At 60.3% G+C, this 52,687-nt stretch carries 49 protein-coding genes and 4 tRNA genes (1 of these 53 running past the window's edge); 38 read left to right on the plus strand and 15 right to left on the minus strand.

Features of this window, described 5'->3' with window-relative positions; all coding sequences use genetic code 11:
- Positions 1–353: the 5' portion of a DUF6231 family protein gene (locus tag AC56DI_RS08580; RefSeq protein ID WP_496345770.1), read on the minus strand. It extends 145 nt beyond the left edge of the window; 353 of the gene's 498 nt are visible here — the first part of the coding sequence; it begins with the start codon at positions 351–353; its stop codon lies off the left edge, out of view.
- Positions 354–487: 134 nt separating this feature from the next.
- Here AC56DI_RS08580 and AC56DI_RS08585 point away from each other — a divergent pair, with 134 nt between their 5' ends.
- Both AC56DI_RS08585 and AC56DI_RS08590 read left to right on the plus strand, forming a co-directional pair.
- Positions 488–1,180: a PA1041 family peptidoglycan-binding anchor lipoprotein gene (locus AC56DI_RS08585; protein ID WP_496345771.1), complete on the plus strand. Its 693-nt coding sequence runs from the start codon at positions 488–490 to the stop codon at positions 1,178–1,180.
- A gap of 105 nt (positions 1,181–1,285) precedes the next feature.
- Positions 1,286–2,023: a PA1041 family peptidoglycan-binding anchor lipoprotein gene (locus AC56DI_RS08590; protein WP_496345835.1), complete on the plus strand. Its 738-nt coding sequence runs from the start codon at positions 1,286–1,288 to the stop codon at positions 2,021–2,023.
- Between the two features lie 94 nt (positions 2,024–2,117).
- On the opposite strand, the gene AC56DI_RS08595 is transcribed toward AC56DI_RS08590, so the two are convergent.
- Positions 2,118–2,582, minus strand: coding sequence for a CopD family protein (locus tag AC56DI_RS08595; RefSeq protein WP_496345772.1), 465 nt, complete (start codon positions 2,580–2,582; stop codon positions 2,118–2,120).
- Between the two features lie 87 nt (positions 2,583–2,669).
- Here AC56DI_RS08595 and dinG point away from each other — a divergent pair, with 87 nt between their 5' ends.
- Positions 2,670–4,814 (plus strand): ATP-dependent DNA helicase DinG, encoded by a 2,145-nt coding sequence (dinG, locus tag AC56DI_RS08600; RefSeq protein WP_496345773.1) that lies wholly within the window; start codon positions 2,670–2,672, stop codon positions 4,812–4,814.
- A gap of 3 nt (positions 4,815–4,817) precedes the next feature.
- Here dinG and AC56DI_RS08605 read toward each other — a convergent pair whose 3' ends face one another.
- On the minus strand, positions 4,818–5,642 hold the full coding sequence (locus AC56DI_RS08605; protein ID WP_496345774.1) for an HDOD domain-containing protein: 825 nt from the start codon (positions 5,640–5,642) through the stop codon (positions 4,818–4,820).
- A 180-nt stretch (positions 5,643–5,822) separates the two neighbouring features.
- Here AC56DI_RS08605 and AC56DI_RS08610 point away from each other — a divergent pair, with 180 nt between their 5' ends.
- From AC56DI_RS08610 to pdxH, 3 genes are all read left to right on the plus strand, one after another.
- Positions 5,823–8,021, plus strand: a complete 2,199-nt coding sequence (locus AC56DI_RS08610; RefSeq protein ID WP_496345775.1) for a beta-agarase — start codon at positions 5,823–5,825, stop codon at positions 8,019–8,021.
- A gap of 110 nt (positions 8,022–8,131) precedes the next feature.
- Entirely contained in the window at positions 8,132–9,277 is a 1,146-nt protein-coding gene (locus AC56DI_RS08615; RefSeq protein ID WP_496345776.1) for a serine hydrolase domain-containing protein, read from the plus strand.
- Between the two features lie 87 nt (positions 9,278–9,364).
- Entirely contained in the window at positions 9,365–10,012 is a 648-nt protein-coding gene (pdxH, locus tag AC56DI_RS08620; protein ID WP_496345777.1) for a pyridoxamine 5'-phosphate oxidase, read from the plus strand.
- Positions 10,013–10,016: 4 nt separating this feature from the next.
- On the opposite strand, the gene AC56DI_RS08625 is transcribed toward pdxH, so the two are convergent.
- The gene (locus tag AC56DI_RS08625) at positions 10,017–10,271 is read right to left on the minus strand and encodes a hypothetical protein (RefSeq protein ID WP_496345778.1); all 255 of its coding nucleotides are present in this window, start codon (positions 10,269–10,271) and stop codon (positions 10,017–10,019) included.
- Positions 10,272–10,432: 161 nt separating this feature from the next.
- On the opposite strand from AC56DI_RS08625, the gene AC56DI_RS08630 reads away from it, so the two are divergent.
- Complete coding sequence (locus tag AC56DI_RS08630) at positions 10,433–10,897, plus strand: outer membrane lipoprotein (RefSeq protein WP_496345779.1); 465 nt, start codon at positions 10,433–10,435, stop codon at positions 10,895–10,897.
- A 58-nt stretch (positions 10,898–10,955) separates the two neighbouring features.
- On the opposite strand, the gene nhaA is transcribed toward AC56DI_RS08630, so the two are convergent.
- Positions 10,956–12,122 (minus strand): Na+/H+ antiporter NhaA, encoded by a 1,167-nt coding sequence (gene nhaA, locus AC56DI_RS08635; protein ID WP_496345780.1) that lies wholly within the window; start codon positions 12,120–12,122, stop codon positions 10,956–10,958.
- 155 nt (positions 12,123–12,277) lie between these two features.
- Positions 12,278–12,739 carry a YehS family protein gene (locus AC56DI_RS08640; RefSeq protein WP_324520411.1) on the minus strand — a complete coding sequence of 154 codons (462 nt, stop codon included), beginning with the start codon at positions 12,737–12,739 and terminating at the stop codon, positions 12,278–12,280.
- Positions 12,740–12,899: 160 nt separating this feature from the next.
- On the opposite strand from AC56DI_RS08640, the gene AC56DI_RS08645 reads away from it, so the two are divergent.
- Positions 12,900–13,736 carry a CvfB family protein gene (locus AC56DI_RS08645; protein WP_496345781.1) on the plus strand — a complete coding sequence of 279 codons (837 nt, stop codon included), beginning with the start codon at positions 12,900–12,902 and terminating at the stop codon, positions 13,734–13,736.
- Between the two features lie 54 nt (positions 13,737–13,790).
- On the opposite strand, the gene AC56DI_RS08650 is transcribed toward AC56DI_RS08645, so the two are convergent.
- Complete coding sequence (locus AC56DI_RS08650) at positions 13,791–16,001, minus strand: LTA synthase family protein (RefSeq protein WP_496345782.1); 2,211 nt, start codon at positions 15,999–16,001, stop codon at positions 13,791–13,793.
- Positions 16,002–16,210: 209 nt separating this feature from the next.
- On the opposite strand from AC56DI_RS08650, the gene AC56DI_RS08655 reads away from it, so the two are divergent.
- Positions 16,211–16,552 (plus strand): hypothetical protein, encoded by a 342-nt coding sequence (locus tag AC56DI_RS08655; RefSeq protein ID WP_496345783.1) that lies wholly within the window; start codon positions 16,211–16,213, stop codon positions 16,550–16,552.
- A 112-nt stretch (positions 16,553–16,664) separates the two neighbouring features.
- On the plus strand, positions 16,665–17,417 hold the full coding sequence (locus tag AC56DI_RS08660; protein ID WP_496345784.1) for an MgtC/SapB family protein: 753 nt from the start codon (positions 16,665–16,667) through the stop codon (positions 17,415–17,417).
- Between the two features lie 12 nt (positions 17,418–17,429).
- Here the strand turns inward: AC56DI_RS08660 and msrA are convergent, their stop codons facing one another.
- The 5 genes from msrA to AC56DI_RS08685 form a co-directional block, all read right to left on the minus strand.
- Complete coding sequence (gene msrA / locus AC56DI_RS08665) at positions 17,430–18,032, minus strand: peptide-methionine (S)-S-oxide reductase MsrA (protein WP_496345785.1); 603 nt, start codon at positions 18,030–18,032, stop codon at positions 17,430–17,432.
- A gap of 2 nt (positions 18,033–18,034) precedes the next feature.
- Complete coding sequence (msrB, locus tag AC56DI_RS08670; protein WP_496345786.1) at positions 18,035–18,544, minus strand: peptide-methionine (R)-S-oxide reductase MsrB; 510 nt, start codon at positions 18,542–18,544, stop codon at positions 18,035–18,037.
- 136 nt (positions 18,545–18,680) lie between these two features.
- The gene (locus tag AC56DI_RS08675; protein WP_496345787.1) at positions 18,681–20,018 is read right to left on the minus strand and encodes a DUF3422 family protein; all 1,338 of its coding nucleotides are present in this window, start codon (positions 20,016–20,018) and stop codon (positions 18,681–18,683) included.
- A 117-nt stretch (positions 20,019–20,135) separates the two neighbouring features.
- On the minus strand, positions 20,136–20,555 hold the full coding sequence (locus AC56DI_RS08680) for a GNAT family N-acetyltransferase (RefSeq protein WP_496345788.1): 420 nt from the start codon (positions 20,553–20,555) through the stop codon (positions 20,136–20,138).
- An 8-nt stretch (positions 20,556–20,563) separates the two neighbouring features.
- Positions 20,564–21,181 carry a TetR/AcrR family transcriptional regulator gene (locus tag AC56DI_RS08685; protein ID WP_496345789.1) on the minus strand — a complete coding sequence of 206 codons (618 nt, stop codon included), beginning with the start codon at positions 21,179–21,181 and terminating at the stop codon, positions 20,564–20,566.
- Positions 21,182–21,298: 117 nt separating this feature from the next.
- Between AC56DI_RS08685 and AC56DI_RS08690 the strand changes: the two genes are divergently transcribed.
- The 22 genes from AC56DI_RS08690 to AC56DI_RS08795 all read left to right on the plus strand — a co-directional run bounded on the left by AC56DI_RS08690 (position 21,299) and on the right by AC56DI_RS08795 (position 44,517).
- Positions 21,299–22,141: a crotonase/enoyl-CoA hydratase family protein gene (locus AC56DI_RS08690; RefSeq protein WP_496345790.1), complete on the plus strand. Its 843-nt coding sequence runs from the start codon at positions 21,299–21,301 to the stop codon at positions 22,139–22,141.
- A 147-nt stretch (positions 22,142–22,288) separates the two neighbouring features.
- Positions 22,289–23,323, plus strand: coding sequence for a selenide, water dikinase SelD (gene selD / locus AC56DI_RS08695; RefSeq protein ID WP_496345791.1), 1,035 nt, complete (start codon positions 22,289–22,291; stop codon positions 23,321–23,323).
- Positions 23,323–24,423 carry a tRNA 2-selenouridine(34) synthase MnmH gene (gene mnmH / locus AC56DI_RS08700; protein ID WP_496345792.1) on the plus strand — a complete coding sequence of 367 codons (1,101 nt, stop codon included), beginning with the start codon at positions 23,323–23,325 and terminating at the stop codon, positions 24,421–24,423. The genes selD and mnmH overlap by 1 nt, the downstream gene beginning before the upstream one ends.
- 284 nt (positions 24,424–24,707) lie before the next feature.
- The gene (gene acs, locus AC56DI_RS08705) at positions 24,708–26,663 is read left to right on the plus strand and encodes an acetate--CoA ligase (protein WP_496345793.1); all 1,956 of its coding nucleotides are present in this window, start codon (positions 24,708–24,710) and stop codon (positions 26,661–26,663) included.
- Positions 26,664–27,229: 566 nt separating this feature from the next.
- Positions 27,230–28,009: an ABC transporter substrate-binding protein gene (locus AC56DI_RS08710; protein ID WP_324519019.1), complete on the plus strand. Its 780-nt coding sequence runs from the start codon at positions 27,230–27,232 to the stop codon at positions 28,007–28,009.
- 105 nt (positions 28,010–28,114) lie between these two features.
- A complete protein-coding gene (locus AC56DI_RS08715; RefSeq protein ID WP_324519020.1) occupies positions 28,115–28,804 on the plus strand; it encodes an ABC transporter permease in 690 nt (229 codons plus the stop codon).
- A 9-nt stretch (positions 28,805–28,813) separates the two neighbouring features.
- On the plus strand, positions 28,814–29,512 hold the full coding sequence (locus AC56DI_RS08720; RefSeq protein WP_324519021.1) for an ABC transporter permease: 699 nt from the start codon (positions 28,814–28,816) through the stop codon (positions 29,510–29,512).
- 74 nt (positions 29,513–29,586) lie between these two features.
- Positions 29,587–30,351 (plus strand): ABC transporter ATP-binding protein, encoded by a 765-nt coding sequence (locus AC56DI_RS08725; protein WP_422589364.1) that lies wholly within the window; start codon positions 29,587–29,589, stop codon positions 30,349–30,351.
- A 343-nt stretch (positions 30,352–30,694) separates the two neighbouring features.
- Entirely contained in the window at positions 30,695–31,693 is a 999-nt protein-coding gene (locus AC56DI_RS08730; RefSeq protein WP_496345794.1) for a GlxA family transcriptional regulator, read from the plus strand.
- A gap of 285 nt (positions 31,694–31,978) precedes the next feature.
- Positions 31,979–33,199, plus strand: a complete 1,221-nt coding sequence (locus AC56DI_RS08735) for an aspartate aminotransferase family protein (RefSeq protein WP_496345795.1) — start codon at positions 31,979–31,981, stop codon at positions 33,197–33,199.
- Positions 33,200–33,345: 146 nt separating this feature from the next.
- A complete protein-coding gene (aruF, locus tag AC56DI_RS08740) occupies positions 33,346–34,374 on the plus strand; it encodes an arginine/ornithine succinyltransferase subunit alpha (protein ID WP_496345796.1) in 1,029 nt (342 codons plus the stop codon).
- 11 nt (positions 34,375–34,385) lie between these two features.
- Entirely contained in the window at positions 34,386–35,423 is a 1,038-nt protein-coding gene (astA, locus tag AC56DI_RS08745) for an arginine N-succinyltransferase (protein WP_496345797.1), read from the plus strand.
- Positions 35,420–36,886: a succinylglutamate-semialdehyde dehydrogenase gene (gene astD, locus AC56DI_RS08750; protein WP_496345836.1), complete on the plus strand. Its 1,467-nt coding sequence runs from the start codon at positions 35,420–35,422 to the stop codon at positions 36,884–36,886. The genes astA and astD overlap by 4 nt, the downstream gene beginning before the upstream one ends.
- A gap of 14 nt (positions 36,887–36,900) precedes the next feature.
- Complete coding sequence (gene astB, locus AC56DI_RS08755) at positions 36,901–38,232, plus strand: N-succinylarginine dihydrolase (protein WP_496345837.1); 1,332 nt, start codon at positions 36,901–36,903, stop codon at positions 38,230–38,232.
- 52 nt (positions 38,233–38,284) lie between these two features.
- Complete coding sequence (locus tag AC56DI_RS08760; protein WP_496345798.1) at positions 38,285–38,569, plus strand: topoisomerase II; 285 nt, start codon at positions 38,285–38,287, stop codon at positions 38,567–38,569.
- 22 nt (positions 38,570–38,591) lie between these two features.
- Positions 38,592–39,593 (plus strand): succinylglutamate desuccinylase, encoded by a 1,002-nt coding sequence (gene astE / locus AC56DI_RS08765; protein WP_496345799.1) that lies wholly within the window; start codon positions 38,592–38,594, stop codon positions 39,591–39,593.
- Positions 39,594–39,705: 112 nt separating this feature from the next.
- On the plus strand, positions 39,706–42,330 hold the full coding sequence (gene alaS / locus AC56DI_RS08770; RefSeq protein ID WP_496345800.1) for an alanine--tRNA ligase: 2,625 nt from the start codon (positions 39,706–39,708) through the stop codon (positions 42,328–42,330).
- Positions 42,331–42,426: 96 nt separating this feature from the next.
- Positions 42,427–43,662, plus strand: a complete 1,236-nt coding sequence (locus AC56DI_RS08775; protein WP_324519030.1) for an aspartate kinase — start codon at positions 42,427–42,429, stop codon at positions 43,660–43,662.
- 187 nt (positions 43,663–43,849) lie between these two features.
- A complete protein-coding gene (gene csrA / locus AC56DI_RS08780; RefSeq protein ID WP_025165378.1) occupies positions 43,850–44,035 on the plus strand; it encodes a carbon storage regulator CsrA in 186 nt (61 codons plus the stop codon).
- 62 nt (positions 44,036–44,097) lie between these two features.
- A tRNA-Ser gene (locus tag AC56DI_RS08785) sits at positions 44,098–44,188 on the plus strand.
- 105 nt (positions 44,189–44,293) lie between these two features.
- A tRNA-Arg gene (locus AC56DI_RS08790) sits at positions 44,294–44,370 on the plus strand.
- Between the two features lie 70 nt (positions 44,371–44,440).
- Positions 44,441–44,517: transfer RNA gene (locus tag AC56DI_RS08795), tRNA-Arg, on the plus strand.
- 41 nt (positions 44,518–44,558) lie between these two features.
- On the opposite strand, the gene AC56DI_RS08800 is transcribed toward AC56DI_RS08795, so the two are convergent.
- The gene (locus AC56DI_RS08800; RefSeq protein ID WP_496345801.1) at positions 44,559–45,056 is read right to left on the minus strand and encodes a DUF4124 domain-containing protein; all 498 of its coding nucleotides are present in this window, start codon (positions 45,054–45,056) and stop codon (positions 44,559–44,561) included.
- Between the two features lie 318 nt (positions 45,057–45,374).
- Here AC56DI_RS08800 and mgtE point away from each other — a divergent pair, with 318 nt between their 5' ends.
- Entirely contained in the window at positions 45,375–46,817 is a 1,443-nt protein-coding gene (gene mgtE, locus AC56DI_RS08805) for a magnesium transporter (RefSeq protein WP_496345802.1), read from the plus strand.
- A 126-nt stretch (positions 46,818–46,943) separates the two neighbouring features.
- On the opposite strand, the gene AC56DI_RS08810 is transcribed toward mgtE, so the two are convergent.
- On the minus strand, positions 46,944–47,270 hold the full coding sequence (locus tag AC56DI_RS08810) for an Arc family DNA-binding protein (protein WP_496345803.1): 327 nt from the start codon (positions 47,268–47,270) through the stop codon (positions 46,944–46,946).
- Between the two features lie 336 nt (positions 47,271–47,606).
- Here AC56DI_RS08810 and AC56DI_RS08815 point away from each other — a divergent pair.
- Positions 47,607–47,683: transfer RNA gene (locus AC56DI_RS08815), tRNA-Arg, on the plus strand.
- Between the two features lie 199 nt (positions 47,684–47,882).
- Positions 47,883–48,380, plus strand: a complete 498-nt coding sequence (locus tag AC56DI_RS08820; protein ID WP_496345838.1) for a hypothetical protein — start codon at positions 47,883–47,885, stop codon at positions 48,378–48,380.
- Between the two features lie 168 nt (positions 48,381–48,548).
- Here AC56DI_RS08820 and AC56DI_RS08825 read toward each other — a convergent pair whose 3' ends face one another.
- Positions 48,549–49,175: a 2OG-Fe(II) oxygenase gene (locus AC56DI_RS08825; protein ID WP_496345804.1), complete on the minus strand. Its 627-nt coding sequence runs from the start codon at positions 49,173–49,175 to the stop codon at positions 48,549–48,551.
- 330 nt (positions 49,176–49,505) lie between these two features.
- Between AC56DI_RS08825 and AC56DI_RS08830 the strand changes: the two genes are divergently transcribed.
- From AC56DI_RS08830 to AC56DI_RS08840, 3 genes are read left to right on the plus strand one after another with little or no spacing between them, the layout of a single operon-like run.
- On the plus strand, positions 49,506–50,462 hold the full coding sequence (locus AC56DI_RS08830; protein ID WP_496345805.1) for an AAA family ATPase: 957 nt from the start codon (positions 49,506–49,508) through the stop codon (positions 50,460–50,462).
- Positions 50,463–50,472: 10 nt separating this feature from the next.
- The gene (locus AC56DI_RS08835; RefSeq protein WP_496345806.1) at positions 50,473–52,044 is read left to right on the plus strand and encodes a cobaltochelatase CobT-related protein; all 1,572 of its coding nucleotides are present in this window, start codon (positions 50,473–50,475) and stop codon (positions 52,042–52,044) included.
- Positions 52,045–52,056: 12 nt separating this feature from the next.
- Positions 52,057–52,590 (plus strand): hypothetical protein, encoded by a 534-nt coding sequence (locus AC56DI_RS08840; protein ID WP_496345807.1) that lies wholly within the window; start codon positions 52,057–52,059, stop codon positions 52,588–52,590.
- Positions 52,591–52,687 lie beyond the last annotated feature (97 nt).

The raw sequence follows: 52,687 nt of genomic DNA on the forward strand, positions 1-52,687 counted from the left end.
GCCAGGGCGAACAGGTCGGTGGTTTGCCAGTCGCAGGCGTTGAGGTCTACCAGTACCGCCAGTTTGCTGGCGTTCAAGTTGCGCACGCCGGCCAGCAGTTGCTGGCCCTCGCGCTTATCGAGGTGCTCCAGGCAATCGACAAACAGGGCGAGATCGAAACGCTGGGCGGCCAGTTCTGTCGGCAAGGCTCCGGCGGGCGCTTGGGCATAGGTGCACTGCGGGTGAGCTGCAAGAAATGCCTCAATGGCCGGCAGTTCACTGGCGCCGACCAGCAGCAGGCTCTGCGGGGCGTGTTGGGCCAGCAGTGCGGCAAGCGCCTGCTGTGGGGTACGGGACGAAAAGCGCACAGTCATCGACAATCCTCGGTCTGGGACGCAAAGACTAGCGCGGCCGCGGCCGCTGGCCTAGCGTTGGCGCTTTTTAAGCGTGGGGTCTTTACTTCTTTGAGTATCGGAGATTGGCCGATTAACTCAGGAGTAAGTCCCCTATGAAAATGCTCAAAACGACTGTTCCCATGCTCTTGGCCGCCACTGTGCTGAGTGGCTGTAGCACCTTTCAGGAAGGCAATGTCCCGGTCTGCGCGGCGATTGGTGGCGTGACCGGGGCTGGCTTGGGTGCGATTGAGAGCTCCAGTATGGCTGGCACTGTTGGCTTGGCGGGCGGTGTGATGGCCGCTGCGTATTGCTGGGTACATGGCGATGAAGATGGCGATGGTGTGGTCAACAAGACCGACGATTGCCCAGGCACCCCCAAAGGCACCATGGTCGATGAGGTGGGTTGCCCGGTAGAAGTCGTCGAGGTGGTCGAGGAAGTGATTGAGGTGGTGGCCGTTGATGAAGAAATTGTGGTGGATAACCTGCACTTTGCCTTCAACTCGGCCGAGCTGACCGCAGCTGATAAGGCGGTACTGGATAGCGTTGCCAGTCGTCTGAAAGATAGCGCCGCGAATGCCAAACTGAGCATCACCGGTTTCACCGACAGTGTTGGCGCCGATGCTTATAACCTGAAGTTGTCTGAGCGCCGTGCTGTGTCGGTGGCTAACTATCTGGTGGCCGCAGGCGTTGCTCAGGCCAGTATTGTCGCGGTCGGTGGTGCGGGTGAAGCCCAGCCCGTGGCGGATAACGCGACTGCCGAAGGCCGTGCCATGAACCGTCGGGTAGTGATTTCCGTCGATAATTGAGGTTAGGCACTGTCCCCTTCTGCAGGGCGCGCCTTGTGTGCTGCGGAGGGCGGGTCTTTACTCCTGTGTTACCGGCATCTGCCGGTGACACAGGAGATCACTTCCATGAGAACTCAATTCTCACAGGCAGTCGTACCATTTCTTCTGGTCAGCAGTGTTCTTTCCGGTTGCGCTTCGACCTCCAGTACGGGGGATGCAGTGCTTAACCAAAGGAACTGGCCTATTTGCAGTGCGGTTGGAGCCCTGGCCGGTGGCGGCTTGGGTGCAATCGAAAGTTCCGCCTGGGCAGGCGGTGGCGCAGCTATCGGTGCGCTGTTTGGCGGACTGATCTGTTATGCCCAGGACGGCGATGAAGATGCCGATGGCGTGCATGATCGTCGTGATACCTGCCCTGACACGCCGGCCAATACCCAGGTCAACCCCAACGGTTGCCCTATGTTTGTGGCCACCTCTACGCCTCGCCCCACCCCTGAACCCGTTGCTGAGCCCCAAGATGAGGTCATTGTCCTCAGCGATCTGGGCAAGGTGCTATTTGCCTTCAATTCAGCCGAGCTGACGCCGGATGCCAGGGAGTTGCTGGCCGGTATCAGTCCGCGCCTGGTCGATGGCTCGGTGCAGGAGGTGATGGTCAAGGGGCACACCGACAGCGTTGGCGCGGATGCTTATAACGACAAGCTGTCACTGCGTCGGGCAGAGAGCGTGGCTGCCTATCTGGTCAGTCAGGGGGTAGCTGCCGATAAGGTGAAAACCGCCGGGCTGGGCGAAAGCCAGCCGCTTGCTGACAACGGCAGCGATGCAGGGCGGGCACAAAATCGCCGGGTGGAGATTTTTGTCGATCGTTAACGGTGCGTGCACAACGCACAACGGGGGCCTTTTGGCCCCCGCATTTTTTTACAGGTATGTTCGACGGATCAGTTGGCGTCGCACGGGCTCATGTTTAGAAGCCAGGTCGAGCTGCGGCGATGGCCGTCAGGACCAAGCCCAGCAGCAGGTTGTAGCCCACTAACTGGCGAATGCGGCCCAAGGCGATACCGCCGGCTGGCCAGTCCTGGGCGGCAATGGCTTGGCGCAAGGGCGGCAGTTGCAGCAGTTGCACTCGCAGAAACAGCGCCAGCATGGCGATGTACAGCCCCATCATGATTTGCACATATTTGGGTGCGCCGGCAAAACCGCCAAAACGTAGGTGCAGTAGGCCGACGCCGCTGACGGGCAGCAACACGACGGCCAGCCAGACCCAGAGGAAGAATCGGCGTAACACCTCGGCCCACAAGGTCAGCCGGGCCGGCGCTTCCAGGCTGCTAACGGCGGCGGGCCGTAGAATCATCCAGGCGAAGAACATACCGCCTACCCAGATCAGGGCGGCGAGGGTGTGCAGGGCATAGATCAGTGCGTCGGGTGTCATGGCTAATCTCCAGTCGGCGGTAAGTGAAACGCGCGCTATCATAGACCACTGAAAATTTATCCAGCCTTTTTCCCGTCGCAGACCCCCATGCTCAGTACTGAACTCAAATCCCAGATCCAGGGCGCTTACTCGCGCTTTCTCGAAGCCAAAGGCCTCAAGGCTCGCTATGGCCAGCGCCTGATGATCGCCGAGATTGCCAAGGCCTTGGGCGGCATCAGTACCGATGAGGAAAATCAGCGCAGCGGCGATCCGGCAGTGGTGGCGGTGGAGGCCGGCACGGGCACAGGCAAGACCGTGGCCTACAGCCTGGCCACTATTCCGCTGGCCAAGGCTGCCGGCAAGCGCCTAGTGATTGCCACCGCAACGGTCGCCCTGCAAGAGCAGATCGTGCACAAGGACCTGCCGGACCTGTTGCGTAACAGCGGCCTCAATTTCAGTTTTGCCCTGGCTAAGGGCCGGGGCCGTTACCTGTGCCTGTCCAAGCTGGACATGCTCCTGCAAGAGGGTGAGTCCCACAGCGCCACGGCTCAGCTATTTGCCGAGGAAGGCTTCAAGATTGACGTCGATGAGCGCAGCCAGAAGCTGTTCGGGCAGATGGTTGAGAAACTCGCCGGCAACCGCTGGGACGGTGACCGTGACAGCTGGCCAGAGGCCCTGGAAGACCTCGACTGGGCGCGCCTGACCACCGATCACAGCCAGTGCACCAACCGCCATTGTCCGAACTTTCAGCAGTGCGCCTTTTACAAAGCCCGCGAGGGCATGAGCAAGGTCGATGTGATCGTCACCAACCACGACATGGTGCTGGCCGATTTGGCTCTGGGGGGCGGCGCAGTGCTGCCCAATCCACGCGACACCCTTTATGTGTTTGACGAAGGTCATCACCTGCCGGACAAGGCCATCGGCCATTTCGCCCATTACACCCGGTTGCGCGCCACGGCGGACTGGCTGGAGCTGACAGCGAAAAACCTGAGCAAGCTGCTGGCGCAGAACCCTTTACCGGGCGACCTCGGTCGCCTGATTGAGCAGGTGCCGGAGCTGGCGCGAGACATCAAGGCGCAGCAGCAATTCATGTTCAGCGCCTGTGAGCAACTGGCGGACTTTCGTGCCGGTGAAGACGCCCAAGGCCGCGAGCGCCCGCAACACCGCTTTGTCGGCGGCGTGGTGCCGGAGCATCTGCTGGAAATGGGTGTCGAGCTGAAAAAAGGCTTTTCCCGCCTCAACGACCTGTTTACCCGCCTGACCGAGCTGCTCAAACAGGCGATGGATGGCGAGGTCAGCATCGGGATTGCCAGCCATCAGGCCGAGGAGTGGTACCCGCTGTTCGGCAGCCTGCTGGCGCGGGCTCAGGGCAATTGGGAGTTATGGACTGCCTTCACCAGTGAGGATCCCGAAGACAGCCCGCCGATGGCGCGTTGGTTGAGTCTGGCCGAGAGCGGTGCGCTGTTTGATATCGAGGTCAATGCCAGCCCGATCCTGGCGGCGGAAACCCTGCGCCGTAACCTGTGGAATGTCGCCTATGGCGCGGTCGTGACCTCGGCAACCCTGACCGCGCTGGGCACGTTCGACCGTTTCCGCATGCGCGCGGGCTTGCCTCGCGTGGCCGTCACGGCTATCGCCCCCAGCCCGTTTCTGCATGCCGATGCCGGCGTGTTGCGAGTGCCCGACCTGCGCGCCGACCCTCGTGATGCCGTCGCCCATACGGCGGCGATCATCCGCGAGCTGCCAACGCTGGTGGAAGGCTCGCGCGGCACCCTGGTGCTGTTCTCCTCACGCAAGCAGATGCAGGAGGTTTTCGATGGCCTGGAGCGTGAGTGGCGCAAACGGGTGTTTATCCAGGGCAACCTGTCCAAGCAGGAAACCCTCAACAAGCACAAAGCGCGGGTCGACAGTGGCGAGGCCAGCGTGCTGTTTGGTTTGGCCAGCTTTGCCGAAGGGGTGGATTTGCCGGGCGCCTATTGCGAGCACGTGGTGATCGCCAAGATTCCTTTTGCGGTGCCCGATGATCCGGTTGAGGCGGCCCTGGCCGAGTGGATTGAAGCCCGTGGCGGCAACCCCTTTATGGAGATTGCCGTGCCGGATGCTTCATTGCGTTTGGTTCAGGCTTGCGGGCGCTTGCTGCGCACCGAGGAGGACCGCGGCACCATTACCTTGCTGGACCGGCGGGTTGTGACCCAGCGTTACGGTAAGGCGATCCTCAATGCCTTACCGCCATTTCGCCGGATCATCGACTAGGTATTAGCTGAGCAGTTCGGCAAAGGCTTTGTCGGCTTCTAGGGAGGCCTCCAGGTCAGCGAACAGTTTATCGCGATCAATGCCTTCAAACAGTGGGCCATCGAGGGCCTCTTTGGCTTCATCGCTGACGCCGCCATGGGCGCGCACGGTCTCGGCAATATGCACGGCTTGAGCGATCAGGCGTGGCAACGGCATACCTGCAGGCGCCTGGTTGGGTCTGGCCTGGTAGGCAATGGCATCCTGGATCACCTGCGGCAGCTGCCAGCGTTTAGCCAGCTCGGCACCTACTTCGGGGAAGCCAAAGCCCAGTTGCAGGGTTTCCAGGGCTACGCGCTGGGCTGAGTCGGTCTTGCCGCTACGGTTCAGTTGCGCTGCTAGCTCCGGTGCGCCGGTCTGGATCAGCAGTTCGCCGATGTTGTGCATCATCCCGCAAGTAAAAGCGGTTTCCACGGCTTCGCCGAGTTGCTTGGCCAGCAGTCGGCAGATGCCGGCAACCTGGAAGGTATGAATCCAGAACCCTTTGAGATCAAACCCCGAGTCGGTCTTGAAGGCGCCGGTCACTGCCGACGCCAGCACCAGTGTGCGCAGGGTATTGAAGCCCAGGCGCATGGCCGCATCTTCGACGCTGGTGGCTTCACGGGCGCCGCGAAAGCGTGCCGAGTTGGCCAGGCGCAGAACTTTTGCCGCTATTACCGGGTCCATGGCTATGTTGCGCGCCACGCTGTCAACGCTGCTGTTGGGGTTGTCGAATTGCAGGATCAGCTCCTGTGCCACTTTAGGAATGCTAGGCAGACTGTGGAGTTGGTTAAACAGCGTGTTGAGTTCCATGCAGTGATCTCTTTTCAGTGTCGGATGAGGAAAACATAGTCAGTCATAAAGGTTTCTGCTGTGAGAATTTTTATACGTCTATTCGCTGACAGACAAATGTCGTCTGCGTGCCGCACAATGCCGTGATTGACAGGCTGCTTGCAGTTGCTCTGTCCGTTTGCCAAACAGGAGAAAGTCGTAATGCCGTTGTCTTCCCTACGCCCGTTGGCCGTGCTTTGTGTTGCGGCTGTGTGTGGTGTGTCCCCTGTCCTGGCGGCAGCGCCGCAAACCCTCTACAACTTCGTCAAACCGATGGATGTCGTGCAGGTGACCACCCAGGACGCCACGCTTCCGAGCCTGACGGCTGAGGTGGGCGCCGGAGACGAAATCCTTCGGCGTGTGACCTTCAACCCGGCGCAGCAGCCGAGCCTGCGTCTGACGCCGCAGAGCGGCAGTTGGGACTGGTCCACGGCTGGCGGCATGAGTCTGCGGGTGCAAAACGCCATGGATTGGGCGTTGACCCTCGACGTGCAGATCGAAAGTGCCGATGGCAAGGTGCTGAGTAGCCGTATCGACCTGCCGGCAGGGCCCGCGCAGACCTTGCTGGTGCCGCTACAGGCGACATCGCCCCTGGCTCAAGGCATGCGCGCCGGGCCGCCCATGCCCTGGAATTACGAGGGGCGCAGCGTGTTGCTGGCCAGCACGGTGACTGGCGAGCTGCAGACCAGTCAGGTCGTGGCGGTCAAGCTGTCGCTGAATCAGCCCAATGCGGCGCAAAGTATTTTGCTCGGTCGATTTGGTGTGCAGGATGTCGCGCCGGTGCAACAGGCAGCCTATGCAGCCATCGTCGATGCCTACGGTCAGTTCAGCCGTGGTCAGTGGCCGGAAAAAATCAGCAGCGATGCTCAGCTCAAAACCGCCGCCAGCAAGGAGCAGGAACAACTCAAGGCCTGGCTGGCACAGGACAGTCAGCGGGACCGCTTCGGTGGCTTGCTGCAGGGTCCGAGTTTCGACGCCAGCGGCTTTTTTCGCAGCGAAAAGCGTGATGGCCGTTGGTATCTGGTCACCCCGGAAGGCCACCCGTTCTATTCCCTGGGGGTGAACACGGTAACGGCTAGCAATAGCCAGACGTACGTCGAGGGCCGTGAATCGATGTTTGCCGTCTTGCCCAAAGAGGGCGAGGCCCTGGCCACGTATTTCGGCACGGCGGACAACCGCAGCGGCACGGGCGCGGCCAAGGGGCGAGCCTTTGACCATGGGCGCTGGTTCGACTTCTATGGCGCCAACCTGGAACGCAGCTACGGCCCGCAGACGCCCGAGCGCTGGGTTGGGCATACCCTCGATCGCTTGCAGGCCTGGGGTTTCAACACCATTGGCAACTGGAGCGAGCCGGCGTTGACCGCCGCTCAGCGCGTGCCTTACAGCCTGCCGCTGTTGATTCGTGGTGACTACGCCACCATCAGCACCGGCCTGGACTGGTGGGGCGGCATGCCCGATCCGTTTGATCCGCGTTTTGCCATGGCCACCGAGCGCGCCGTGGCAATTGCCTCCCGCGACCACCGTGATGACCCCTGGTTGCTTGGCTATTTTGCCGATAACGAACTTGCCTGGGCTGACCAGGGCACCGAGCCCAAGGCGCGTTATGCCTTGGCCTACAACACCCTGCGGCTGACCACCGATGTGCCGGCCAAGCGTGCCTTCCTCAAGCAGCTGCGCGACAAGTACCGCAACCATCAGGGGTTGTCCAAGGCCTGGGGCATCGATTTGCCGGCCTGGGAGCTGATGGAAGATCCGGGGTTCCAGGCGCCGCTGCCAAGCGCCGAGTTCCCCGCCATTGAGGCGGATCTGCAGCGCTTCCAGCGCACGTTTGCCGACAGTTACTTTAAGACCATTGCCGATGCTCTGGATTGGCATGCCCCCAACCATCTGCTGCTGGGTGGACGCTTTGCCATCAGCACGCCGGAAGCCGTGGCCGCCTGCGCCCAGTACTGCGACGTGCTGAGCTTCAACTTCTACACCCGCGAACCCCAACATGGTTATGACTTCGCCGCCCTGCGAGCGCTGGACAAGCCGGTGCTGGTGACCGAGTTCCACTTCGGTTCCCGTGATCGCGGCCCGTTCTGGGGCGGCGTCAGCGAGGTGTACAAGGAAGAGGAACGCGGCGCCGCCTATGCGCACTTCCTCAAGCAAGCCCTGGCCGAGCCACTGATTGTCGGTGTGCACTGGTTCCAGTACCTCGATCAGCCGGTCAGCGGCCGTCTGCTGGATGGTGAGAACGGTCACCTGGGACTGGTGGGTATCACCGATCGACCCTTCCAGGGCTTTGTGGAACAGGTACGCAAGGCCAACCTGAACGTGCTCAAGAACGGCTTGCCAGCCCCGGCTGCCTCCGCGCCATAAGCCCTTATTCGCCGGCCTGATTGGCCGGCGGCCCACCCTGCGGGCGGTTCCAAAGCGGCGGGCAGGCTGCAACAATGCCTGCCTCTTACTCTTGCAACAGGAGTTGCCGCGTGCAGATTCAGGGCTATTTCGACCTTAAGTTCGAAGCACTTAAAGACACCTTCGCCGAGCTGTTCAACGACCCGCAGCAGCGCGGTGGCGCCCTGTGCGTGCAGATCGGTGGCGAAACGGTGCTCGACCTGTGGGCCGGTGTGGCCGACAAGGACGGCCAGCAGGCCTGGCACAGCGACACCATTCTCAACCTGTTTTCCTGCACCAAGACCTTCACCGCCGTAGCTGCCCTGCAGTTGGTGGCGGAAGGCAAGCTGGAGCTGGACGTGCCGGTGGCCCGCTACTGGCCTGAGTTTGCCGCTGCTGGCAAACAGGCCATCACCCTGCGCCAGCTGCTCAGTCATCAGGCCGGCTTACCGGCCTTGCGTGAGTTGTTGCCGGCCGAGGCCCTGTATGACTGGGCGACCATGACCGCGGCGCTGGCTGCCGAGCAGCCATGGTGGACGCCGGGCGAAGGCCATGGTTACGCCGCGATCACCTATGGCTGGTTGCTGGGTGAGGTGCTGCGGCGCGTTGAGGGCCGTGGCCCGGGCGAGTCGATTGGCGCACGGATTTCAGCACCACTGGGTCTGGATTTTCATGTTGGCCTGGCCGACAGCGAGTTTGAACGGGTTGCCCACGTCAGCCGGATCAAGGGGGATATGGGCGATGCGGCGGCCCAGCGCCTGCTCAAATGCATGTTCAGCGAGCCTACGTCGATGACTACGCGGGCGTTTACCAATCCGCCGTCGATCATGACCAGCACCAATAAACCGGAGTGGCGACGCATGCAGCAACCGGCGGCCAATGGCCACGGCAATGCTCGCAGCCTGGCCGGTTTCTATACGGGCTTGCTCAATGGGCGTTTGCTCGACGAAGAGCTGCTGGCACAGTTGCGCCGTGAGCACAGCCATGGCCCGGACAAAACCCTGCTCACCCAAACCCGCTTCGGTCTCGGTTGCATGCTCGACCAGCCAGAGGTTGCCAACGCCACCTTCGGCCTCGGTGCACAGGCCTTCGGCCATCCAGGCGCGGGCGGCTCCATCGGTTTTGCCGACCCGGAGCGGGACGTATCCTTTGCCTTTGTCACCAACAGCCTGGGGCCTTATGTGCTGATGGACCCGCGCGCGCAGAAGCTGGCCCGCCTGCTGGGCACCTTGCTGTAAGGGTGCGCGTTTGCCGACTTGTCGCAGGTCAAGCCGGATTGGCCGCGGCTGGATAGACTGAGCGTTCTGAATTCGAGGAGTTTTGCCATGAGCAGAAACTTGGCCGACATGCGCCGTGACTACACCCGTGATGGTCTGAGTGAAGAACAGGCTCCGGACGAGCCTTTTGCCCTGTTCCACCAGTGGTTTGCCGACGCGGTGGACACCGAGCAGGCGCCGGTGGAGCCCAATGCCATGACCTTGGCGACCGTGGATGAGGCTGGCCGGCCCCATTGCCGGGTGCTGTTGCTCAAGGGCCTGGATAGTCGCGGCTTTACCTTCTTCACCAACTACGCCAGTGCCAAGGGTGAACAGTTGGCGGCGCAACCGTTTGCGGCCATGACGTTCTTTTGGCCCAGCCTGGAGCGCCAGGTGCGCATCGAAGGAAGGGTGGAACGGGTCAGTCTGGAAGAGTCGGATGCCTACTTTCAGGTGCGTCCGCTGGGCAGCCGTATCGGTGCCTGGGCTTCACCGCAAAGCCAGGTGATCAGTGGTCGCGGTCAGTTGGACGAGTTGCTCGCGGAAACTGAGCGGCGCTTTATGGAGACTGCGCCCCATTGTCCTGAACACTGGGGCGGCTACCGTCTGCTGCCGGAGCGCATCGAGTTCTGGCAGGGGCGTGCCAGTCGTCTGCATGACCGCCTGAACTATCGCCTTGAAGACGCCGCCTGGTTGCGTGAGCGCCTGGCGCCCTGAGGCGTTAAACGCTGGAGCTGTCGGTCGCGGCGACAAACTCGCTGGCCGCTTGCTCCAGCCAGGCTTGTAGTTGTTTGCCGGGAACCTTGCTGGCCTTGGCTTCGTCCAGGCGCTTGAGCATGTAAGCGCGTTTGGCGGCATCGCTGCCGGCCAGCGACAAGGCCAGGTCGCGGTCGGTCCAGCGTTTGATGCGTACGTAAAGCCACCAGTGGAAATACAGGCCGCTGGCGACGGCAACGAAAATAATCAGATAGTCCATGTTCGATCCTGGGCGTTGACGAGTGTTCGGCCCTGGGGCTGAACTCTGGGGCCAATTCTAAGGTCAGACGCGTGCAAAGGCCTATTTTTCTCCTGCGTGCGCCGTGACAGTCCGCGCGGCGCGGAGTCTAATAGCTAACGGTCATTTTTGGAGACATGGCAATGCGTAAGTCTGTTTTGTTGGTGGCATCACTCAGCGCCGTTGCGTTGCTGACGACGGGCTGCCAGTCCAGCCTCACCGGTGATACCTATTCGCGTGATGAGGCCCGTACGGTGCAGACCGTGCGTCTAGGCACCATCGAATCCCTGCGTCCGGTGAAGATTGAGGGCACCAAGACGCCGATCGGCGCCGGTGCCGGTGCAGTGATTGGTGGTGTTGGTGGCAGCAGCATCGGTGGTGGCAAGGGCAGTATTGTCGCTGCGGTGATCGGTGCGGTGGCCGGTGGCTTGATTGGCGCCGCCAGCGAGGAAGGTTTGACCCGTACTCAAGGCGTGGAAATCACCGTGCGTGAAGATGACGGCAGCATGCGCGCCTATGTGCAGGAAGTGCAGCCTAATGAAATCTTCCGGGTTGGCGAGCGCGTGCGCATCATGAGCGTCAACGGCTCCAGCCGCGTAGCCCACTAACGGCAACGCTGCGGCAGAAAAAAGCCGACCCTTGGGTCGGCTTTTTTTCGTCTGCGCTTTAGCGCGCCGGGCGGCTACTCAAGTAGCAGACGGTGTAGCCGATCAGGGCGGCCAGTACCGAACCAGTGAGAATGCCCACTCGGTCCATGCCGGCGTACTCGCTGACCTCGGGTATAAACGCCAGGGAGCCGACAAACAGGCTCATGGTGAAACCGATGCCGCAGAGAATCGACAGGCCCAGTATCTGCCCCCAATTGGCGTCCTGGGGCAACTTGGCCCAGCCAGTCTGGATGGTCAGCCAGGTAAAGCCGAACACGCCGAGGGTTTTACCCAGCAACAGGCCTGCGGTAATGCCCATCGGCACCGGGTGGATAAAGCTGTCCAGGCTTAAGCCTTCCAGCGGCACGCCGGCGTTGGCAAAGGCAAACAGCGGCAAGATGGCGAAAGCCACCCAGGGTTGCAGGGCATGTTCGAGGGTCAGCAGGGGCGAGCTGTTGTCTTCGTTGCGCATGGGGATGGTCAGTGCCAGGACGACCCCTGCCAGGGTTGCATGCACGCCACTTTTCAACACGCAGACCCACAGGAATGTGCCTATTACCAGGTAGGGGCTGAGCCTTGTCACGCCAAAGCGGTTCATCAGGATCAGGATGCTAAGAAAGATGGCCGCCATGATCAGCGACACGTTGGACAGTTCGCTGGAGTAAAACAAGGCAATAACGATGATCGCACCGAGGTCATCAATGATCGCCAGGGTCATCAAGAACAGTTTCAGCGACACCGGTACGCGCTTACCCAGCAGGGCAAGCACGCCGAGGGCGAAGGCAATGTCGGTGGCCATGGGGATGGCCCAGCCACTGGCGGCGGCCGGGTTGTCATGGTTCAGCCACCAGTAGATGAGGGCCGGTATCAGCATGCCGCCGATGGCCGCGGCGCCGGGCAGCACCAGTTGCGAGGGCTGGCGCAGTTGCCCTTCGCGCACCTCGCGCTTTACCTCCAGACCGATCAGGAGGAAGAACAGGGCCATCAGGCCATCGTTGATCCATAACAGCAGCGGTTTGGCGATCTCCAGGGCGCCGACTTGCACGGCGACCGGCACATCCAGCAAGCCGTTATAGAGAAAGCTCAAGGGCGAGTTGTTGATGGTCATGGCCAGCACGGCCGCGCCGATCAACAGAAGGCCGCTGGCCGATTCCAGCTGCAAAAAGCGGGTAAGAGCATTACGCATAAGAGGAAAGGTGGTTATCCGTCAGTGAGTCAGAAACCAACCCTACCGCGCAAAGCGTGATGAAAAAACAAAAACTATATTCGTTTTTGTTACATGTACCGGCGTTATGTCGACGCCGGTTGCTTATTGCCGCGCTAGGGTGTGCGCCAACTCGTTTAGCCGCGCAGGCGCAGGGCTAGGCCCTTGAGGAAGTTACGCAGCAACTGGTCGCCGCAGGGGCGGTAGTTTTTTTGCCCTTCCTTGCGAAACAGTGCGCTCAGCTCTGGCTTGGACACCGGGAAGTCCGCAGCTTGCAGAATGTCGTGCAGGTCAGCGTCTTTCAGCTCAAACGCCACGCGCAGCTTCTTCAGAATGATGTTGTTGTTGATTGGCCATTGCACCGGCTGGGCTGGCAGGTTGGGGTTCTTGCCGCGTTTGTAGAACACCAGACCGTCGAGGAAATGAGCCAGCACTTCATCGCTGCAGTGCACCTGAGCTTCGTCTTCCTCAGGGAGCAGCCAGGCCTGCAGGTCAGCCAGAACGACCTCGTAGTCGGCTTCGCGAAACACCTTGAGCATCTCGGTATCATTGATTTTGAGGCTGTAGCGCAGGCTGCGCAGGACATCGTTATTGATCATGCAGGGTTGCTCATAATGGAGTCGGAATGTAGCGTGCCGCCATTCTAGCGTGCTAGGCGGCGGGGCTGGGGGTTTGTCTGCGGTGGGCTGCCTGGCGATGGTCGTCAACAGGCGAGGCAAATGCAGATAGAATGCACGCCAGGCAATCAAGGTATCGAACATGGCGCTTATCGGCCGTTACAACAGTTTACAGGTGGTTAAACACACCGACTTCGGGCTTTATCTGGATGGCGGGGCGGATGGCGAGATCCTCTTGCCCAAGCGCTACATCCCCAAGGACACCCCCAGCGAGGTCGAAGACTGGCTGAATGTGTTCATCTACCTGGACAGTGACGACAAGCTGATCGCCACCACAGAAAAACCCAAGGTTCAGGTTGGCGAGTTCGCCAGCCTCAAGGTGCTGGAGATCAACAGCATCGGCATCTTCCTCGACTGGGGCCTGTCCAAGGACCTGCTGCTACCGTACTCGGAAGAGAAGCGTTCGCTGGAAGCCGGTCAGTACTGCGTGGTGCATGTCTATCTGGACAAACACACCCGTCGCATCACGGCCACAGCGCGCCTGGACCGCTATCTGGATGTGCGTCCGGCGGCCTATCAAGTGGGGCAGGCGGTTGATCTGCTGGTGGCCGAGGCCACTGACATGGGCTTCAAGGCCATCATCAACAATCAGCACTGGGGCTTGATCCACAAGAACGAAGTGTTCAAGTTCCTGCGCAGCGGTATGCGTGAAAAGGGCTTTATCAAAGAGCTGCGCGCTGACGGCAAGATCAGCCTGTCTCTGCAGCCGGTGGGCCAGGAAGCCGCCAACAGCCTGCACGAGAAGATTCTCCAGCAGCTGCAGGACAATGGCGGCACCCTGGCAGTCAGCGACAAGAGCCCGCCCGAGGTCATCAGCAGCCTGTTTGGGGTGAGCAAGGGTAACTTCAAGAAGGCTATCGGCGCGCTGTACAAACAGGGCCAGATCGTCATTCACGCCGACCGCATCGAGCGGGTGTGAGTCGACGGTTGTCGGTGCGCGACGGGGAGATCCGCCGCGCACCGAGATTTATGTCTAGTGCAGTAGCTCGCTTTCTTCTTCCGGCACCGCCAGTGCCAACTCATGCTCCGGCTGCAATGGCTCGGTAGCGACGCTGAAGTCGGTGATCTCGATCAGGCCACGACCTTGCCCCAGCAGGTGGAAGGAAAACGCCTTGCGCGCTTCCAGATTGTCGAAGCTGAAACTCAGGTCGATCGGTTTGCCACGGGTCAGCAGGGGCAGTTCCGGCAGTTGCAGGAGTACGTCGCGGTCGAACTCCTTGGTTTTCAGTTGCAGTTGTACGCCTTTGCCGGCCAGGTTCAGGGCGCGCACCTTAAGGTGCACGGTGGTCTGCGAGTTCTGCGGTAACTCGAGGTATTGGGCGCCTACCAAGTTGGCGGTCCAGTCGTCGCTGATGGTCTCGCTGAGTTTCACCCGGTCACGCTTGGCGAACTGGTACTGCTGACCGAGCTGACCGCTGAGCAGCGACTGATCGAGTAAGGCCGCGCGTTTAGCCACCAGGTGTGCCTTCTTGCCGCTGAAACGACCCAGGTAGCGAGCGCTGTCGGCAATAAAGCCTGCGCTGGCATAGCGCCGGCAGACATGCTGGAAGTTGCATTCGGTGAACTCGCCCTTGCCGTCATGCTGGCGCAGCACGCCGTTGGTGTAGGACATGATTTCTCGGCCGTTGGCGTAGTCGCGAAACAGCGAACGGCCGGAGATGTTGGCCGGCACCGGCAGGGAAAAGTAATCGAGCACCGAAGCGGTCAGGTCAACATGGCCATAGAGGCCAGGTTTAACCGCTGGCAATTGCGCCTGTTCTGGCGCGAGCACTAAGTTGAAGCCCCAGGCCGAGGCCAGGCGTACATCTTCGATGCCGTGGGACTCATCTGAGGTGATGATCACTAGGGTGTCCTTGAGCACACCTTGTTTTTCCAGGCCACTGAGAAAACTGTCGACCGCATCGTCCATGTAGGCCACGGCGGCCTGCTTGGGGCTGTCGAAGCGCGCCAGATAGTCTTCGGGGGCGGCGTAGGGCTGGTGGGTGCCGACGGTCAGCAGGGTGAGCATCCATGGCTGCTTGTTTTGCCGCAGCTGGCGTACATAGGTGAGGGCGCCCTCGAAGTAGGCCTTGTCATCCATGCCCCAGGCGAACTCAAGCTGTGGCTTGTTACGGAACCAGTCGCGCCCGCGGGTATGGGTAAAGCCCATGTGCGGCATGATCTTGTCCTTGGCCATGAACTGCAGTGCCGCGCCTTGCAGGAAGTGGGTGCGAAAGCCCCGCGATTGCAACTGGGCCGGCAGGCATTGCTGGTTGCGTTGGCTATCGTTGAGCAGTTCGACGCCCTTTGGGGTGCCGCTGTCGAGTTTGCTGTAGTCACCGCAGAGCATCGCGTACAGGCCGCGAATGGTCTGATGGCTGTGCAGTACGTAATCCGGGGTGGTCATCGCGCGTTCGGCCCAGCGGCTGAGCTTGGGCATCAGCGCTTGCTGATAGCTACTGTTTAAGGCCTGGCGGTTGGCCTCGATGTAGGCGCCGGGAATGCCTTCGAGGGTGATGATCAGTACGTTGCGGGCCTTGCCGCCGGCAGGCAGCAACGGCGTACCGCTGAGGTCGAGCTTGCTCAGGCCGGCAATATCGACGGGCAGGTCAGCGCTGCCATCGTCGTTCCAGGCTTCCAGGCGCTGCTGGCCGGCGTTTACGGCGCTGGCCAGGAGTTTGTGCGGCAGGTTGAATTGCTGCCACTCATCCGCCTCGCTGGGGCGCAGGTATTCCGCTGTGCTGTGGCCGGCCAGCAAGAGCACCGGTAAGGCCAGCAGGTAGCGTGGGTGAATGGCGGGTTCTGGCGTGCCGAAGCGCACAGCCAACAGATACAGCAGCAGCCCCAGGCCTAGTAGTAGGCCCAGCAGCGGCTGGCTGAGGCCGCCGCCTTCGGTGGACTGGCTGAGAAATTGCGCATCGGTTAGGTAATGCAGGTCGCTGGGCTCGGGCATGCGTCCGACGGCACTGACCAGTTCGGCGCAGCCCAGGGTCAACAGGGCCCAGGCCATTAAAACGGGCAATGCCAGCCAGAAAGGGCGACGGCGTAACAGCAGTAACAAGGCGCTGCCGATGGCGAGATCAGAGAGATAACCGCGCGGATCGGTCCAGCCGAGGGCGTAGCGGCTGGCAAAGGGCAGAACCAACAACAGCAAAGCAAGGCTGAGGGTGACGGCGTACTGCAGCCAACGGCTGGAAAGGCGCACAAAAGCTCCTTAAAGCAAACAAATCACATTAAATTTATTGGGCGTTCATCATTCTGAAACAGCAAATTGATCTACGCCAGTAGACCACGGCAAATCGCTAAAATTCAGCAGTCGGCGCAGGTGTGTTGCTGCGAGGGTTTTCCTCCTTGTCGTGGCGGCCTGGCGGGATGACACTTGATCCTCACTAACCTCGACATGGAGCCAGACGAATGCGTTTTCCCAGCGTTATTACCTTGCTGTTTGGCGTCTGCCTGATGGGGCCCGCGCTGGCGGCAGAGCCTGTGCCGCGTAAGCCGCAGGTGATCCCGGTGTATTCCGTTAGTCCGGGTGCCAGCGGCAGTGTCAGCAGTTCTGCGAGCAGTCAGCGTTATGAAATCATCGGTGGGCGGGCGGTGCCCGAGGGTGGTTATTCGAGTCAGTACGGCAGCCGCTCGGGTAGTTCCAGCGTGCAGCAACAGGGCGGCATTCGGCAGAGCATCGAATACCCCGATGGCAGGCGCGTAGAGTTACAGCCAGGGCAGGGCAGCTACCAGGTGGAAGAGCGGCGTTAGGCCGTGCAGGTATTTCCCATACAAGGCTAAGGGTTGGGGCTGTTTTCGTCTTGGCGCGCGACTATGCTGACGATAAGCGACCGTTGAGTCGCGTAAGTCTAAGGAAGCCCGCATGAACCCCCTGTCTAGTCAGATGTTGTTCGACTTTTGGTCGCCGGCTGCGCTGCAGATCAACTTGGTGATTTTCCTTAACCTGCTGGGCGCATTGGTACTGGGTTGCCTGGTGGGCTACGAGCGTGCCTATCACGGTCGCGCCGCCGGCATGCGCACCTATGGTCTGGTGTGCATGGCCTCGGCCGCGTTGACGGTGATCGCCGGCTACTCGGTAAATTGGTACGGCGGTCATGCGGTGCCCAGTGCTCTGGGCGGGGATCCAACGCGGATCATTCAGGGCATCGTCACCGGTATCGGCTTTCTGGGCGCCGGCGTGATCATGAAGGAAGGCCTGAGTATCAGCGGCCTAACCACGGCGGCGTCAATCTGGGCCGCGTCGGCCATCGGCGTGATGGTGGGGGTCGGCTTTTACGCTGCCGCCATCATGCTCGCGCTGTTGTCGGCGCTGTGCATGCTCGGCCTGTCGAAGCTGGAGGCTCGCCTGCCGCAGCGCCCGGCCATCGGTATCACCTTGCGCTTTATCAAGGACTTTCAAGCCGATGAGGGCGAGTTGTGTGCCTTTCTGCTGACCCATGGCTTTAGCATGGCCACCGGCTCGGTCAGCATCAACTTCAGCAATGGCAGCCCGGAGTGGCGTTTTGTTGCGGTGGCCAACTGTCGGCACTGTGGCACGCCGATGATCGCGCTGGCCCAGAGCCTGGAAAAGCACGCCGGCGTGCACAGTTTTCAGATCGCCCATGCCCGCAACTGAGTCGCCGCTCGGCTACTCGGTTTTGCCCCAAAGCTCCTTGAGACGCTGATCACGCCCGCAGCCATGGCGGTAGTAGCTGTAACGCAGCGGATTTTTCGTGTGATAGTCCTGGTGGTAATCCTCGGCGGGATAGAAGGAGGTTGCTGCCAGGATTTCTGTGGCAATCGGCTGCGCTAGGCGCCCGGAGGCCGCCAGTGCGGTTTTCGAGGCTTCGGCCAGGCGTTGTTGCTCAGCATCCAGGTAGAAGATCGCGCTGCGGTACTGCGGGCCGTTGTCGCAGAACTGGCCGTTGCCGTTGACTGGGTCGATAGTCGGCCAGAAGGCCTCCAGTAGTTTGGCGTAGCTGGTCTGGCGCGGGTCGAAACGCACTTGCACCGCCTCGATATGGCCGGTGCGGCCTGAGGACACTTCCTCGTAGGTCGGGTTCTCGATGCTGCCGCCGATGTAGCCTGAGGTGGTTTCCAGTACACCGGGCAGCTTGTCGAAGTCCGCTTCGGTGCACCAAAAACACCCGCCTGCAAACACCGCTACGGCGGAGTCATCTTGCCCTGCATGACTGCCAAGGCTCAGCAGCAGCGCCGCCAAACTCAGGGGCACGCGATAAAAGTTACGCATGATCAGCTCCGTAAGGCCGGCAGGGTTTCAGTTTTGGGAATAAAGCGCAGGGCGACGCCGTTGTTGCACCAGCGTTCGCCGCGGGGTTGTGGGCCATCGTCAAACATGTGCCCTTGATGGCCGCCACAGCGGGCGCAGTGGTACTCGGTACGCGGAATGATCAGCTTGAAGTCGCGGCTGAAGCCGGTGTGTCCGGCAATGGGCTGAGTGAAGCTGGGCCAGCCGGTGCCACTGTCGAATTTGTCCTGGCTGTTGAACAGCGGTAGGTAGCAGGCGGCGCAGACGAAGGTGCCGTCGCGCTTTTCGTGATTCAGTGGGCTGCTGTTGGCCCGTTCGGTGGCGTCATCGAACAGCACGGCGTAGGCCTCGGGCGATAGCAGCCCACGCCAGGCGCTGTCAGCTTTGTCCAAGGGCGTGATGGCGCCGGGGGGCTCGGCGGCGTGCAGGTGGCGGCCGAACAGGGCCACAGGTGCCAGCAGGGCCAGGTGGTGTAGCAGGGTGCGTCGTTTCATGGCGAATGTCCGCAAGTAAGGGCAAACAATAGAGTGCCCAGTCGGGCAAAGATTACGGCCCGTCACGGTTTTTTTAAGATTGTATTTGCCTATTGGCAAACGCGCACCGCAGCGCCTTAACGCTGCGGGCGTGGCATCAGCTGTGTTCCAGCGAACGGCGCAGGCGGCGCATGGCATACCACACGGCGCCGACGCACAGTGGCACGGCCAGGCCGGTGACGAGGTGGCTGTTGCTGATCAGTCCTATGGCCTTGGCCGATTCCGCCAGGTATTTGGTCAACCCCACCAGGTAATAACTGATGGCCGCCACCGATAGACCTTCCACGGTTTGTTGCAGGCGCAGTTGGGTGTGGCTGCGCTGGTCCATCTTCAGCATCAGGCTCTGGTTTTGCGCCTCGATGGTCAGGTCGATGCGCGTGCGCAGCAATTCACTGGCGCGGTCGATGCGCCGCGACAGGTCGTTGAGGTCGTTGCGGATCGCCTCGCAGGTGCGCCAAGCCGGGGTCAGGCGCCGTTGCAGGAAGACGCTGAAGGTTTGCAGGCCGCTGACTTCCTGTTCGCGCATTTCATCCAGGCGATTGATGATCAGCTCGTAGTAAGCCTGGGTAGCTGAGAAACGGAAGTTGTTGTCGGAAATCAGCTTCTCGATCTGCGCCGCCAGGCTGCTTAGCTCGGCCAGCAACTGGCGCTCGTCGTCGAGGTCGGCGATCTGGTTGATCTGCTGAATCACCGTGGCCAGTTGCTGGTCCATGGCTTTTACCGCCGGCGCAATGGCTTTGGCCATTGGCAGGGCCAGCAGCAGCATCATCCGGTAGGTTTCCATTTCCAGCAGGGTTCGCACCAGGCGACCGCTCTGGCAGGCATTCAGGCCGCGGTTGTGGATCAGGATGCGGCCGCTGCCATCGCTGTGAATGCGGTAGGCACTCCACAGACGGGCGCGGCGTTCCTTGACCTCGGAACTGATCAGGCGATGGCCTTCAAAGTGCTGGCGGATCTCCTCGGGCTGTGACTCGTCGGTCGGCGCATCGGCCAGTTCTACGTGCAGTGCACTGAGCAGTTGGCCCGGCAGCTCATTCAGCCAGTTGGCCGGCAGCAACGACAACACGCTACTGCTGAACGGCGTACGAGCATCGCCCTTGCGCACCAGGGTGTAGGTGGAAAACTCGGTGTGCCGTTCCCAGCGCAGTTCGAAGCCGCCGAAGTCCTGGTAATAGCAGGACGACTCAGGCGTTGGCGGCACCACCATGTAACGCGCACACAGCGTCTGCAGATGGCGGTGTTCGGCATCGCCGGCCGCGCCTTCGCGCAGCAGCACCAGATGGGCCAGATTGCAGGGTGTCTGCAGCACTGGGAAAGGCCGGGTGTGCAGCTCGTTGAACAGTGCCTCGCGGGCCGGGTGAAAGCGCAGGGGCATTGCCAGGCTCGACAAGGGCGCGGGGCTGGTGAGAGCGGCGGGCGGCAGGAGATCGGTCATCGGCCTGGATTCCATCGGCGCATAAGGCGCGCTGTTGATCGGAGAGGGGTGGCGTTTAAGCGCCGTTATAGCAGGTGAAGACGCTGTCCCAGCATGGCGCGGCACGCCGCGGGCGCATTATCCACACTGCGGCGGTGCCGCCAAGGCCAACAAGGGCTGTTTGCGCTGGTAGCGCAGCAGGCGCTCAGTGAGTTCGGCGGGCAAGGCAGGGCAGGGGGCAAACCCCAAACGCTGATAAAAGCTCAGCAGCTCGGGCGCGCAGAACAGCCAGATTGGCCCCTGGCTGTGGGCCCGTAGCGCGTTCAGTAACTGACTGGCAATGCCTTGTTGGCGTTGCTCGCGGGCCACCAGCAGTGCGGTCAACCAGTGGCCGTCGGCGACCGGCTTGAGGCAGCACGCGGCGATGATGTCTACGTGCTGCGCCACCCACACCTGCTCGCTGCGGCCAACGCGCATCGGCGAGCGCTGGCTTTTATAGAACTTATTGGCCAGCGGCAACAGCTCACTGGCCAGGCGCTGGTAGCGGATGCTCGGCATGGCGCGACTCAGGCCGGGCGGCGCGGAAACTGCGCGAGGGCATGGGCGGCAATGTCGGCGAGGTCTTCGCGTTTGACGAATAAACCGTTGCGACTCAGCTGCGCCAGGCCGTGCAGGGTGGCCCAGAGTAACTGGGCTGAGCGCAGCGGGCTTTGCGGGCTAGCGCTTTGGCCCTGCAGGCGCTCGAACAGGTGCACGTACTGACGGAAACAGTCTTTGGCTGTGCGCTGAAACTGCAGGGTGCTGGGTGTTTGGTTGGAGGTTGAGTCGGCTTGCCATAGCGCCTGGCCGAACATCAGTTCGTACAGCGCCGGCTGCTCTAGGGCGAAATCCAGATACCCCAAAACGGCTTGATGCAGGCGTTCGTCCAGGGCCACTTGTTCATTACCAACGACCCCGTGCAGCAATTCGCTCAACTCGGCAAAGCCCTGTTCGGCGACCGCCGCGAGCAGCGCCTGCTTGTCGGCAAAGTGATGGTAGGGCGCGGCGCGAGAGACGCCGCTGAGCTCGGCCAGTTTGCGCAGGGACAGGGCCTCAACGCCGCCTTCGCGGAGCAATTGCAGGCTGCTGGCGAGCAGGCTCTGGCGCAGGTTGCCGTGGTGATAAACAGGCGTGCTGACGGTCATGGCGGCGGGTCTTGGGCTGGGCGAGTGAACTTGACAGCGTCAGGATCGCGCCTCTATCTTGACGCCGTCAAGATAATTTCATTCCGCCCGTCCGGGCTCAGCACAGGTTCGTTCGTCATGACCTACAAGAGTTTCAACGTCACCCTTGCCGACCATATTGCCCACGTTCAACTGGCCCGCCCGGACGCCATGAACTCGATGAACGCCGACTTCTGGCTGGAGTTGCCGCTGTGCATGCGCGAGCTGGAAGCCAGCGGCGAGGTGCGAGTGATCGTCATCTCCTCCACCGGAAAACACTTCTCCGCCGGCATGGACCTGGGCGTATTTACCAACCCGAAAGCAGTACCCATGGGCGGTGATCCGGGCCGCATGGCGGAAAACCTGCGCCGCGTCGTGATGCAGCTGCAGGCCAGCCTGAGCAGCCTGGAAGAAGTGCGCCTGCCGGTGCTGGTGGCGATTCAGGGTGGCTGCATTGGCGGCGCCCTGGATATGGTCTGTGCTGCTGACAGCCGTTACTGCTCAGCCGACGCCTACTTCACCATCAAGGAAACCGAGCTGGGCATGACCGCCGACGTCGGCACCTTGCAGCGCCTGCCCAAACTGCTGCCGCAAGGCGTGGTGCGCGAGCTGGCGTTTACCGGGCGCAACTTTAGCGCCGAAGAAGCCAAGGCCCTGGGCTTCGTCAATCAAGTCTTTGCCAGCCACGAAGAGCTGCTGGCCGGGGTTATGGCAATTGCCGCGCAGATCGCCAAGCACTCGCCGCTGGCCGTCAGCGGCTGCAAGGAAATGCTCAACTTTAGCCGTGACCACAGCGTTGCCGACAGCCTGAAATACATGGCCACCTGGCAGTCGGGGATGTTCCGTCCCAACGACATGATGAAGACCTTCCAGGCCAAGGCGACCAAGACTCAGGCGCAATTCGACGGTCTGTTTCCGGTCAAGGGCTTGTTCGAGCAGTAAGCGCCGCAATGGTCATCGAATAAACCGCGCAGGTCATGCCGCAGAGGGCGTCGCTCAACGCCATCTGCGGTTTTAAGTGCAATCGCAACAGCAGCAGGCGCCTTTGTTAGACTGCTGGCCATTGTTGTTTACCTGCGAGCAAAGTCGATGAGCGAACCGATCCGCCTTACCCAGTACAGCCACGGCGCCGGTTGCGGCTGCAAAATTTCGCCCAAGGTGCTGGACGTGATTCTTGCCGGCAGCGGGGCGCAGAACCTTGACCCCAAGCTGTGGGTCGGCAATGCCTCCCGCGACGATGCCGCGGTGTATGCCCTGGATGATGAGCGCGGGGTGGTGTCGACCACCGACTTCTTTATGCCGATTGTCGATGATCCCTATGACTTCGGTCGGATCGCCGCCACCAACGCCATCAGCGATATCTACGCCATGGGCGGCGACCCGCTGATGGCCATCGCCATTCTCGGTTGGCCAATCAATGTGCTGCCGCCCGAGGTCGCGCGCGAAGTGATTCGTGGCGGTCGTGCGGTCTGCGATGCCGCCGGTATTCCCCTGGCCGGCGGCCATTCCATCGATGCGCCGGAGCCGATCTTCGGTCTGGCCGTTACCGGCGTTGTGGAAAAACGCCATATGAAGCGCAACGACAGCGCCACGGTCGGTTGCCGTCTGTACCTGAGCAAGCCGTTGGGCATTGGCATTCTCACCACGGCGGAAAAAAAGGCCAAGTTGCGGCCCGAAGATGTGGGCCTGGCCTGTGAATGGATGTGCACCCTGAACAAGCCCGGTAGCCGTTTCGGCAAGCTGGCCGGCGTTACTGCCATGACCGATGTCACCGGTTTCGGCCTGCTCGGCCACCTGGTGGAAATGGCCGATGGCGCGAACCTCACTGCTCAGCTCAACTACGCTGCCGTACCGCGCTTGCCGGGCGTCGATTACTACCTGGCCGAGGGCTGCGTACCGGGCGGCACATTGCGCAACTTCGACAGCTACGGCGAGAAGATTGCCCCGATCACCGACGCACAGCGCGATCTGCTGTGCGACCCGCAAACCAGCGGCGGACTGTTGGTGGCGGTGACGCCGGAAGGTGAGCAAGAGTTTCTCGCCGTGGCCGCCGAGCTGGGCCTGACCCTGGCGCCGATCGGCCAATTGGTGGCCCGACAGACCTACGCGGTCGAGGTGAGCTGATGCGCGACAACACCACCCACTACCGCGATCTGTTTCTTAACGATGTGCCGATGATGGACGCCCGCGCGCCGGTCGAATTTGCCAAGGGCGCTTTCCCTGGGGTGATCAATCTGCCGCTGATGAACGATGTCGAGCGGCAGAAGGTCGGCACCTGCTACAAGCAGCAGGGCCAGGAAGCGGCCATCAAGCTCGGTCATCAGTTGGTCGGCGGCGCCGTCAAAGCCGAGCGGGTTGCCGCCTGGGCTGCCTTTGCCCGCGCCAATCCTGAGGGTTATCTGTATTGCTTTCGCGGTGGTCTGCGTTCGCAGATCACCCAGCAGTGGCTGAAAGAAGAGGCGTGTATCGAGTACCCGCGCGTCATCGGCGGCTACAAGGCCATGCGCACCTTCTTGCTGGAAACCACTGAGCAGGCAGTCGCTCAGTGCGACTTCGTCATCGTCGGCGGCCTGACCGGCACCGGCAAAACCGAGGTGCTGGCGCAGCTGAGCAATAGCCTGGATCTGGAAGGCCACGCCAATCATCGCGGCTCCAGTTTCGGCAAGCGCGCCACGCCGCAGCCAGCGCAGATCGACTTCGAGAACCGCCTGGCCATCGACATCCTGAAAAAACGTGCGGCCGGCCAGCAGCAGTTTGTGCTGGAGGACGAGAGTCGCATGGTCGGCAGCTGCACCTTGCCGCTGGTGCTGCACCAGGGCATGCAGGGCTATCCGCTGATTTGGCTGGAAGACAGCCTTGAAGGGCGCGTCGAGCGCATCCTCGGTGATTATGTAATCGACCTGTGCGCCGAGTTTATTGCCGTGCATGGCCAGGAGCAGGGCTTCGGTCTGTATGCCGAGCGCTTGCAGCAAGGGCTGGGCAACATCCTCAAGCGCCTGGGCGGCGAGCGTCATCAGCGTTTGGCGGCAATCATGCAAGCGGCACTGGCCGAGCAGGCGCGTGGCGCCGGCGTGGACCAGCACCGTGGTTGGATCGAGGGCCTGCTGGTGGAGTACTACGATCCGATGTACGCCTTTCAGCGTGACAGTAAGGACAAACGCATCGAGTTTTGCGGCGACCAGGCAGCAGTGGTCGAGTACCTGCGCCAGCGTCAGCCGGCCTGATTCAGGGGTATACGACTTTGGTGCAATGGTGGGGCGTGAGGCGCGGAGGTACAAAGATCACAGCCGAGTCCTGCGTGATTCTGGTGCGAGTGTTTAATCTCATTCCTCCCCCGGAATGTTAAGTAGGGCGACCTTTTGGTCGCCCATTTTTTTGCCTACGATTTACCTGGCAGGACTATGGTCGTATAACCGGTAAGACCATGGTCGAATGGTTGGCAGGCCCCCAGAGGTCTAAAAATCACTCTACGTAAATACAACAACATTACTGCGTCGAGGTAAAAGTCATGAGTGCCGATTCCCTGTATCCCGTGCGCCCTGAGGTGGCCGCCCAGTCGTTGACCGACGAGGCCACCTACAAGGCCATGTACCAGCAGTCGGTGATCAACCCCGACGGCTTCTGGCGCGAGCAAGCCAAACGCCTGGACTGGATGACGCCCTTCACCAAGGTCAAGCAGACCTCGTTCGACGATCACCATGTCGACATCAAATGGTTTGCCGACGGCACCCTGAACGTCTCGGCCAACTGCCTGGACCGTCACCTGGCTGAGCGCGGCGACCAGATCGCCATCATATGGGAAGGCGACGATCCGGCTGACCACCAGGAAATCACCTACAAGCAGCTGCACGAGCAAGTGTGCAAGTTCGCCAACGCCCTGCGCGGTCAGGATGTCCACCGCGGCGACGTGGTGACCATCTATATGCCGATGATCCCGGAAGCGGTCGTGGCCATGCTCGCCTGTACCCGCATCGGCGCCATCCACTCCGTGGTGTTCGGCGGCTTCTCGCCAGAAGCCCTGGCTGGACGCATCATCGACTGCCAGTCGAAAGTGGTCATCACTGCCGACGAAGGCGTGCGCGGCGGCAAGAAAACCCCATTGAAGGCCAACGTCGACGACGCCCTGGCCAACCCGGAAACCAGCAGCGTGCAGAAGCTGATCGTGTGCAAGCGCACCGGCGGCGAGATCAAGTGGCACCCGCACCGCGACGTCTGGTACGAAGACCTGATGAAAGTGGCCTCCAGCCACTGCGCACCGAAAGAAATGGGTGCCGAAGACCCGCTGTTCATCCTCTATACCTCCGGCTCCACCGGCAAGCCCAAGGGCGTGCTGCACACCACCGGTGGCTACCTGTTGTACGCGGCCCTGACCCATGAGCGCGTGTTCGACTACAAACCGGGCGAAGTCTACTGGTGCACCGCCGACGTCGGCTGGGTCACCGGCCACAGCTATATCGTCTACGGTCCGCTGGCCAACGGCGCTACCACCGTGTTGTTTGAAGGTGTGCCGAACTACCCGGACATGACCCGTGTGGCGAAGATCGTCGACAAACACAAGGTCAGCATTCTTTACACCGCGCCGACCGCGATCCGCGCCATGATGGCCCAGGGCAAGGCGGCCATGGAGGGTGCCGATGGCTCCAGCCTGCGTCTGCTCGGTTCGGTCGGCGAGCCGATCAACCCGGAAGCCTGGCACTGGTACTACGAGGAAGTCGGCAAGTCGCGCTGCCCAGTCGTGGATACCTGGTGGCAGACCGAAACCGGCGGCATCATGATCAGCCCGCTGCCGGGTGCGACCGCACTCAAGCCTGGTTCGGCCACCCGTCCTTTCTTCGGCGTGCAGCCGGCGCTGGTGGACAATCTGGGCAACCTGATCGACGGCGCCGCTGAAGGCAACCTGGTGATTATCGATTCGTGGCCAGGTCAGGCGCGCAGCCTGTACGGCGACCACGACCGTTACGTCGACACCTACTTCAAGACCTTCAAAGGCATGTATTTCACCGGTGACGGTGCCCGTCGTGATGAAGACGGTTACTACTGGATCACTGGTCGCGTCGATGACGTGCTCAACGTATCCGGCCACCGTATGGGCACTGCCGAAATCGAAAGCGCCATGGTTGCCCACCCGAAAGTCGCCGAGGCTGCCGTGGTCGGCATGCCGCACGACATCAAAGGGCAGGGCATCTATGTCTACGTGACCCTGAACAGTGGCGAGGAGCCTTCCGAGCAGCTGCGTCAGGAGTTGAAAAATTGGGTCCGCAAGGAGATCGGTCCGATCGCCTCGCCGGACGTGATCCAGTGGGCTCCCGGCTTGCCGAAGACCCGCTCGGGCAAGATCATGCGCCGTATCCTGCGCAAGATCGCCGTTGCCGAATACGATGCGCTCGGTGACATATCCACTCTGGCCGATCCTGGTGTGGTGCAGCACTTAGTAGAGACTCACCGCAGCATGCAGGCAGCCTAACAGCCGCCGGTATTAACGCCCCGTCCTGGCCACAAGCCGGGACGGGGCGTTGTTGTTTGTGTGGCAAATAAATCCTGGGCAAAGACAATTAATATCGGCTTTGGCGTGGGGCGCCGCGTGCTGGATTGTGGGGAATTCGGTGGCCTAGGGTTACGCCAGGCGGTAACTGGTTGCGCGAAAGCGGGGCGCGCGGGAACGTTTTGCTCTGAAATGTGGCGTATTTAAACTGCGCTTGAATGCTGTATGCTTTGATCTAGAGCGGTTTTACAATTTACGGCGCAGTTATTGCTTTAATAATCGGTTACCTCCTTTCTTCTGCGCTGCATGTTTGCCGGCGCCTGTCAATCCACCTGCTCTGCGGGTCGGGGTCTTTTGTAACTTGTTGTCGCATTGAAGAAATATCGACTTTCAGCCTGTCGCTAGAATGCAGCACACCCAGCCAGGGCCGTTGCGCCCACCTAGCGCGCTGCAAAGACGGCGACTCTTTCTACACTGAATGCACGCATGCGCTGGGGCGCTTTGTCTTTCTGCCCAACGAAGCCAAACACACTCGAAGGAGTCACACGATGAACAAGCTTGCACTGCTTGGCGCTCTGGCGCTGTCCCTGTTGTCACCCCTGAGCATGGCCGATGAGGCCAAGCCGGTGCGCATCGGTATCGAAGCGGCGTACCCGCCCTTTGCGATGAAAACCCCGGAAGGCGCCATCACTGGTTTTGACTACGACATCGGTAATGCCCTGTGCGCCGAAATGCAGGTCAAGTGCGTGTGGATCGAGCAGGAGTTCGACGGCCTGATTCCAGCCTTGAAAGTGCGCAAATTCGACGCCGTACTGTCGTCGCTAGCGATCACTCCAGAGCGCCTCAAGTCGGTGGACTTCACCAACAAGTACTACTCCACCCCAGCCCGACTGGCGATGAAGGCCGGCACCGTGCTCAACGATCCGCTGGTCGATTTGAAAGGCAAGAAGATCGGCGTGCAGCGCGCGTCGATTTATGACCGCTATGCCACTGCTGTCTTCGCCCCGGCCGGTGCCGAAGTGGTGCGTTACAGCTCGCAGAACGAAATCTTCCTCGACCTCACCGCTGGTCGTGTGGATGCCACCTTGGCCGATGTGGTCAATATCGATGACGGCTTCCTGAAAACCGACGCCGGTAAGGGCTTTGCCCTGGTAGGCCCGGATTACACCGAGGCCAAGTACTTTGGTGATGGCGTCGGGATTGCCGTGCGCAAGGGCGACAAGGCCATGGCTGAGCGCTTCAACAAGGCCATCGCGGCCATTCGCGCCAACGGCAAGTACCAGGAAGTGCAGAACAAGTACTTCCAGTTCAACGTTTACGGCGAGTAAGCGTTTCCCTGAAGGTGGCACAAACTGGCTCTACGGTTTGTGCCACTTTTTCGTTGTGGCGGCGCTGCCTGTTCAGGCGCGGCGCGCGGTGTGAGGACCTCAAGCATGCTCAATGGCTACGGCGCGACCATCCTCGATGGTGTCTGGCTCACCTTGCAGCTGTCGCTGTTGTCGATGGCGGTTGCGATTGCCCTTGGTCTGTTCGGTGCATCTTGCCGGCTATCGCCGGTCAAGTGGCTGGCGCTGCTGGGCGAGGCCTACGCCACGGTGATTCGCGGGATTCCCGATCTGGTGCTGATCCTGCTGATTTTCTACGGCGGTCAGGACATGGTGAACCGCATCGCACCGCTGCTGGGCTATGAGGATTACATCGACATCAATCCGTTCGTGGCGGGTGTCGGCACCCTGGGCTTTATCTATGGCGCCTACCTGTCGGAGACCTTCCGTGGTGCCTTTATGTCCATCCCCAAGGGCCAGGGCGAGGCGGGCATGGCCTACGGCATGAGCCCGTTGCGGGTGTTCTGGCGGATTCTGGTGCCGCAGATGATTCGTCTGGCGATCCCCGGCTTCACCAATAACTGGCTGGTGCTGATCAAGGCCACGGCGCTGATCTCCCTAGTCGGCCTGCAGGACATGATGGCGCGGGCCAAGAGTGCGGGTGACGCGACCCATGAGCCGTTCACTTACATCTTGGCGGCGGCGGCCATTTATCTGGCGATCACCAGTGTGTCCTTGCTGGTGCTGCGCTACCTCGAGCGGCGCTATTCGGCCGGCGTCAAGGCAATGGAAATTTAAGGGGCGGCCATGATTTTTGACTACAACGTGGTACTCGACAGCCTGCCGCTGTATTTCGCTGGCGTGCTGGTTACCCTCAAGCTGCTGGTGATTGCTCTGGTCTTTGGTCTGGCGCTGGCCGTGCCGTTGGGGCTGATGCGGGTGTCCAAGCAGCCCGTGGTGAACTTCCCTGCGTGGCTGTACACCTATGCGATCCGTGGCACACCGATGCTGGTGCAGCTGTACCTGCTGTATTACGGCCTGGCCCAGTTCGAGGCGGTGCGTGCCAGTGTGTTCTGGCCTTATCTGTCTAATGCCACCTTCTGCGCCTGCCTGGCCTTTGCCATCAACACCAGTGCCTACAGTGCGGAAATTCTCGCCGGCAGCCTGAAAACCATTCCGCCGGGTGAGATCGAAGCCGCCAAGGCGGTGGGCATGTCGCGCTTCAAGCTGTACCGGCGCATTTTGCTGCCGTCGGCCTTGCGCCGGGCGCTGCCGCAGTACAGCAATGAGGTGATCATGATGCTGCACACCACCAGTCTGGCGTCGGTGGTGACCCTGATCGACATCACCGGGGCGGCGAAGACCGTCAGCTCGCAGTACTACCTGCCGTTCGAGGCGTACATCACCGCTGGCCTGTTCTACCTGGGCCTGACGTTTATTCTGGTGCGCTTGTTCAAACTGGCCGAACGCCGCTGGCTGGCTTACCTGGCGCCGCGCAAGGCCTGAGGGCTAGCGGCCACTTGCATTGATCGATGCGTCGCCAGGCCGCGACGCACTCTTAACGATAGAGAACCCAGACCATGTACAAACTTGAAGTCCAGGATCTGCACAAGCGTTACGGCAACCACGAAGTGCTTAAGGGCGTATCACTGGCGGCTAAAGCGGGCGATGTGATCAGCATTATCGGCTCCAGTGGTTCGGGCAAGAGCACCTTCCTGCGCTGCATCAACCTGCTGGAGCAGCCCCACGCCGGCAAGATTCTGCTTAACGGCGAAGAGCTCAAACTGGTGGCCAGCAAGGACGGCGCATTGAAAGCTGCCGACCCCAAACAGCTGCAGCGCATGCGCTCGCGTTTGTCGATGGTGTTCCAGCACTTCAATCTGTGGTCGCACATGAGCGCCCTGGATAACGTCATGGAAGCGCCGGTGCATGTGCTGGGTATGGACAAACAAGCCGCGCGGGAAAAGGCCGAGCATTACCTGGCCAAGGTTGGCGTGGCCCACAGAAAAGATGCGTATCCCGCCCATATGAGCGGTGGCGAGCAGCAACGCGTGGCCATTGCCCGTGCCCTGGCCATGGAGCCGGAAGTGATGCTGTTCGATGAGCCGACGTCAGCTCTTGATCCTGAACTGGTCGGCGAAGTGCTCAAGGTGATGCAGGACCTGGCTCAGGAAGGCCGCACCATGGTGGTGGTTACCCACGAAATGGGCTTTGCCCGTGAAGTGTCCAACCAGCTGGTGTTTCTCCATCAGGGCTTGGTGGAAGAGCGTGGTTGTCCGAAGGAAGTATTGGCCAATCCGCAGTCGGACCGTCTCAAGCAGTTTCTTTCCGGCAGTTTGAAGTAACTGACGATACCTGCGACTAGGAGCCTGTCGGGCTTGATCGTTCGTAGCGAGGGAAAGTCCGTTTTGAGGCAGTTTTTTCGGTTTTGCGAGGAGAATAGCCAGCTATTTGACGAGCAAAAGCGGGAGAAATGACCAAATCCGGCTTTTCCGCAGCAGAACAGCATTAAGTCCGACAGGCTCCTATGCTCTGATAGATGTTGCCTGTGGGTGTTTTGCCCAGCGTGGCTGTATTTCCCGCGGCCCATGGCCTGCATGAGGAGAGTGATGTGGTTTTTGCCAGTATCCCCGGCCTGATTCTGCCCCCTGCGGCCCTTGCGGGCTCGTGCTGCGGGGCTGTGCCGGCATGACTCATCCTGTGCGCCGCATTGGCTTTTTGCTCTGGCCCGGTACCCGGCCCCTGACCTTGGCCCTGGCGGAAGAAGCTCTGCAAGTGTCGCAGCGGGTCCACCCGGATGTGCATTACGAATTGCTGTTTCTGCAGGCCGAGCCTGGTGCCGAAGCGCCTCTGGATGGCGGTTGGCAACTGCCGGGTATTCCTTGGACAGGTCAGTTGGAAGGCTTGCACAAGCTCTTGCTGGTAACGGATGAGCCGCCTGGCGCGCTCTCGCCGGCACTCTCGGCGGCCCTCAAGCAGTCGGTGCGCGCGGGCTGTGTGCTGGGTGCGGTGGCAGCGGGTGTCTACCCGCTGGCGCAGCTGGGGCTGCTGGATGGCTACCGGGCGGCGGTGCATTGGCGTTGGCAGGATGATTTTGCCGAGCGCTTCCCCAAGGTGATTGCCACCAGCCATCTGTTTGACTGGGACCGCGATCGCCTGACCGCCTGTGGTGGCCTGGCCGTGCTTGACCTGTTGTTGGCCGTGCTGGCCCGCGATCACGGTGCCGAGCTGGCTGGCGCGGTGAGTGAAGAATTGGTGGTCGAGCGCATTCGTGAAGGCAGTGAGCGTCAGCGCATTCCGCTGCAGAATCGCTTGGGCTCGAGCCATCCGAAGCTGACCCAGGCGGTGTTGCTGATGGAAGCCAACATCGAAGAGCCGTTGACCACGGACGAAATCGCCCAGCATGTGTGCGTGTCGCGCCGCCAGCTGGAGCGCATCTTCAAGCAGTACCTCAATCGTGTACCCAGCCAGTACTACCTCGAGCTGCGCCTGAACAAGGCGCGCCAACTGCTGATGCAGACCAGCAAGTCGATCATTCAAATCGGCCTGTCGTGCGGTTTCTCCTCCGGGCCGCACTTCTCCAGCGCCTATCGCAACTTCTTCGGTGCCACCCCGCGCGAAGACCGCAACCAGCGGCGCAGCGCCAGCCCGTTCGAGCTGACCGAGTCAGTGGCAGAACGCAGCTAAATCCAGACCCGGCCAGTGAGCCGGGTTTTTTATGCCGCTGATTCAGGTCGGTTGGGGCGCAATCGGCGGCCCACGGAAATTTTCCCGGTGCCGCGCGGTGGCGGCTTGCAGCGTTTAAACTGCGCCTTCCCGATGCTTTGTGTCGCATCTGTGCAAGCATCGGCGTGGCGTGGGTTGGCCCTGTAAGAAGTTGTCGCATGGCGGCAATGCCAGGGCCAAAACAGCCCCTACAATCCTTCCATCGCCAGCCATTGCAGGTCGGCGTTCCCTCTCAGGAGAGTTTCAATGTCCGTTGAGCATGCGCACGTAGCACGCGCCGATTTTGATCAGGTAATGGTTCCCAACTATGCCCCGGCTGGTTTTATTCCGGTGCGCGGCGCGGGTTCGCGAGTATGGGATCAGAGCGGTCGTGAGCTGCTCGACTTTGCTGGCGGCATTGCGGTCAACGTGCTGGGCCATTGTCATCCGGCCCTGGTGGCGGCGCTGACCGAGCAAGCCAACAGCATGTGGCACATCTCCAACGTCTTCACCAACGAGCCGGCTCTGCGTTTGGCGCACAAGCTGGTCGACGCCACCTTTGCCGACCGGGTGTTCTTCTGTAACTCCGGCGCCGAAGCCAACGAGGCCGCCTTCAAGCTGGCCCGTCGCGTGGCTTTCGATAAGTTCGGCGAGGAAAAGTGCGAAATCATCGCCGCCACCAACAGCTTCCACGGTCGCACCCTGTTTACCGTCAGCGTCGGTGGTCAGCCGAAGTATTCCGATGGCTTCGGGCCGAAGATCCAGGGCATCACCCATGTGCCGTACAACGATCTGGCCGCGCTGAAAGCCGCCATCTCCGACAAGACCTGCGCGGTGGTGCTGGAGCCGATCCAGGGCGAGGGCGGTGTGTTGCCGGCCGAACAAGCCTACCTGGAAGGCGCCCGCGCCCTGTGCGACGCGCACAACGCGCTGCTGGTGTTTGACGAAGTCCAGACCGGCATGGGCCGCAGCGGCGAGCTGTTCGCATACATGCACTACGGCGTGACCCCGGACATCCTCTCCAGCGCCAAGAGCCTGGGCGGTGGTTTCCCGATTGGCGCCATGCTCACCACCAACGAGCTGGCCAAGCACTTGGCCGTCGGCACCCACGGCACCACTTACGGCGGCAACCCGCTGGCCTGTGCGGTTGGCGAAGCGGTGATTGATATCGTCAATACCCCAGAAGTGCTGGCGGGCGTGAAGGCCAAGTCGGCGCGCTTCAAGGCCAAGCTGGAACAGATCGGCCAGCAATACGGCGTATTCAGCGAAGTGCGCGGCCTTGGTCTGCTGCTCGGCTGCGTGCTCAGCGATGCCTGGAAAGGCAAGGCTAAGGCCGTGTTGGACGCCGCCGCCGCCGAAGGTCTGCTGGTGTTGCAGGCCAGCCCGGACGTGGTGCGTTTCGCCCCGAGCCTGGTGGTGGAAGACAGCGACATTGATGAAGGTCTGGCCCGTTTCGAACGTGCCGTGGCCAAGCTGACCCAGGCGTAAGCCAGGCAGTGCTGGGCCGTTCAGGATGAATGGCCGCTACACCTCTCACGGATGAGCGATCTCTGTGTGCCGCGCCCTTGGGGCGCGGTTTTCTCCGGGGCTGGCGCTGCCAGGTTCCGGGGCTTTTATTCGAAAGGAGTGACCCCATGCTGGTGATGCGTCCTGCGCAAATCGCAGACTTGTCCGAGGTGCAGCGCCTGGCTGCGGACAGCCCGGTGGGTGTCACGTCCTTGCCCAACGATGCCGAGCGCCTGCGCGAGAAAATCGCCGGCTCCGAGGCCTCGTTTGCCGCCGAAGTCAGCTTCAACGGCGAAGAGAGCTATTTCTTCGTCCTCGAAGACACCGACACCGGGCGCCTGGTCGGCTGCTCCGGGATTGTCGCCTCGGCGGGCTACTCCGATCCGTTCTACAGCTTTCGCAACGAAACCTTCGTGCATGCCTCGCGCTCGCTGTCGATCCACAACAAGATCCACGCCTTGTCGCTGTGCCATGACCTGACCGGCAACAGCCTGCTGACCAGCTTCTATGTCGAGGCCGATCTGGTGCCGTCGGTGTGGGCCGAGCTGAACTCGCGCGGCCGCCTGTTGTTCGTCGCCAACCACCCGGAGCGCTTCGCCGATGCGGTAGTGGTGGAGATCGTCGGCTACAGCGACGAGCACGGCGACTCGCCGTTCTGGGATGCGGTCGGGCGTAACTTCTTCGACATGAGCTACACCGAGGCCGAGCTGCTCAGCGGGCTGAAAAGCCGCACCTTCCTTGCCGAGCTGATGCCCCATTACCCGATCTATGTGCCGCTGCTACCGGATGCCGCGCAGGAGGCCATGGGCCAGGTCCATCCACGGGCGCAGATCACCTTCGACATCCTGATGCGCGAAGGCTTCGAGACCGACCACTACATCGATATTTTCGACGGCGGCCCGACCCTGCATGCGCGCACCTCGGGCATCCGCTCGATCGCCCAGAGTCGCGTGGTGCCGGTACGCCTGGCCGCTCCAGGGGCTGAACCGCAAAAAGGCGGGCGCACCTACCTGGTGGCCAACGGCCAATTGCAGGATTACCGCGCGATTGTCGCCGAACTGGATTGGGTGCCCGGCAAGCCGGTGGTCCTGAGTGTTGCAGCCGCCGAGGCCTTGGGCGTCGGTGAAGGTGCCAGCGTGCGCCTGGTCGCGGTTTAAAGGGGATAGCTATGATCGTTCGTCCTGTACGCAGCGCCGATTTGCCGGCCCTGATGGAATTGGCCCTGAGCACCGGCGCCGGCCTGACCACCTTGCCGGCCAACGAGGCGCGCCTGGCGCACCGCGTCGGCTGGGCAGAAAAGGCTTTCTCCGGCGAAGCCGGGCGCGCCGATGCCGATTACCTGTTTGTGATGGAAGATGACGACGGCAAGGTGGTGGGTATCTCCGCCATCGCCGGCGCAGTGGGCAAGCGCGAGCCTTGGTACAACTACCGGGTCGGGCTTACCGTCAGTGCCTCCCAGGAACTGGATATCCATCGCGAGATTCCGACCCTATTTCTGGCCAACGACCTGACTGGCAACTCCGAGCTGTGCTCGTTGTTTCTCCAGGCCGGGCAGCGCAGTGGCGTTAACGGCCGCCTGCTGTCGAAGGCACGCTTTCTGTTTATCGCCGAGTTCGCCGAGCTGTTTGGCGACAAGGTGATCGCCGAAATGCGCGGCATGTCTGACGCCAATGGCCGCTCGCCGTTTTGGGAGAGCCTCGGCCGGCATTTCTTCAAGATGGAATTCAGCCAGGCCGACTACCTCACCGGCGTCGGCAACAAGGCCTTTATCGCCGAGTTGATGCCCAAGTTTCCGTTGTACAGCTGCTTTCTCTCGCAAGAGGCGCGCGCCACTATCGGTCGCGTGCACCCGGACACTGAGCCGGCGCTGGCCATGCTCAAGGGCGAGGGTTTCAGCTATCAGGGCTATGTCGACATCTTCGACGCCGGCCCGGCCATCGAGTGCGAGACCCGCAAGATTCGGGCGGTGCAGGACAGTCAGGTGCTTATCTTGGCCGTCGGCACGGTGGCGGACGATGCCGCGACCTACCTGATTCATAACCGTAAGCTGGCGGACTGCCGGATTACCGCGGCCCCGGCGCGAATCGCCTCCGGCACCCTGGTGGTCGATGCCCTGACCGCCAAGCGTCTGCAGATGCGCGCCGGTGACCAAGTGCGCGCCGTCCCGATTTCGGCCCGTGCCGCCGCCACCCAGGAGCGCAACTGATGAGCACCCATTGCATCGCCGGTGTCTGGCAAGACGGCCATGGCGGCAGTTTTGAATCGCTCAATCCGGTCACCCAGGCGGTGATCTGGCAAGGCCGTGCCGCCACTCCAGCCCAGGTCGAAGCGGCTGTGCAGGCGGCCCGCGCCGCGTTCCCAGCCTGGGCACAGCGCTCGCTGGACGAGCGTATTGCGGTATTGGAAGCCTTCGCTAACGGCCTGAAGGCCCGTGCTGATGAGCTGGCCCACTGCATCGGCGAGGAAACCGGCAAGCCGCTGTGGGAATCGGCCACTGAAGTGACCAGCATGGTCAACAAAGTCGCCATCTCGATCCAGAGCTACCGCGAGCGCACCGGTGAGAAGAGCGGTCCGCTGGCTGACGCCACCGCCGTGCTGCGCCACAAGCCCCATGGCGTGGTCGCCGTGTTTGGCCCCTACAACTTCCCGGGTCACCTGCCTAACGGCCACATTGTCCCGGCGCTGCTGGCGGGTAACACGGTGCTGTTCAAGCCCAGTGAGCTGACGCCGAAAGTCGCCGAACTGACGGTTAAGTGCTGGCTTGAAGCCGGCTTGCCGGCCGGCGTGCTCAACCTGTTGCAGGGCGCGCGGGAAACCGGCGTGGCCTTGGCTGCCAATCCGGGCATCGACGGGCTGTTCTTCACCGGCTCCAGCCGCACCGGCAATGCCTTGCACCAGCAGTTTGCCGGTCGTCCGGACAAGATCCTGGCCCTGGAAATGGGCGGCAACAACCCGCTGGTGGTGGAGCCTGTCGCTGATCTGGAAGCGGCGGTGTACTGCATCATTCAGTCGGCCTTTATCAGTGCTGGCCAGCGCTGCACTTGCGCCCGCCGTTTGCTGGTGCCCGAAGGCGAGTGGGGCGATGCCCTGCTGGCGCGCTTAGTGGCCGTGTCGTCGACGCTTAAAGTCGGTGCTTTTGATGAGCAGCCCGCGCCTTTTATGGGCTCGGTGATTTCCCTCGGTGCTGCCGAGCAACTGCTCAAGGCCCAGCAGCAGCTGATCGTCAATGGCGCTAAGGTGCTGTTGGCCATGACCCAGCCGCTGGCAACTGCCGCCTTGCTCACCCCTGGGATTATCGATGTCACGGCTGTCTCTGAGCGCCCGGACGAAGAGTTCTTCGGCCCGTTGCTGCAGGTGATCCGTTACGACGGTTTCGCGGCCGCCATCGCTGAAGCCAACAACACCCAGTACGGCCTGGCAGCGGGCTTGCTGTCGGATTCTGCCGAGCGTTACCAAGCGTTCTGGCTGCAAAGCCGCGCCGGTATCGTTAACTGGAACAAACAACTGACTGGCGCTGCCAGCAGCGCGCCGTTTGGCGGTGTGGGCGCCTCGGGCAACCATCGCGCCAGTGCCTATTACGCCGCCGATTACTGCGCCTATCCAGTGGCCTCGCTGGAATGTGCCAGCCTTAGCCTGCCTGCAACCCTGACCCCAGGAGTGAGCCTGTGAGCAATGCGTTTGAGATGAACTTCGATGGCCTGGTCGGGCCCACCCATAACTACGGTGGCCTGTCCTACGGCAACGTCGCGTCGCAGAGCAATAGCCAGCAAGGCTCCAACCCCAAGGAAGCGGCCAAACAAGGCCTGGCGAAGATGAAGGCGCTGATGGATATGGGCTTTCAGCAGGGCGTGTTGGCCCCGCAGGAGCGCCCGGATGTGGCCGCTTTGCGTAGCCTGGGCTTCGCCGGTACGGATGCGCAGGTAATGGCTAAGGCGGCGAAAGAGGCCATGCCACTGCTGGCGGCGTGCAGCTCGGCATCGAGCATGTGGACGGCCAACAGCTGCACTGTCAGCCCTAGTGCCGACACGGCCGATGGTCGGGTGCACTTCACCGCCGCCAACCTCAACTGTAAGTTCCACCGCTCCATCGAGCACCCGACCACCAGCCGTGTGCTGGCTGCGATGTTCAACAATGCCGAGCACTTCGCCCACCACGCGGCCTTGCCTGCGGTTGGCCAGTTCGGTGACGAAGGCGCGGCCAACCACACGCGCTTCTGCAAGGGCTATGGCGATGCGGGCGTGGAGTTCTTTGTCTTTGGCCGCAGCGCTTTCGACAGCCGCTTCCCAGCGCCGCAGCGCTATCCGGCGCGGCAGACCCTGGAGGCAAGTCAGGCCGTCGCCCGCCTGCACGGCCTGAGCGAGGCCGGTGTGGTGTACGCCCAGCAGAATCCGGCGGTGATCGATCAGGGCGTGTTTCACAATGACGTGATCGCCGTGGGCAATGGCGAGGTGATGTTCCATCACCAGGACGCCTTCTTGCACACCGAGCAGGTGCTCGCCGAACTGCAGGAAAAACTCGCTGCCCGAGGTGGTCAGTTCCAGTCTGTGTGCGTGCCGCGTGAGCAGGTAACGGTGGAGGATGCGGTCAAGTCCTACCTGTTCAACAGCCAACTGCTCACGCGTATCGACGGCAGCATGCTGCTGATCGTGCCGGAAGAGTGCCGCAACAACGGTCGCGTCTGGAGCTATCTGCAGCAGCTGACCACCTCCGGCAGCGCCATCGGCGAAGTGCAGGTGTTCGACCTCAAGCAGAGCATGCAGAACGGCGGTGGCCCGGCGTGCCTGCGCTTGCGCGTGGCGCTCAAGCAGGCCGAGTTGGCGGCGGTCAATCCGGGTGTGGTGATGAGCAACGCGCTGTACGCCACGCTGAATACCTGGGTCGACAAACACTACCGTGACCGCCTGGTGGAAACCGACCTGGCCGACCCGCAATTGCTGATCGAATGCCGAACGGCATTGGATGAATTGACTCAGATCCTTAAACTGGGCTCGGTTTATCCTTTTCAATTGAATTGAGTCGTTACGGTTGCGCCTGTCGGGCTGGCCGAACGACTGATCTGGAGCTGTTATGAGTGATGCCCTGCAACTGATTCTTGAAGACACCGACGGCACCCAGCTGGAAACCTCCTGCACGCGCTTTGCAGTGATCTGGCAAGGCAAGGAAGTATGGATCCAGCAGGCCGGCGGCCAGCTGATGATCGGGGTGGACGTGGAAGAGGGCGACACCGAGTACGCCAACCTGCTGCTGCGTCCGCTGGCCACCAACCTGGTCAGCCTGGAACTGGAAATGGAGCCGGTGGAACAGGGTGACGATGACCACGTTCACGGCCCCGACTGCAGTCACGATCACTGAGTCGCTGCGTCAAGGAGTGCATATGCTTGCTCTGGGAAAACTGCTTGAACTGACTCTGGCGGGGCGTGAGCCCACCGAGAAGATTCAACTGACTCCTGCGGGCGTGCGTTTGCACTGGCTGGCCGAAGGTGCGCTGGAAATAACCCCGGCGCCGGGCACGGACAACGGCCGTGACCTGCTGCTCTCGGCGGCCATTCATGGCAATGAAACCGCGCCCATCGAGCTGCTCGATCGTCTGTTGCAGGCGATTGCCAGCAGCCAGTTGCAACCACGGGCGCGTCTGCTCTTGCTGCTCGGCAACCCACCGGCGATGCGCCGCGGCGAGCGCTATGTGGAGCAGGACATCAATCGTCTGTTCAACGGTCGGCATGCCGATGCCAGTGGTCCCGAAGCCCTGCGCGCGTGCGAGTTGGAGCGTTTGGCGGCGAACTTTTTCAGCCTGCCTGGGCGTCAACGCCTGCATTACGACATGCATACGGCCATTCGTGGCTCGAAAATCGAACAATTTGCCCTTTACCCCTATTGCCCTGGGCGCACCCATTCGCCCGTGGAGCTGGCGCGCCTGCAGGCCGCTGGGATTGCTGCGGTGCTGCTGCAGAGTAAGGTCGGCATCACCTTCAGTTCTTATACCTATGCCTGCTTGGAGGCTGAGGCCTTCACCCTGGAATTGGGCAAGGCGCGGCCGTTTGGGCAGAACCAGCAGGTCAACCTTGAGCAACTGCAGGGGCTGCTGGAAAGCCTGATCGAAGGCCGTGACAGCCTGCCCGATGGCCAGGCGCTGGATGGCTTGCAGCTGTTTCAGGTGGCGCGCGAGGTGATCAAGCACAGCGACAGTTTCACCCTGCACTTGCCGAGCGATGTGGAAAACTTCAGTGAGTTGCCGCTTGGCTATCTGTTGGCCGAGGACATCGCCGACACCCGTTGGGTGGTCGACGAGCCAGGTGCGCGGATTATCTTCCCCAATCCCAAGGTCAAAAACGGCCTGCGCGCCGGACTTCTGGTGGTTCCTGTCGCTGCGGAGTGATCCGCAGCGGTCTGATTGACGGTTTCACTGCCAACCACGGCGCCGGCCCTATATAATGCGGCCCTTTGTCCTTTGCCGGCGATGTGTGGCCGCAGTTTCCGTGGAAGAACCTATGAAAAGCGCAGAAATCCGTGAAGCCTTCCTCCGCTTCTTCGAAGAGCAGGGCCACACCCGTGTGGCCTCCAGTTCGCTGATCCCGGCGAACGACCCGACCCTGCTGTTTACCAACGCCGGGATGAACCAGTTCAAGGACTGCTTCCTGGGCCTGGAAAAGCGCGCCTACACCCGCGCCGTATCGAGCCAGAAGTGCGTGCGTGCCGGTGGCAAGCACAACGACTTGGAAAACGTCGGCTACACCGCGCGGCACCACACCTTCTTCGAGATGCTGGGTAACTTCAGCTTTGGTGATTATTTCAAGCGCGATGCCATCACCTACGCCTGGACCTTTCTGACCTCGGAAAAATGGCTGAACCTGCCCAAGGACAAGCTCTGGGTCACCGTCTACGCCAGCGATGACGAGGCTTACGACATCTGGACTCAGGAAGTCGGCATTCCCCATGAGCGCATGGTGCGGATTGGCGACAACAAAGGCGCGCCCTACGCGTCGGACAACTTCTGGGCCATGGGCGATACCGGCCCATGCGGCCCGTGCACCGAAATTTTCTTCGATCACGGTGACCACATCTGGGGCGGCCCGCCTGGCTCGCCAGAAGAAGACGGCGACCGCTACATCGAGATCTGGAACAACGTGTTCATGCAGTTCAACCGCACGGCTGACGGTGTAATGCACCCGCTGCCGGCGCCAAGCGTGGACACCGGCATGGGCCTGGAACGCATCAGTGCGGTGCTGCAACACGTCAACTCGAACTACGAGATTGACCTGTTTCAGAGCCTGCTAAACGCCGCCGCCAAGGCCATCGGCTGTGCCAATGAGGCCCAGGCTTCGCTGAAAGTGGTGGCCGACCATATCCGTTCTTGTGGCTTCCTGATTGCTGACGGCGTGGTGCCATCCAATGAAGGTCGCGGCTATGTACTGCGCCGCATCATCCGTCGTGCCTGCCGTCACGGTAACAAGCTGGGCGCCAAGGGCAGCTTCTTCTACCAGATCGTTGCCGCGTTGGTGGCCGAGATGGGCGAGGCCTTCCCGGAACTCAAGCAGCAACAGGCGCAGATTGAGCGCGTGCTGAAGAACGAAGAAGAGCAGTTCGCCAAAACCCTGGAACAGGGCCTGCGCATTCTCGAGCAGGATCTGGCTGAGCTGAAAGGCACCGTCATTCCGGGCGAAGTGGTGTTCAAGCTGTACGACACCTTCGGTTTTCCGATGGACCTTACTGGTGACATCGCCCGTGAGCGTGAACTGACGCTCGACGAAGCTGGCTTTGAGCGCGAAATGGAAGCTCAGCGCGTGCGTGCGCGTTCGGCCAGCTCGTTCGGCATGGACTACAACAGCCTGGTTAAGGTTGACGTGGATACGCGCTTTACCGGTTATTCCGCCACTCAGGACAGCGGCAAGGTGGTGGCGTTGCTCAAGGCCGGTGCTGCGGTTGAGCAGCTGCAGGCGGGCGAGGAGGGTGTTGTGGTCCTCGACCAGACGCCGTTCTACGCCGAGTCCGGTGGCCAGGTGGGTGACTGCGGTTACCTGAGCCTCGACGGTCTGCGCTTTGACGTGCGCGACACCACCAAAGCCGGTGCAGCCTTCCTGCATCACGGCGTGTTGGTCAGCGGTAGCTTGCAGGTGGGCACCAGCCTGAATGCGGTGGTCGATGCCGATGTGCGTCAGGCCACCGCGCGCAACCACTCGGCTACTCACTTGCTGCACGCGGCCTTGCGCCAGGTGCTGGGTGAGCACGTGCAGCAGAAGGGTTCGCTGGTCGACAGTCAGCGCCTGCGTTTCGACTTCAGCCACTTCGAGGCAATCAAGCCCGAGCAGCTGAAGGCGCTGGAAGACATCGTTAACCGTGAAATCCGCCTGAACAGTGCGGTGGAAACCGAAGAAACCGATATCGAAACCGCCAAGGCCAAAGGCGCCATGGCGCTGTTCGGCGAAAAATATGGCGACAACGTGCGGGTGCTGAGCATGGGCGGCGGTTTCTCCGTCGAGCTGTGTGGCGGTATTCACGCGGCCCGTACAGGCGACATCGCGCTGTTCAAGATCACCAGCGAAGGTGGTGTGGCAGCCGGTGTGCGGCGTATTGAAGCGGTCACCGGCGCGCCGGCACTGGCGTGGCTGAATGCGGCCGAAGAGCAGCTGAAAGAGGCTGCCGCGCTGGTCAAAGGCAATCGCGACAACGTCCTGGATAAGCTCAGTGCCTTGTTGGAGCGCAATCGCCTGCTGGAAAAAGAGCTTGAGCAACTGAAGGCCAAGGCCGCCAGTGCTGCCGGCGATGACATGTCCGCCGCTGCCGTTGAGGTCAAGGGCGTCAAGGTCCTGGCTGCGCGGCTCGATGGCCTGGACGGCAAGGCGCTGTTGGCGCTGGTCGATCAATTGAAGAACAAGCTCGGCAGTGCGGTGATCCTGCTCGGCGGCGTGCAGGACGACAAAGTCGTGCTGGTCGCGGGCGTGACCCAGGACCTGACGGCCAAGCTCAAGGCTGGCGAGCTGATGAAGCAGGCTGCAGCAGCAGTTGGCGGCAAAGGCGGTGGTCGCCCAGACATGGCGCAGGGCGGCGGCACCGATGCGGCGGCCCTGGATGGGGCGCTGGAGTTGGCGCGCGCATTCGTCGAGCAAGGTTTGTAAGTTTACCGGTCAATTGCCCGCCAGCCCGGCGGGCCTTGGCAGTGTGCCGAGTTGAATGTTTAATGGGCGCCCTTCACGGGCTGAGGCAGCGTTGAAATGGCTTTGATCGTACAGAAATTTGGGGGCACCTCCGTCGGCACCGTCGAGCGAATCGAGCAGGTAGCCGAGAAAGTGAAGAAGTTCCGCGAAGCCGGTGATGACCTGGTGATCGTGCTGTCGGCCATGAGTGGTGAAACCAATCGCCTGATTGATTTGGCCAAGCAGATTACCGACCAGCCGGTGCCGCGCGAGCTGGATGTGATTGTTTCCACTGGCGAGCAGGTGACCATTGCACTGCTGGCCATGGCGCTGATCAAGCGCGGTGTGCCGGCGGTGTCATACACCGGCAATCAGGTGCGTATTCTCACCGACAGCGCTCACAACAAAGCGCGCATCCTGCAGATCGACGATGAGCGCATTCGTGCCGACCTCAAGGAAGGTCGCGTGGTTGTGGTGGCAGGCTTCCAGGGTGTGGACGAGCAGGGCAACATCACCACCCTGGGTCGCGGCGGTTCGGATACCACCGGCGTAGCGCTGGCTGCCGCCCTAAAGGCTGATGAGTGCCAGATCTATACCGATGTGGACGGTGTTTACACCACTGACCCGCGTGTCGTGCCCCAGGCGCGCCGCTTGGAGAAGATCACCTTCGAAGAGATGCTGGAAATGGCCAGCCTCGGTTCCAAGGTGTTGCAGATCCGCTCGGTGGAGTTCGCCGGCAAGTACAATGTCCCGCTGCGCGTTTTGCACAGCTTCCAGGAGGGTCCGGGCACCCTCATTACCCTTGATGAAGAGGAATCCATGGAACAGCCGATCATTTCTGGCATCGCTTTCAATCGCGACGAAGCCAAGCTGACAATCCGTGGCGTGCCGGATACTCCGGGCGTGGCCTTCAAGATTCTCGGCCCGGTCAGCGCGGCAAATATCGAAGTGGACATGATCGTGCAGAACGTTGCGCACGATAAGACCACCGACTTCACCTTCACCGTGCATCGCAATGACTATCAGAATGCGCTGCAGGTGCTGGAACAGACCGCCAGCGAGATCGGCGCTCGTGAAGTCAGCGGCGACATCAAAATCGCCAAGGTGTCGATTGTCGGCGTGGGCATGCGTTCCCATGCGGGCGTCGCCAGTCGCATGTTTGAAGCGCTGGCCAAGGAAAGCATCAATATCCAGATGATCTCGACCTCGGAAATCAAGGTTTCCGTGGTCATCGAAGAGAAATATCTGGAGCTGGCGGTGCGCGCGCTGCACACTGCCTTCGAGCTGGACGCCGCGCCCCGACAGGGCGAGTAAGGCGTAGACCCGAAAGGCGCGGCTAACCCCGCGCCTTTCGTCATTTTGGCGGGTGTGGCAGGTATTTATTTCTGTCTACACTGGTCAATACTTGGGTGAAAGTCTGGATGGGCAAGGTGCTCGCGAAGGCTCTAGCCGTTTCATTTGCAGACTGTTGTCCCGAACTGAAATCCGTAAGGAGAAAGGAATGTTGATTCTGACTCGCCGGGTCGGAGAGACCCTGATGGTGGGTGATGAAGTCACCGTCACTGTGTTAGGCGTTAAAGGTAATCAGGTGCGCATCGGCGTTAATGCTCCGAAGGAAGTCGCCGTGCACCGCGAAGAAATCTACCAGCGCATCCAGAAAGAGAAAGGCGAAGAACCAAGCCACTAATTTTTATCGAAATTTTGGCTTTGCAAACGGGGAAAACATGGTTATCATGCGCCCCGTGTTGCGGAGAGGTGGCCGAGTGGCCGAAGGCGCTCCCCTGCTAAGGGAGTACACCTCATAAGGGTGTCGGGGGTTCGAATCCCCCCTTCTCCGCCATATTTGTGTTCTAGGGTGGCATTGGTGAAAGTCAGTAAGTTGTTGAAATTAAACTGATTTTTACTTGAAAATTAATTTTCAATCCCTATAATGCGCACGCTTGTTGCACTCATAGCTCAGCTGGATAGAGTACTCGGCTACGAACCGAGCGGTCGGAGGTTCGAATCCTCCTGAGTGCACCATATTGAAGGCAGTTGGCAGTAATGCAAGCTGTTGATCAAGCCAGCGGTGATCTGGTTAAAAGCACCTAATGCACTCATAGCTCAGCTGGATAGAGTACTCGGCTACGAACCGAGCGGTCGGAGGTTCGAATCCTCCTGAGTGCACCAAACAAGAAGGGCCTGCAGCGATGCAGGCCCTTTTTCTTTGTCTAGCGTTTAGTGCGCACGCAGCCGCTCTCGTCAAAGCTGACCTGGCGACTGTTACCTTTCTCGTCGCGGTATTGATAGCGCGTCTGGCCGTTCTGGCTGCTGATTTTGTCTGGTTTGCCTAGGGCGCTCTCGACATCCCTTTGGGTCATGCCTGCGCGGATGCGCTGGCCGATGATTGCGCTGCGCCGTTCGCTGCTGCTGAGCTGATTGCCGCAGCCGTCCTGGTGCTCACCAACCACCACCAATGCGCTCTGCGTCTTGCTTTTGCGCTTTGAGCGTTTTTGTTTGCTGGGCTTGGCGAGCGGAATGGCTTTGCCGCTGCCGGGTGTGGGGTTGTTGGCCTGTTGCAACTGTGGCTGCTGTTCGCCGGGGCAGCCTTGCAGGGTGAAGGTCACGTGTCCGTTTGGATCTTCGCAGCGGTGTACGGTAGCGGCGAGGGCGGTGGTGCAGGGCTGGAGTAGCAGTGTGCAAAGCGTGGATCGAAGCAGTATGTTCATGGGGCGTCCTCCTTGACGTTATTGCCAGCTTAGACGCTCTGTTGGTGCGTGCCAGGGCGTGCCTTGGTAGGTGTTGCTGGCGTCCAAATAGCAATCTTGCGGCGTGGTTGGGCTTCTGGCGTATGTGCTTGTTCTCGCCGTGATTTGTCACATGCAGGGCGCTAGAGCGGTGTTATGATTGCCCGGTCAGCCCCGTCGGGGCTTGTGGATTGCCACCATGGACTTACCCAGTAGTTACTCAGAACCTCGATTGCACAATCGCGTATTGACTGATTGAACCCTCTTTGGCGCGCCTCGCCGCTGGGGGTGGAGTGCGCTATGACTGAAGTAGAAGTAAAAAAGCCGCAAGAAAGCCTGCAGGATCGCCTAACCCAAGTGGTTGAGTTGCTGCATCGCCACCGGCTGATCGAAGACCTGACGCATCGTCAGGAAGGTCAGCACCATGACCGGGTCGAGAGCCTGGTGCATCGGCAAAACCTCGCCGAACTCCAGCGCAAGCTAGACGACCTGCACTCTGCTGACGTCGCGCATATCCTTGAAGCTTTGCCGCTGCGTGACCGACTGGCTGTCTGGCAGCTAGTCAAGGTTGAGCGCGATGGCGACATCCTTCTTGAAGTTTCCGATGCGGTGCGCGAAACCCTGATCGCCGATATGGATGATCACGAGTTGCTGGCGGCAGCCAAGGAAATGGATGCTGACGAGTTGGCCGATCTGGCGCCCGAGCTGCCTCGCGATGTTGTCCATGAGCTGATGGAAACCCTGGATGGCCAGCAGCGCGACCGTGTGCGCTCGGCGCTGTCCTATGAAGAGGATCAGGTTGGCGCCCTGATGGACTTCGAGATGGTGACCATTCGTGAGGATGTCAGTCTTGAAGTGGTGTTGCGTTACCTGCGGCGCTTGAAGGAGCTGCCAGGGCATACGGACAAGTTGTTTGTGGTCGATTACGACGGTGTGCTCAAGGGCGTGCTGCCGATCAAGCGGTTGCTGGTCAATGATCCGGACAAGCGTGTTGTTGATGTGATGGCCAGTGATCCGGTGAGTTTTACGCCGGATGAAGATGGCTACGATGCGGCGCAGGCTTTTGAGCGTTACGACCTTATTTCCGCGCCGGTAGTGGATAAGGCGGGCAAGTTGATCGGTCGTCTGACCATCGATGAAATGGTCGATCTGATTCGTGAAGAAAGTGAAAGCGAAGTCCTGAGCATGGCCGGTCTGCGCGAAGAGGAGGATATCTTCGCGTCGGTGTGGAAGTCCCTGCGCAACCGTTGGGCCTGGTTGGCGCTCAATCTGATCACCGCATTTGTGGCTTCGCGGGTCATCGGTTTGTTTGAGGGCTCCATTGAGAAGCTTGTTGCCTTGGCGGCGCTGATGCCGATTGTGGCGGGCATTGGCGGTAACTCGGGCAACCAGACCATCACCATGATTGTGCGTGCGATGGCGCTTGAGCAGCTGAGTGCTGGTAATACCTCGCGCCTGGTGCGCAAGGAGTTGGCGGTGGGCCTGGTGAACGGTTTGGTTTGGGGTGGCGTTATTGGTGTGGTTGCCTATCTACTTTATGGCAGCTGGTCGCTTGGGGTGGTTATGACAGCGGCGATGACCCTCAATCTGCTTCTGGCGGCATTGATGGGGGTGCTGATCCCGATGACGCTATACAAACTTGATCGTGACCCTGCGATGGGCGCCAGTGTCATGATCACCGCGGTTACAGACAGTGGTGGGTTCTTTATCTTTCTGGGCTTGGCGACACTCTTCCTGCTCTAGATATACTGCTTTTTTGATTTATACCTGCAAAAGCAAAGGCCCCGACATGTCGGGGCCTTTGCTTTTATCTTGCGGCTTAAGTCGGTGTAATCGCAGTGTCTTAAGTCGATAGTCGCGCTTGAGCGATTAGATATCGTCGTTAGCGAGTTCGGTGTCGTGGGCGATTAGGGCTACCAGGGCGTTTTGCTGGCGCCTGGATAATTGCCGGAAGCGTTGCAACAGCTCGCGTTCGGGAAGGGAGAGCTCGGGGCTGTCCATGTGCATAATCGGGCTGCTATCAAGCGTGCCCTCCTGAAACAGGCTCTGCTCAAGGCGAGAGATGATTTCAGAGTTCATGCTGCGATGATGATTGCGCGCCACATCAGCAATGCGTTCACGCATTCCATCGGGTAAGCGAACCACGAATTTGTCAGCCGTGCGGCTGGAATAGAGAGCCTGTTTCATAGGGCGCATACAATAAACCTGTTGATTCAGGAAAGCGATGCTGGCAAAGCGCTACATGCCGTCCAACGTTTGGACCGTGACAGCTGTTGATCGTTCGATACGCATGTGTGACGTCATTTTGGCGTCGGTATGATGGCATGTTGCTGTGTGCTGGCATTTCTAGCCAGCGTCGTTTGTGTGAAATGCGATCTGTTGAGCAAAAGAATTTGCGACTGAGGCTGGGCCAGGATGCCCTCCGGCGATTTTAAGTGCGCTCCGCACTGCTGGGATGGCATGACAAATGTACGGATGGTCGCTAACATGCGAGCCCGCCATTCAACGGTGGCGGTCCTCTGCGTAGTAAAAGTCTCAGTAGCTCAATTGGATAGAGCATCCCCCTCCTAAGGGGAAGGTTGGTGGTTCGACCCCACTCTGGGACACCATAAAAGCAAAACGCTAAAGCATTAGCGTCGATTCAGTTGCTTGCTTAGCCTTCAATCTCTCCTGTTTTTTTCGTGTCACTTCCATTTCTGTTCATCGATGGCTTCGAAATGTGTTCGTCGAAGCTTATGCAGATAATAAATGTGCGCCCGATTATTCCTGGCCATGAATATGGTTGTACCGGACAAGGAACTCGCCTCTATGGTTTCCCCAGACAAACAGCAAAAGCGCGCCCTGCGGGCCAAAACAAAAGCCAAGCAGAACCGCTCGTTCAAGCCCAAGGCCGCTTTCATTCACCCTGTGTTGGCCAATCCCCTGGTCAACGAGCCGTTCGATGATGTCGACATCGACCTGAGCACCTTCGACTTCAAAGACATCGAAGAAAACGGTTTCGATCCGGCGCATTTCGATGACTTGTTCCAGGCGATGAAAGCCGGTGAAGGCATCAGCTTGCTGGCAATGTGCCTGGTGTTCCTGCAATACCCGGTGTTGGAGTTAGTGGTCGCTGAGGAAGCGGAAGACGCGGCGACCGACTTTATGATGGGGCTGCTGATCATCTATCGCGGAATCTTCCACGATGAAGACGAAGGCAGGGCAGTTGCGTGGATTGGTGGCGAGGCCTTCCAGAAGGCCTACAACGAAGCATCGATGATCCTGCAAAAAAAGAACGCTCGCACCGCCTCAAGCTCCAGCGCTTGAAAGAGCAAGAGGTAGGTCCCGATTTCGGAAATGGCGATTTGCCTTAGTGGGTATTAGTCAGGGTGCTTGGATAGCCATCATCCGACGGCTGCAGCGGCTGTTGCAGAGTGTATAAAACTCAGGTTAATTCCGGTTCGACTCGTGCACACCGCTCACCCAGATCCTTGGTCAAACTTGCTGATTGAGAGGATCTGGTTTCTTACGCCATAGCCATGCGTTGATCGCAAATCTTGAGTCCATGAACTCCTCTGAAGGTGATGAAACTCTCTCAACTGAGTGGGGTGCCCAAGAAGGAAAAACGACTAATGAGTTGTGCGTGGGCTCAATGTCAACGAAATCGGCGATCGTGTCGGCTTTGCCTAACGAATACAAACGAAGTGCGCCACCAGAAAATATCTTTGGCATTTTGTGCAGATAGCAGACCGCACTAAGCAGGCGCTGCCGTTCAAAGTTCGCTCCGGTGAAGGTGTCGATGTGTCGGGAGTAGAACGCACCATCGCCATGGGCCACCAGTTCCAGTTCTATGCCGTCAGGCTCGAATGCGCTGACGCCAAGTGTTTCAATGAAGCATGCAGTCTGCGGCAGAATTTTTTCCTTCAACTTTTGCTGGAGCTTCTTACTTAGGTAAATCTTTCGGGAAACCCTGACCGTTGGATCGTATCCAGCGTGAGTGGTGGCTGGCTGAAAGTCGTCCTTGTGTGTTTCAGCGTACTCGAGTAGCTCCCAAGCCAGATCGTTGGGTAGAAAATCGCTGAAGACCCTATAGGGCGGATGTAGTTGTTTACGCTGAACCATCAGTATTTCCTTGATCCATGTGCAGCTTCGAGTGCATGCCTCGGCGGCTGAGACTTTTGGTATGCGACACGATAGTATTTGGCGAGAGTTCATTCGCAATGTCGATGCGCTCAAGCTTTCGCTGTATTCGACGTGCGTAATTCTGGACTGCATTGTTTCTGGGTGTCGATGGCTTAATAGTCGCAGCCCAAGAGGTTCGTTGGTGCGGTGTGAATATTCAGCTGTGATCTTGGAATTCTCTCCCAACAAGCAGTTCCGCGATTAGCCTGTCTCTGATCCGTTAGGCCACGATGACGGTCTTATTGCTAAAGATATAGTACGGATATAGTTATGAATGAAATGCTCAGACTGGCCGGTCCTGACTGTCAGCTCGATAGCTCAAGCACTTTTGGTGTTGACCTGCCTTGGCCGGTTCCGGCATTTAGCTGTGCAGGAGAACATGTGCCCCTGCTTGACCCGGATTTCCGCTTTGTCCCCGATGTTTGTCGAGCCATTCTTCTGGGTTTTGCCCACGGTCGTAGGGTCTATCTCCATGGTCCTCATGGTAGTGGTAAGTCCTCACACATTGAGCAAGTAGCGGCGCGGCTTAATTGGCCGTGTATGCGCATCAATCTTGATGGGCATGTCAGTCGCGGCGATCTTATTGGGCGCGATATGGTGCTGTTGCGCGATGGTAAGCAAGTGACCGAGTTTGTCCCCGGTCTGTTGGTCTGGGCGCTAGAGCGACCGATAGCGCTGGTACTCGATGAGTATGATGCAGGGCGACCTGAGGTGATGTTTGTCATCCAGCGTTTGCTTGAAGCGGATGGTCGGTTGACGCTGCTTGATCAGAATCGTGTGATCACTCCACATCCAGCATTTCGCCTGTTTGCCACTGCCAATACCGCCGGTATCGGCGATGCGTCCGGTATTTATGCGGGTACTCAGGTGCTGAACCAAGCACAGCTGGATCGATGGAATGTCGTTGCTGAGCTTGGTTATCTACCTATGGAGCAGGAGGGTGCGATTCTGCATGCGCGCATCCCACAACTCGATGCAGAGCAGCTTCGTGGCATGCTTAATCTTGCCGATCTTTGTCGCCGGGCTCATGCGCAGGGCGATTTGATCTCGTTGTTGTCACTGCGTACGTTGCTCACTTGGGGCGAAAACCACCGACTGCTCAATGACATGAGGGAATCCTTCCGTCTGGCATTCTTTAACCGCTGCGACGATGCCGAGCGCTCCTTAGTCGCTGAGATTTATCAGCGTTGTTTCTCTGTGGAGCTGGTTCGGGATGGACTCGACTAGTTCGGCTGTGATGAGCGCCTGGCAGCGAACCTATGCACTTGCGTCAGGTACAGAACCTTCAAGCTCCGATAGCTCCACGGGTGATCGTGCGGTGGCCGACGCTCAAGCTGCATGGTTGCGCTGGCATCAGCCGATGATCGCTGATCAGTTTGCCTTAGGGGAGCGTCCTTGGTACTTGCTGTTTGAGCGAGCCCGCGTAGAAACGCTAGCCGGTTTGCATCTGCCAGGCATGCTGTTGAATTTATCTGAGCTTGAGAAACTAGCTCCAGGGCCGGCCTTGCCAGGTTTTTTGTATCGGTGTGCGCGGCGGCTATTGGTTGGTGAGGTGCTCACCGATATCGATATCTGTTTGCAAACTCCTGTGCCTCCCTTGCCGAGGCTGTCCCGTTGGTTTCGTAGGTGGCGCGCCCCTTTGCCTGTTCACCAGTTAGAAATGTTTTTTTTGCCATCGTTGCAGAGCTGTCGTCCTTACTTGCATGACGCAAGATTATTCGCCGAAACGTTGCATCCCCTGATTCGGCTCTTGTCGATGATATCGCCTGATAGTGCCGATTTCGCTGGTCGGGGCACTGATCAGGCAATCTTGGGCGGACCGCTGTATGAGAAGCCAGCTGACAAGGCGGTGACTGAGCTGAGAGGGGGGGCGTGCACTGAGTCGGAAGTCGGCGTGATGCCTCCGTATCACGTTTTTTCCCGCGAGTGGGATGAGTGCTTGGAGGCGCGCCAGCTAGCAGCTCGCAGTGGTCGTGCTGCGCCAGAGCAAATCGACCCCCAGCCGTGTGCAGAAGTTCGCCGCATGGCAGGTCGTTTGCGAAGGCGATTGCTGGCGACCCAGTTGCGGCATTGGAGTGATGAACAAGAACTAGGGATGCTTGAGCGCAGGCGTCTGGCCGCACTGGTCGCTGTTGGTAGTCGTCTGGTGTTTCGCCAGGAGCGTGAAAGCCTAGTCCCTCAAGCCTGCGTCACCTTGTTGCTCGATCAGTCCGGCTCAATGCGCGGCTTGCCCATGATGTTGACTCTGCAGGCCGTCGACTTGGCTGTGCAGGCTCTAGAGGCCTGCGGTATTCGCACTGAGGTCTTGGGCTTTGGTACGCGCTTCGGTGCTGATAATCCATTGCACCAGAGGTGGCGGGCGGCGGGATGTCCGCCAGGCCCTGGGCGGCTCAATGCGTTGCGCCATAGTGTGTACAAACCTGCCAGATTGCCTTGGCGACGTTGCCGTCATTTGCTTATGTCTCAACCTGATACTGATGGCGAAAATATCGATGGCGAGGCGCTAGAGTGGGCGGCGTCGAGACTCTTACGGCAACCGGAGCCGCGCAAGGTTCTGGTGGTGTTCTCTGATGGCAACCCCTACGATGAAGTTACGGTCAGCGCGAATGGCCGAAGTTATCTTGAAAATCACCTGCACGATACTGTCGCTCGAATTGAGGCTGGCACCGTTCATTTGGCGGCTATCGGTGTTGGGCAAGGTGTCACGCGTTACTACCGTAATGCTCTTGTACTGCAGCACGCTGAACAAGTCGGTGAGGTGCTTTTTGAGCATCTTGGGGGCTTGTTGACGCGACCTGGCTTACCCTGAAATGAGAGCATCATGACTGCAATCGCAGGCATCATTCGCCTAGACCGTTCTCCTGTAGATCGTGCAGCCCTGGACCGCATGCAGGCTGTGCTTGCCCCTTACGGACCAGATGCACAGCATCAATGGCGAAATGAAGGGGCAGGGCTGCTGCGTACACTCTTGCGTATTACGCCCGAGGACAGCCTGGACAGGCAGCCGCTGCTGGGGGCTGATCGCTCATGCGTTTTGGTGTTTGATGGCCGCTTGGACAATCGCCGAGAGTTAGCCGAGAAACTCGGCCTTTCCGCAAATGAAAGCGATGTTCTGGCCGATAGTGAGTTGGTCATGATGGCTTGCATGCGCTGGGACACGAATGCAGTGGAGCACTTGTGTGGTGCTTATGCGATGGCCTGTTGGCAGCCATTGCGACAGCGCTTATGGATGGCCCGTGACCCTACGGGGCAGCGGCCGCTGTTTTGGCATCGACAAGCCAGGTTTTTTGCCTTTGCCAGCCTGCCGAAAGCCTTATTCTGCGTTCCGCATGTGTTGCCGCTGACCGAAAACTGACCCAGTAGAGGCTGTTCTGCCGACTGAAAACTGACCCAGGTGTTCAACTGCTTCTGCTCAATTTTTGAGCAGGAGAACACAGGGTGATCAGTATGGA

Source organism: Pseudomonas sp. BGA-UO-ETr-WB11 (assembly GCF_059567785.1).

Coding starts and splice junctions, on each gene's coding strand:
- AC56DI_RS08585 (WP_496345771.1), top strand. CDS start 488: ATGAAAATGCTCAAAACGACTGTTCCCATGCTCTTGGCCGCCACTGTG.
- AC56DI_RS08590 (WP_496345835.1), top strand. CDS start 1,286: ATGAGAACTCAATTCTCACAGGCAGTCGTACCATTTCTTCTGGTCAGC.
- AC56DI_RS08595 (WP_496345772.1), bottom strand. CDS start 2,582: ATGACACCCGACGCACTGATCTATGCCCTGCACACCCTCGCCGCCCTG.
- dinG (WP_496345773.1), top strand. CDS start 2,670: ATGCTCAGTACTGAACTCAAATCCCAGATCCAGGGCGCTTACTCGCGC.
- AC56DI_RS08605 (WP_496345774.1), bottom strand. CDS start 5,642: ATGGAACTCAACACGCTGTTTAACCAACTCCACAGTCTGCCTAGCATT.
- AC56DI_RS08610 (WP_496345775.1), top strand. CDS start 5,823: ATGCCGTTGTCTTCCCTACGCCCGTTGGCCGTGCTTTGTGTTGCGGCT.
- pdxH (WP_496345777.1), top strand. CDS start 9,365: ATGAGCAGAAACTTGGCCGACATGCGCCGTGACTACACCCGTGATGGT.
- AC56DI_RS08625 (WP_496345778.1), bottom strand. CDS start 10,271: ATGGACTATCTGATTATTTTCGTTGCCGTCGCCAGCGGCCTGTATTTC.
- AC56DI_RS08630 (WP_496345779.1), top strand. CDS start 10,433: ATGCGTAAGTCTGTTTTGTTGGTGGCATCACTCAGCGCCGTTGCGTTG.
- nhaA (WP_496345780.1), bottom strand. CDS start 12,122: ATGCGTAATGCTCTTACCCGCTTTTTGCAGCTGGAATCGGCCAGCGGC.
- AC56DI_RS08640 (WP_324520411.1), bottom strand. CDS start 12,739: ATGATCAATAACGATGTCCTGCGCAGCCTGCGCTACAGCCTCAAAATC.
- AC56DI_RS08645 (WP_496345781.1), top strand. CDS start 12,900: ATGGCGCTTATCGGCCGTTACAACAGTTTACAGGTGGTTAAACACACC.
- AC56DI_RS08655 (WP_496345783.1), top strand. CDS start 16,211: ATGCGTTTTCCCAGCGTTATTACCTTGCTGTTTGGCGTCTGCCTGATG.
- AC56DI_RS08660 (WP_496345784.1), top strand. CDS start 16,665: ATGAACCCCCTGTCTAGTCAGATGTTGTTCGACTTTTGGTCGCCGGCT.
- msrA (WP_496345785.1), bottom strand. CDS start 18,032: ATGCGTAACTTTTATCGCGTGCCCCTGAGTTTGGCGGCGCTGCTGCTG.
- msrB (WP_496345786.1), bottom strand. CDS start 18,544: ATGAAACGACGCACCCTGCTACACCACCTGGCCCTGCTGGCACCTGTG.
- AC56DI_RS08675 (WP_496345787.1), bottom strand. CDS start 20,018: ATGACCGATCTCCTGCCGCCCGCCGCTCTCACCAGCCCCGCGCCCTTG.
- AC56DI_RS08680 (WP_496345788.1), bottom strand. CDS start 20,555: ATGCCGAGCATCCGCTACCAGCGCCTGGCCAGTGAGCTGTTGCCGCTG.
- AC56DI_RS08685 (WP_496345789.1), bottom strand. CDS start 21,181: ATGACCGTCAGCACGCCTGTTTATCACCACGGCAACCTGCGCCAGAGC.
- AC56DI_RS08690 (WP_496345790.1), top strand. CDS start 21,299: ATGACCTACAAGAGTTTCAACGTCACCCTTGCCGACCATATTGCCCAC.
- selD (WP_496345791.1), top strand. CDS start 22,289: ATGAGCGAACCGATCCGCCTTACCCAGTACAGCCACGGCGCCGGTTGC.
- mnmH (WP_496345792.1), top strand. CDS start 23,323: ATGCGCGACAACACCACCCACTACCGCGATCTGTTTCTTAACGATGTG.
- acs (WP_496345793.1), top strand. CDS start 24,708: ATGAGTGCCGATTCCCTGTATCCCGTGCGCCCTGAGGTGGCCGCCCAG.
- AC56DI_RS08710 (WP_324519019.1), top strand. CDS start 27,230: ATGAACAAGCTTGCACTGCTTGGCGCTCTGGCGCTGTCCCTGTTGTCA.
- AC56DI_RS08715 (WP_324519020.1), top strand. CDS start 28,115: ATGCTCAATGGCTACGGCGCGACCATCCTCGATGGTGTCTGGCTCACC.
- AC56DI_RS08720 (WP_324519021.1), top strand. CDS start 28,814: ATGATTTTTGACTACAACGTGGTACTCGACAGCCTGCCGCTGTATTTC.
- AC56DI_RS08725 (WP_422589364.1), top strand. CDS start 29,587: ATGTACAAACTTGAAGTCCAGGATCTGCACAAGCGTTACGGCAACCAC.
- AC56DI_RS08730 (WP_496345794.1), top strand. CDS start 30,695: ATGACTCATCCTGTGCGCCGCATTGGCTTTTTGCTCTGGCCCGGTACC.
- AC56DI_RS08735 (WP_496345795.1), top strand. CDS start 31,979: ATGTCCGTTGAGCATGCGCACGTAGCACGCGCCGATTTTGATCAGGTA.
- aruF (WP_496345796.1), top strand. CDS start 33,346: ATGCTGGTGATGCGTCCTGCGCAAATCGCAGACTTGTCCGAGGTGCAG.
- astA (WP_496345797.1), top strand. CDS start 34,386: ATGATCGTTCGTCCTGTACGCAGCGCCGATTTGCCGGCCCTGATGGAA.
- astB (WP_496345837.1), top strand. CDS start 36,901: ATGAACTTCGATGGCCTGGTCGGGCCCACCCATAACTACGGTGGCCTG.
- AC56DI_RS08760 (WP_496345798.1), top strand. CDS start 38,285: ATGAGTGATGCCCTGCAACTGATTCTTGAAGACACCGACGGCACCCAG.
- astE (WP_496345799.1), top strand. CDS start 38,592: ATGCTTGCTCTGGGAAAACTGCTTGAACTGACTCTGGCGGGGCGTGAG.
- alaS (WP_496345800.1), top strand. CDS start 39,706: ATGAAAAGCGCAGAAATCCGTGAAGCCTTCCTCCGCTTCTTCGAAGAG.
- AC56DI_RS08775 (WP_324519030.1), top strand. CDS start 42,427: ATGGCTTTGATCGTACAGAAATTTGGGGGCACCTCCGTCGGCACCGTC.
- csrA (WP_025165378.1), top strand. CDS start 43,850: ATGTTGATTCTGACTCGCCGGGTCGGAGAGACCCTGATGGTGGGTGAT.
- AC56DI_RS08800 (WP_496345801.1), bottom strand. CDS start 45,056: ATGAACATACTGCTTCGATCCACGCTTTGCACACTGCTACTCCAGCCC.
- mgtE (WP_496345802.1), top strand. CDS start 45,375: ATGACTGAAGTAGAAGTAAAAAAGCCGCAAGAAAGCCTGCAGGATCGC.
- AC56DI_RS08810 (WP_496345803.1), bottom strand. CDS start 47,270: ATGCGCCCTATGAAACAGGCTCTCTATTCCAGCCGCACGGCTGACAAA.
- AC56DI_RS08820 (WP_496345838.1), top strand. CDS start 47,883: ATGGTTTCCCCAGACAAACAGCAAAAGCGCGCCCTGCGGGCCAAAACA.
- AC56DI_RS08825 (WP_496345804.1), bottom strand. CDS start 49,175: ATGGTTCAGCGTAAACAACTACATCCGCCCTATAGGGTCTTCAGCGAT.
- AC56DI_RS08830 (WP_496345805.1), top strand. CDS start 49,506: ATGAATGAAATGCTCAGACTGGCCGGTCCTGACTGTCAGCTCGATAGC.
- AC56DI_RS08835 (WP_496345806.1), top strand. CDS start 50,473: ATGAGCGCCTGGCAGCGAACCTATGCACTTGCGTCAGGTACAGAACCT.
- AC56DI_RS08840 (WP_496345807.1), top strand. CDS start 52,057: ATGACTGCAATCGCAGGCATCATTCGCCTAGACCGTTCTCCTGTAGAT.